The organism is Gemmiger sp. An50, from assembly GCF_002161595.1.
GTDB lineage: Bacteria > Bacillota > Clostridia > Oscillospirales > Ruminococcaceae > Allofournierella.
Map to the genome: position 1 here is coordinate 1 of NZ_NFID01000016.1, position 57,671 is coordinate 57,671.

Consider the following 57,671-nt stretch of genomic DNA (forward strand, 5'->3'; position numbering starts at 1 on the left):
GCAGTCTCGATGATTTCCAGCCGGTTTTTGCAGGCGGCGTCGGTTTCCGCCAAATGGGGAAAGAGTTTTTCTGTAAGCAGCAGGGTACTGTAAAGGGCCGGACGGTACTCCTTCAGATAGGCACGACGCATCCGTCCATACTTGCCGATGTGATACTCCTTTGTGTCTGACAATACGAGGTTGGGAATCAAGTAGTCCCCGCATTGTGTGTAGGTCAGTTCCATAATGGCCTCCTTTGTGGGAATGTGTGGGGTTGACAGTTACGGTCAGGTTCAGGGGCATCCCTCCTTCATCACAACTGTCTTTTCATTCGCCACAAATGAGCCGCAGTCATGACGTAATTTTCGGTGGTGTAATCCACCCTTTATAAATTACATCATGAGTTGGATTCAGTGCGTCCTCTTCCAGCAACTCCGCGTTTCCACTGATTACCGTCAGAGGTGTTTTCAGATCGTGAGTCAGAGCAGCCAGCTCCAGACGGCGCTGCTGCTCCATTGCCCATTGATCTTTCAACGACTGGGCCAGACTCGCCCGCAGTTTATGTTTGACGAAGATCGTCAGGTTCGCTCCGCAAACCCTCTCCGCCTTTTCCGCGTCCAAACATCTGAACAGAAGCAAAAGCACTTTTCGCTTAGACAAGTCCGAATGGCCGTTCAAAAGCGCAGCGTACAGGGTTGCTTTTTCTTAGCACTCACAGCTCTTCGCCTAGTTCAACGTAATCCCTTCAACCTAACCAGCTCAATATTTACGCCACACCATCTTGTTGACCACGCCCACATAGCTCTGGATGATCTTGACCACCTTGGTGGACACATCCTCCACATAGTTGGGCACGGGAATGCCGTTGTCGCCGTTGTCGTTCATGGCCACGGCGGTCTCCACCGCCTGCTCCACGCCGCCGGCGGTGATGCCCGCCAGAATGAAGCAGCCCTTGTCCAGCGCTTCGGGGCGCTCGGTGGAGGTGCGGATGCACACCGCCGGGAAGGGCTTGCCGATGCTGGTGAAGAAGCTGGATTCCTCAGGCAGGGTGCCGGAATCGCTCACCACGCAGTAGGCGTTCATCTGCAGATGGTTGTAGTCGTGGAAGCCCAGAGGCTCGTGCAGCCGTACCCGCTCGTCCAGCTTGAAGCCCATGGCCTCCAGCCGCTTGCGGCTGCGGGGATGGCAGGAGTAGAGGATGGGCATGTTGTATTTTTCCGCCAGCGCGTTGATGGAGGTGAACAGGGCCACGAAGTTTTTCTCGGTGTCGATGTTCTCCTCCCGGTGGGCGCTGAGCAGCATGTACTTTTTGGGCTCCAGACCCAGCCGCTCCAGCACATTGGAGGCCTCAATCTGGGCAAGGTTTGCCCGCAGAACCTCGGCCATGGGGCTGCCGGTCACATAGGTGCGCTCTTTGGCGGTGCCCTCGGCGTTCAGGTAGCGGCGGGCATGCTCGGAGTAGCACAGGTTCACGTCCGCGATGTGATCCACGATGCGGCGGTTGGTCTCCTCGGGCAGGCACTCGTCGAAGCACCGGTTGCCCGCTTCCATGTGGAAGATGGGAATGTGCAGCCGCTTGGCGGAAATGGCAGACAGGCAGCTGTTGGTGTCGCCCAGAATCAGCAGGGCGTCCGGCTTCAGCTCCACCATCAGCTTGTAGCTCTTGGCGATGATGTTGCCAATGGTCTCGCCCAGATCCTCGCCCACGGCGTTCAGGTAGTGGTCCGGCGCCCGCAGGCCCAGGTCCTCAAAGAAGATACCATTCAGGGTATAGTCGTAGTTTTGGCCGGTGTGCACCAGAATCTGGTCGAAGTATTTGTCACATTTTTTGATCACGGCGGCAAGGCGGATGATCTCCGGCCTGGTGCCCACGATGGTCATCAGTTTCAATTTGCTCATAACTTACTCTTCCCTTTTCAGAGGATAGCTTCGATTTTCCACAACCATCCCCGCTTCAATCTTGGTATACTGCGGAATCTGATTTTCTGCCTTTACCGTGGCATTCAAACAGACATGTACCCCTTCTTCAATCACACAATCATGATCTACCACGGCATTGCAATTAATAATTGAGCCCGCTTTTACAACGGTATTGGTGTTCACTATCGCCCCCGGAAGGACCACAACACCTTCCCCAATGTCCGCAGTTGGGCTCACATATGCCTTTTTGTGTACAAGTGTTGCAACCGAAAGATTGTTCTGCTGCAACTGATGAATCCATTGCAATCGCAACTCATTGTTTCCAAATGCCGGATAAAATGCTGTTCCTGTATCGGCAAATTCAAGATAGTCTTTGCACTTTCCCAGCACCTTATATCCTTCGGTTCCGTCATCAAGAAAGGCCACTTCCAGATATAGGCCACTCTGTCTGGCAATATCTGCAACCACTTTGCCGAATCCACCTGCTCCTAAAATCAGTAAACGATCCATCCTTCGACTCCTCTATCAAACAGGCTCAAAGTAAGTATCCGGACGCCCAGGATCAAATGCTTCATTCGCCCACATCACCGTCACCAGATCTTCCGTTTCCGACAGATTGATGATGTTATGTGTATAGCCCGGCAGCATGTGCACCGCTTGGATATTCTCTCCAGACACCTTGAATTCCAGGACCTCGTCTGTATCCACCTTGCGTTGTTGAATCAAGGCAGTACCTGCAACCACAATGAAGAATTCCCACTTTGTGTTGTGCCAATGCTGGCCTTTCGTGATGCCGGGTTTCGAAATATTCACCGAGATCTGACCACAATTTGCAGTTTTCAGCAGCTCAGTAAAACTTCCCCGTTCATCACAATTCATTTTAAGCGAGAAGCAGGTCTTCTCTTTGGGCAGATACGAGAGATATGTTGAGTACAGTTTCTTTGCAAACGAACCCGCAGGAATTTCCGGCAATTGCAGTGTCTTCGGCTGGTCGTGGAAAGATTCCAGCAACTCCACAATCTGTCCCAGCGTCGCCTTGTGGGTAGTCGGCACGAAGCAATATCTCCCCTGGTTATCCGCAACAGCTTCCAGGCCATTGTAGTTACAACGATGCTCCTTGCTTTCCAGTGCGTCCAGCATTTCCTCTACCAGATCATCGATATACAGAAGCTCCAGTTCGGTCGACGGATCATTCACCTGAATCGGCAAATCATTGGCAATATTGTTGCAGAAAGTGGCCACTGCACTATTGTAATTAGGACGACACCATTTACCAAAAAGATTCGGGAATCGATACACCAATACTTTTGCCCCAGTGTCCTGAGCATAAGTAAAGAACAGCTCTTCCCCGGCCAACTTACTTTTCCCGTAATCCGACTGCCCATATCGGCCAATCAAAGTCGCCTGAATAGAACTTGACAGCATTACCGGACAGGTATTGTTGTGCTTTTTCAGTGTATCCAGAAGAACCGTAGCAAACCCGAAATTCCCCTGCATAAACTCACTTTGATCTTTGGGACGATTTACTCCTGCCAGGTTGAATACGAAATCAGCTTCCGCACAGAACTTGTCCAGCAGTGCAGGATCTGTATCCAGATCATACTCAAAGATCTCATTGATCGAGAGGTTCGGACGAGCCCGGTTCTTTCCCTGTGCAATATTGCGCAGATTGTAAACAAGATTTTTGCCTACAAAACCACTCGCTCCGGTTACGAGGATATTCATTTCCCCGCCTCCCAGTTTTTCAAAGCTTCCTGAACGTAATCTGTGGTCAGAATCTTCTTTACAGTGCCTTCAACATCCAACCGATTGGTATTGTGGCTGGTGTATGCTTCGTCTGCCATGGTCTTCACCTGACCATTTACCACAAACTTATCGTAGTTCAGGTCACGGCTGTCCGCAGCAACACGATAGTATCCCCCCATATCCTCACTGCGCAGACGCTCTTCGCAGGTCATAAGGGTTTCATAAAGTTTCTCTCCGTGACGCGTGCCAATAATATTGGTACCCGTATCACCAAACAGCTGCTGTACTGCCTTTGCCAGGTCACCAATGGTGGAAGCATCTGCTTTCTGAATGAACAGATCACCAGGATTTGCATGCTGGAACGCAAACATTACCAGATCCACAGCCTCATCCAGATTCATCAGGAAACGGGTCATATTCGGATCCGTAATGGTGATGGGTTTTCCTGCTTTGATCTGATCGATGAACAGAGGGATCACGCTGCCGCGGCTGCACATCACATTGCCATAGCGGGTGCAGCAGATAGTGGTGTTGCCTCTCTCTGCTGCAACACGGGCATTGGCATAGATAACATGCTCCATCATCGCTTTGGAAATGCCCATGGCGTTAATCGGATAGGCAGCCTTATCGGTGGACAGGCAAACCACTCGCTTTACACCAGCTTCAATCGCAGCATGCAGCACATTGTCCGTGCCAATCACATTGGTTCGGACAGCTTCCATCGGGAAGAACTCGCAGCTGGGTACCTGCTTCAGAGCCGCAGCATGGAAGATGTAGTCCACACCGTACATCGCATCACGGACAGACTGGGCATTACGCACATCGCCAATGAAAAAGCGAACCTTTCCAGCATGCTCAGGATGTTTGGCCTGAAGCTCGTGGCGCATATCGTCCTGCTTTTTCTCATCACGAGAGAAGATTCGGATTTCTTTCAGATCCGAATCCAAAAAATGTTTCAGAACAGTGGAACCAAAGGAACCGGTACCACCAGTGATCATGAGGGTTGCACCAGAAAATAACGACATTTTATTTTCCTCTTTTCTTATTTTTATTTAAAGAATCTCTTTATCTTTGCTTTAACCTTCACCGGCACATATGATTTTACTATAGCAACATAATACTTGGGATTTTTTTGCATCAATTTTAATACTCCATCTATCCCCTTTTCTGCAACAATATTATAGACCTGACTCCTGATCTCTGGTCTACTCGTAGGAGCAGACAAATTTTTGTTTCTTTCTTTTGCCATATCGATCGTTGCATCTTCTGTATACATATTTTCTTTTATGTATTCTAACATGACCTTTCCTTTTTCGGTGTTCAGCAAAATTAAGGATACACCACGCTTTAGATCAAACGAATCGAAGAATTTCTCGACACCCCAAAAATCTGCAATTGTAATATCACCAACTCGTTGATCATTCGCATATGCACACTGATAACAACTTTCACGATACGAGGCCTCGTTAAGGAACAACCAATAGTATGGGTCAAATATCACCTTTTCAAATTTTTTCCGTTTGTTCACATATATACTAAAATAATTATATGGCGAGTTCCAATCACATCGTTCTTTTTCTCTAAAAATGTATGCATCAATGGTCGCATTCATTTTATTTTGTTTCCATTCAATATATTGATCAAATAAACATTGGTTTGGCACTCCATGACAAACAATATCTACCGTTATAAGATTTTCATATTTTTTCTTCAAAAAACATTTTAACCCGCCTATTTGGCAAGGAGTACCCGAATACAGAACAATACGTCCATTTTCCAACGCTTGCTTCGTCTGCAAAAATGTTTCGCCTGTAGCGCTTTGAACATACTTTGACCCTTGCAATTCTTTCAACTGAGAAATATCAGTTATTGCCGTATGAAAGCACTCGAGCTTTTCATTCATACATGCCCCAAAAACAATTCCATTCTTGCTTAATACATATTTTGCCAGTACCGCAAATGCTCCCCCGGATGTGCTTTTTAAAAGGATATTATCCTCTCTATTTTGAGCAGCTAATACAATAGGCCTTCCCTTTTCTTCCGATTTCAATACTAGATTGTCGATCGGACAACATTTTTCACACAAATTACATTTAATACATTTTTCAATATCTACACTTGGATATAAAAAGCCTTCTTTATCCGGTATAAGTTTAACTGCCTTAACCGGACAAATTTGCTGACAGGCCCCGCACCCAGTACAACTAGATGTCGCTTCTATCATGTATATCCTCCATTAAAGCATTTTTTATCCAATCAAGCGAATTTTGTCGTGCACATTCTAACATGTCATTCATTTTTTGATAATCAATTGGTTGATCTATAACATCTATATTTTCATCTTCAAGAATACGGTTTTGCAATCCAAACATCTTCAGTATATTAAGATTTCGTTCTGCATATCGATCCGGCAATATCTCAACGAACGGTACATTAAAATTAATAGAAAAAGCCGTACCATGGAAAGAATCAGTGATTACCAAACTCGCATTGGAAAAATACCCTACAAACGCTTCCGGTGAAATAAGGCACCTTGTTCTTCCAGCTTTGAAAATTTGCTTGAAGTCAGTTGTTACGCGAATAACGTCACACTTCATTTTCTTTTGGATTTTATCCACATAATTTAAAAAATCCGGATTTTTTCTCAACTGATAAACTAATATGTAATTTCTTTCTTTTGGTTGTTTACTGAATTTCCTCCACTCTTCTTTATTTAAAAGCAACGTAGGATCCAGAACAACCGAACCATGCAGTCCCATGCGGTTCAATATATCTATTCCGCTTTTTTCGCGCACAGAAATACTATTATAAGACCCGAGATATCTTTCCAGCTGACTCATTTTTCCCTGATCAAATTCTTTTCTTCCAAAACTTGCAGCATAAGAAATTTTCGGAACATCAGTTGGTACAAAGTTCAAAAAATAAGCTGGATCAAATTCATCAAAATTAATAGTATTCCATACCTGATCACTGCCCGTACAGAACACATCTATTGTTTCAACACATTCTTTCAGTTCAAAAGCTGTGTTATACTCTTTTGTCTCCCTCAATTCCTTTTTACGGAATCCTTCAAATCGTTTATAACACACCGCCGAATTAATCGTCTGCAACAGCATATATAACATTTTTTTAATCTTATTCGCATGTTCCTGTGTGTTTCTAGTTATCGTTTTTCCAAGAGCTAGCGGCTTTTCGTTCTCAGAAATATAATTAACAATTACCGCCTCATACCCTAATTTTTGAAGCGTATATTGTGTCGCATAGCTTTGAAGGAACGACCCATAATTAGCCACTGCGTGGCGTGTAATAATTCCTATTTTCACTTTAATATCAACTCCTAAATTCAAACCGATATATCCAACAATATCTTGCGCGTAGCAAAAACATTAAAAGCTCAGTAGCCCCCCGCAACAATGCAATATTTATCAATGTAAAAGCATTCATAGCAATCAAAAGAAACAAACCTATTACCTGAACAACCGCAGTAACCACTGTTGTCCTCGTCGTTTCTTTGATACGCCCAATGGCCCCTAAAGCTGGCCAGCCAAAAAGCACTCCAGGAAAACTAAACAATAACACGGGAATCAACGCGCGTAAAATTGGTTTCGCTACTAGATATTTTTCCCCTCCTACAAGCCATAAAGGCAAATCCGCTAACCAATAAATAGAAACACATCCTATTACAAGTATCGGCACAAAAAACTTCAATACACGAAAAATGATTTTAAAACTTTTACTCCGTACCATTTCCGGATAAACACCATCTGTGATAGGTGTATATAAAGTTTGTACTGCAGAAACAATTTGCATTGCGACAGACCAATACGCTACCTCATTTTCTGCAATGAAAATTCCAATCAACAATGTGTTAAGTGCTCCAAATGCAGTTGTTGCCATATTAGAAATAAAATACACCCATGAAACTGTTAATTTCCTCAGCGCGTTATGAAAATCTCCCAACTTGATACGAATTCCAAACTCATGTATTTTTTGGGCAACTAAAATAACTGCTATAAATGAACCTAAAGCATCCAGTATAGGAATCCACAACAAGTCCTGATCATTACAAACAAAAACAAATGTGAATAATGTAGATATTCCTTTCATGAGCAAAAAACGAATTGTAATAATTCCCATGCGCTCTATACCGCGAAAAAAGAAATCCATCAAAAAGCACGACAAAAACACACTTACAAAAGAAAGTATAGTATAAAGTGCATTCTCTCTTAAAATAGGAATCCACGCCGTAACAAAAGCCAATAAAAAAAAAGCAAAAAATGCTAAAATTACTCGGGCCAAAAGTATGTCTGACACGATGTGTTGTATCCTTCCCCAATCCTGTTTTGCATCTACAATATCTTTCGTTCCAGACAAGATAAATCCAAAGTCTGTCAAAACCTGCATATATACCATTAATGATTTCACGTAGGAAACCACACCATAGCTTTCTACGCTCAAAATTCTTGTAAGATAAGGAAGGGTCAAAAACGGAAATATAATTTTAGCTATATTCAACCCATACAACATAATCACATTTGATGTGATTTTATTTTTTGACATCAAAATTCTCCTTATGAACTCTCTATTGAATATAGTCTTGTTTATTAAGATGATAATTAGCCCATTCTTCTGTTTCTCGGACTACTTTTGCTGGATTTCCTGTCACAATGCTCCCCGAAGGAACTTCACCTCTAACAACGCTTCCTGCTCCAACAATACAATTGTTACCTATAGTTGCACCTGGAAGCAAAACAGCTCTTGCTCCAATAAAGCAATTTTCTCCTATAATAACTGGCTTTAAAAAATGCGCATTTTTTATCGGGGCCTTAATCAATTGAAAACCTTTAGCCAACGAAAAATCATGTGTAAGTATCAATACATCTCTTGAAATCGTTGTGTTTTTTCCTATTGAAATAAGTGAATAGTCACTTCCATCAAAATGCACACTTGGATCAATATATCCCATATTATTTTCATAATAATCATTTGGAATATTTACACCAATTTTTCGTAAATAAACCGGATATATCTCCTTGTACTTATCTTGCCACAAAACACGTAATTTCTTAATCAAAAACCGTTGAATAATTTGTACTATTTTTCTTATGCGCATCATTTTTCCTCATAATCTATTATTCAATTTTAATATATATCATTAAGTCACTCTTCAATACTACTTTTCCTGTCAGAGCACTCCTCATAGTCATATTCTAGATTTCATAAAGTGATTCACTTGAAAACACACTCCATAACAGATCATCAGAAGAAGTGCGCCTCTCAACAATTGTGATGGAGAATACAGGTACCATCTAAATGCTGTAGATACAATATAAATAGACAAACATCTATTCAAACCACTTTGGAAAACATTCGACTTTGCTATATAGCGAAACCATGCAATCACTATTCCAGAGAACGCAAAAACGCCACTCCATCCCAAATAGAAGTGTCCAAAGAAAGGCAGCACCCCGCCAAAATAATGCAAATAATATTGATGCGTAAACTGCGCCAGATTCGAGTCAGGCACCGAACCGCCAAAAAAAATGGACAGAATAAAAAGCCCAAACATTTCTAATCGCTTAGTCTCCGACAAAATCAATTCCGTTTTCAAAAATGTTAAAGAAGTAAAAAACGCTGAATAAGCTGTATCCAGCGAACCACCTGTCGCAATTACTTTCTCTACAGCCTCTCTCAACGAATTAACTGACAACACAAAACTTGCTCGTTGCTGTCCTATTGAAACAAGCACAAAAAAAAGGAATACAATAACAGGAGCTACTTTACCAATGCTAATTTTATCAATTATGACGCACAAGCTCCAGCAAATTAATAGTTGCAGCCCTGTAATTCTCCCACCATATACAAAATTTTGCAAAGCAAATGCACCCAGCAAAATCGTTAAAATCATTTGAAATCTTTTTGTTCCTCCATAATAAAATCCCAAAATGAAAAATATTATCGAATATTCGTAAATCGTACTAGGGGCTCCACGTTCCCCTGCTATATCGGGACGTGTAAATCCAAACACCCAAACAAATACAAGCGCCACACAAATTCCAACAACTATCAAATCGTTTGTTTCATTATTCACAATCAGGCAGTGTTTTTCACTTCTGTCAGACATTTTACTCGGCGCAAACAAATTGAGCATCACAAAAAACACAATAAGTAATAGCAACGCTTTTGTTACTACTTGCTGATCAGCCCAAGACGTGAAATATGAATCGATTTGTCCAATAACGTTTGCGTAACAAATGCTCCAATTACAATACAAAAAGATCACATTAACAATTAGCAAATACCAATTATTTCTTGCTTTTAAAACGCCAATCAAATTTACTGTCAGCAACAGCCAAACAGTATATAAGTTTAATTCTCCTCTTTGATTCATTGCTGCAACACAAACAGCAACCGTATAAAACCACGTCTCAAATATTTTTACAACAATATTTTTTCTTGATAATTTCATTTTTCTCATTACAACATTTATTATCTTACTTGTAACTATAAATAGTGCGCACCAAATTGCTCAAGCCAGAAGGTATAACTTTTGTATTTACATTAAATCCCCCTAGTGTTTCTCTTGCTCCACCAGTATCATATGTAATTACTGGTGTTCCGCAAGCCTGTGCTTCTAAGTTAACAGTGGGGTAGTTATCTTCATAGGTAGGATTCACAAACACATCTGCTGCCGTATAAATTTGCGCCAACTCTTTCGCACTATTTGTACGCTCCACTCCAATAATATTCTTTTTGCACTGTTTCATTTGCTCATGATTTAATCCCACCAACACAATCACATATCGATCATCCAAAATATCAGCCAATTTTATAAAATCACTTAATCCTTTTCTTTCTTCCCATACACTCGCCACGCCTAAAACAATTTTTTTATTTTGCAGCCCATATCTGTCACGGAAATCACTGGGAGTTGGCTTAAACACAGTTGTATCAATAGTGTTATAGTGCACTTCAACTGGATACTCTTTCAAAAAACTATCTCGTGTTAAATTAGCTAACCACTTTGAGGGTGTAATCAAAGTCAAATCTTTAACGCCCGTAAAAGCTTGCTTCTTCCTCATAAAATTATTCCGGCTATTATCTATTAAAATGCTAGTCGGATATTTTCTTTTCTGCGAGCATTTTTCGCACATATTTTTCCATTTCTCACAACCGGCCATCGTGAAGTATGAACAATGGCCGGTAAATGCCCAGCAATCATGCAGCGTCCACTTCACCTTCATTTGCGGCCTGCTTTTTATCCAATCAAACAGCAATTCAATATTGATATAATAGCCATGGATATTGTGTAGCCAAAGAACTTCCGGGTCATATGTATCCGCCCATTTCAAAAACTCTTTGGTTGCTTTTTTCGAACCGAATCCATGTTCATCCAAAATTCGTGTCCGCAATGCATGGAATTTTAGATCAACATTATTTCCGATGCGAACTGCATATTTTTGAAACTTCTCAGGAACATCCTCTACTCGACCATATGCGATTTTCACTTCATGCCCCTGATTTTCCAGTTGATACGCCAAATCTGTACAAATGCGTCCTGTGCTTCGTATACCACAGACCGAATTAACAAACAGATATTTCATGCTCTCTCTTTCCCTTTTGTTTCATTTTTTGCAAGACATTTTCAAGACTTTCAAAATGCTTTTTTGCAGTAAATTCATTTTTAAAATAAACACGTGCTTTTTCACCGCACTGAGAAAAACGTTCACGATCATTTATAAAACTGATCATAGCCTTTGCCAGCCCGTTCACATCACCTGCATTTACACACAATCCACATCCGCTTTCTTTGATGATTTCTTGTCCAGCGCCATTAATTGCCCCTAATATCGGTTTTCCAGCTGCCATGTAAGTTTGCACTTTTCCTGGCAATGTATGCCCTATCAAATTATCGCCATTTAAGGTTAGAAGACAAGCATCTGCAATCTTATAAAAAGCTGCTGTTTGGTTTGCTGGAACCGGTCCATAAAATTTGATCCTTTCCATCTGCTGCAAATCATTCGCAAGCTTTTTGCAAGATTCAAGATTTGTTCCTCCTCCCACCAGATGGATTGTATAATCCAGTTCTTGTGGGATTCTTGCACTTGCTTCAATTATTTTCTCTACATCTTGAACCTTTCCGATATTTCCGATAAACAAGAAATCCGTATGATTCGTAGGCTTTTTTTCAAGATTTTCCTGCAAAAGTTCTTCCGAAGCGTATTGTGGCAAATAGCTCATCTTTTCCCTAGGATATTTGATTACATGATTCAAATAATCAAAAAAGGGAGTAGAAGAAACGGCAATATGGTCACATCGGTTGTAGATCCATTTACTCAATGCATGTACTAATGTATAGAATAAACTTTCTTCTTGGAAGCCCATTGCCTTGATGCTTTCCGGCCACAAATCCATACAATATAAAAACAAGGGCTTGTGATATCGATTTTTCAAACGAATAGCGGGTATTGCCATTGTAACCGGAGAAACTTCCCAAACATAAATTACATCAAAGTCCTCCCACTTTTTCAGAGAAGCAAAAATCCAGCCAGATATCGCAAAAGACATATAATTCAAGCACCTAAAAATCGCCCCATGATGCCGTGCAATTGTAGACACTCGATACACCTTTGCCCCATGATAAATCTGCTTACGTTTTCTGAACCACTTATATTCCTTGGGAATCCTGGAAGTGGTATAATCCGGTAAACCGGTCAGCACGGTCACCTCATGCCCCCGTTCAACAAGCTGTTTGACAATATCATTTACAGCATAAATATCCGGGTAAAAGCATTGCGTCACAACTAAAATTTTCAAGACATTGTCCCCTCTTACATCGCCCGGCGCTGCTGACGCAACACCTGAGATTCCTCCTGGAACTGTGTGAATTCACACTGCTCCTTTTTCTCCTGAATCAGCTGTTCCTGTTGGTGACGCATCTCATCCCGATGATGGTGTGCAGTCACACCTTCCTTAATATCCTGACGGCCCAGCACCTTCAGTACACTGTCGAAAAACACCTTTGCGTCAAAGGCCATGCTCACATTTTTTAAGTACTCCCGATCGTAGAACACCTTGTCGTAGTCGTTTAGTAGATCGCGACCGTTGATTTGTGCCCAACCGGTGATACCCGGCTTCAGCTGATCTACGCCGTAGTACCGGCGCAGGAAGTGCACACTGCGCTCTTGGCGAATCAGAGGGCGGGGACCGATCAGGCTCATGTCTCCCACCAGTACATTAAATAGCTGCGGAAGTTCATCGATGCTGGTATCCCGCAGAAAGCGGCCCAGTTTGGAAATATAGCTGTCCGCATTTTGCAAATTTCCGGTAGAGGAATACTTCGGCGCAGTGCTCTTCATTGTTCGGAACTTTACAATATAAAACACATGACTGTCCTGCCCCACTCTCTTCTGCCGAAAAAACACCGGTTCATTGGGACTGCTCAGTTTCTGCAATACTGCCACAAACAGAAACGGGATTGCCAGTACTACAAGTGCCATGCCAGAAACAATCATATCGAATATCCGCTTCATTTTCAGATATCGCCGCTGTTCCGAAGTCAGCGGAATGCGATGTTCCCGCATGATCCCCCTCATGGTTTTTGTTCTCAACTCTGTCTCCATCCTTCTGCTCCCCTTATGCGTATTTCAAATTCCCAATCGCTGTAATTTTTCCCGTTTCTCTGTGGGCAAAGGTTTTTTCGCCCCGGGCTGGAGGGCTCTCCTCTGCTCATAAATCCAGCGGCCCAGCCAGATGCCGTCGCTGGTTTTGTATTTCGCAGGAATGTTCAGATTCCCATGCTCTTCCAGATATTCCTGGGCCAGCTTGTAGCGGTGCTGCCAGGAATCCTCTTTCCGCCAGACCATTCCAATGCTTTCCAGCATCTTCACCCGGTCTGCATCCAGATGCTTTCCGCTTTCCGGCGGTTGCAGGTAAGCGTACCGCTGGCGGGCAACCCATTTGCCCAGAGCCAGCCCCTCACTGTTCTGGTAAGTGGGCGGCACGTTCAGATTCCCATGAATTTTGAAGTACTGCTCTGCTGCCAGATACCCCTGCATCCACTGGTTATCTTTACAATTGCCCCAGTACATTCCAATGGAATCCAGTCGGGAAATCTGCTCCTGACTCAATGGCTTTCGATTGAATTTTCCTTCCCGGGCCTGACGTAAGGCTCGAATCCAGTTTCCCAGTGCAAAGCCATCCGGCGATTTGTAATCCACCGGTACGATCAAATTGCCATGCTCGTTGTAATATTCCATTGCTCTGCAGTAGTTCTTCTCCCACTGCAGGCTGGGGGCATCCCAGACCATACCAATGGCATCCAGCCGAGCAATTCGCTCCCTGTTCAGGATGCTTGCATGTTCTCCATTCGCCCGGCGCTGGCGCAGGTTGTAAATCCAATTACCCAGTGCAAAGCCATCCGCTGCTTTATACCGGGCCGGAACAAGCAGATCGCCAAACTCCTCGTAATAGGCTTTCGCGTGTTCAAACCCGTTTTCCCAGGCACTTTCCAGCTGATTTTCCCACACCATTCCGATGCTGTTCAGCCGCTCGATCTGTCCGGGAGTGAGTGTTCCGCTTCGGTTGCCCGCATACACCGAACGCTGTACGCCGATCCAGTATCCCAGCGAAAGTCCACCCGGTGTCTTATACCGTTTGGGAACCTTCAGGTCCCCATGTTCCGCTGCATATTCTTTGGCCGCAGCAAAATACTGTTCCCAAGTTCCGCTCAGGCTGTTGCGCAGCGTCTCAAACAGCGCACGGCAATCCTGTACCTGCTCCACCACTTGGAAGCGTTCGGTAACGATTTTGTCTCCTTCTCTCACCGAATACATGTGCTGCACGGCGGTGGCCATCTCTTCCTTCAAGGTGTCGATGCTGCACAGTCCCTCGAAGTTATTCACAACATCCAGAATCAGGGGCACTGCGCTGTCGCCCGCGGTCAGGGCCCGACCGATCTGCTGCTTGTAGATGATCGGGCTAATGGTAGGCCGGAACAGAATCACGCCCGAGATTCCATCCACATGAACCCCCTCGTTAAGCATGTCGATGCAGAAGAGCAGCTTCAGGGCACTGCTGGAGTCCGCCTTGAATTTCGCAAACGCCTTGCTGGTTTCCGGGTCTTCGGAATAGGCCATGTAGAAATGGATGTCCGGATTCACTCCGGCAAACCAAGAGCGGGACTGCTCCATCATCTCGCGCATGTGCTCCATGCCAGAGCAGAACACGATGTATTTGCCGCTTTTGCTCGTCATATGGCGGGCAAACACCTGCTCCAGACCATCCGCCTGCTCCAGTGCCCGGCGCAGGGCATCCAGATATTTCTGGTTCACATCCCGCAGCGCAGTCGGCCGCATGGTGCGCACCTGTTTCTGGTATCGTTCCAGCTCATTCTGGTATTTGAACACGGTGGTCACATACTTCGGAGCAGGCAAAATTCCCCGGACGATCGCCTCACCCAGGGATAGTTCACTTGCGATATGGCCTTCGAACAGCTCTTCTGCCATATCGCGCATATTATCCAGATATCTTACGTTGGTTGCGGAAAGGCCCAGCAGCTTTGCGCCAGGGTTAGCTGCAATGGTACGTTGTACCGCATTGCCCCACTGTTCCGCACCGCACCGGTGGAACTCATCCAGAATGATGTAATCCGCATTTATTGCCAGCTCTTCCTCACTGAGAAGCAGCAGCTTGGCATAGGTGCGGAAGGTTACATTGGGAAGCTTGTCCGGCCCGCCGCAGCGTGCCAGACTTTCCAGCTGAGTGGCATAAATATACTCGCTGGGACCAAGCCAAAGGATTTGTTTTTCCGCCTGGTCCAGAGCGAGTTGAAATGCAATGAAGCTTTTTCCGGTTCCGGTGGGGTGGACGATGGCTGCTTTGCCTGCCTGTTCCAGCATGGCAATGGCGGAAAGATATGCCTTCTGGTTGTGCTCAAACAATTTCACCGCCACATGCATCGCCTCCCTCTCCGCGGTTTACAACGTAAGAAGCAATATGTTTTGTCTTTTGGGACAGAAATTCGGGCAAATGACTGAATTCTTTCGAGAAGCATCGAATAGCATTGAAAAAAACTGCAAAATAGGTTATGATTAAAATAATCTTGTGTACCCTGTTCTAAATGCATTAATCTTTTATCTAAAATTTCGATACAGAATGCTTCTTCTGTCATATAAAAAAGCCCGCCACATTTCACTCCCAAAATGTGGCGGGCTTTTTCCTTCGTTTTTATTCGTTTTTTACCCTTTCATACAGCTTTTTTGCAGGGCAAAAAGGCCATCCGACTTCGGCGGATGGCCTTCGTTTTGTTCGGCTTTCCCTTACATTATAATATAAGGCGCAGTTTTTCGATCTGGCGGAGGTGCTCTTCCCCGCTGGTTCTTGTATAAATACGAGTTGTGTTGATGCTGCTGTGCCCCAGCAGACTTGCCAGATGTTCCAGATCCTGCTGACACTGGTAGAAACAGCGAGCAAACAGATGCCTCAGATTATGCGGAAAGACCTTTCGGGCGGAGACCTGCGCCTTTCTGCACAGGCCCTTCATCATGGCCCAGATATTACTGCGGTTCAATGGCTTTCCTGAACAGGTTACAAAGACACTTCCATGTGCAATTCCCCGTTCTCTGCAGTAGTGCAGGAGTTTTTCACATAGCCGCCGGGGCAGCAGGATGGTACGATATTTCTCTTTATTACAGATATCCGCCCGCCCCCTTTGCACTGCTTTCACCGTGATGAACCGCAGCTCGCTTACACGAATCCCAGTGGAACAAATGGTTTCCAGCAGATGAAACAAGCGCAGATCTCCTTTCCGGCGGGCGGCATGCAAAAGACGATAATATTCCTGACGGGTTAGTTCCCGGCGCGGTTCTGAATAATTCCTTCGCTGTACCCGAACCGGACGCACCCGGCACTCCTGCCAGCCCATAAAATCGAAAAAGCCGTTTAGCGCTGCCAGTGCTACATTCACACTGGCCGGCGAATACCGCTCCATCAGCCATTGCTTGTAGCATACCGTTATTTCCTTTGTTACTGTTCTTCCTCCCACCCATTGCGCAAACGTGTGAAGCTGCTGCTGGTATCGATCAATCGTTTCTTTGGCCCGTTCTTTTTCAAACAACTCTTTGGAAAAGCCAATGACAGCCATTTCCTCTATGATATGTTCCATGAAATGGTATCACCTCCGCTTTCACTATAGCATACGGTGTTACCGACAATGATATTTTTGCGGATCGACTATATTATCGAGCTATGCAATTAATCATTTCAAGAAATTACCGAAAATTCGCTCCATTACTCTCCCTCGTATCCGTTGGCCGCTGTTCCGTACCAGGAAAGTCGTTGTCCACATTCTTTACAAAAATTGCAGTATTCGAACTCAATTGCCTGTCTGCACCGGGGACATCGATATCGTTCCATCCTTATGGAGTACTCCCGAACAGTCATCGGTATTCGATATTGGATGCATTCACAGAACACTTTTGCTTCGAACATCGTTATCTGGCAATGCATCCTTCGCATTGCAAGAAAACTCACAATTTTCTTATGTATATTCCTATATCTGTGAATTTTCTGTCCTGTCTCCATGATAAATGTTGCTGCCACGCCTTATTCAAAACATTCCTAGTTATAGTTATGTTCTCATAACTCTCCTATACTTTTTCTATGTGTGACAAGTCAGAAATCTTGACATTTCTTTTGTTCATAAATCAAAAACTATCTTTTTCCGAACCAAGTCAGCTAATTTTTATACATCCATGTATCATCACCATTAGTGCTACTTACATATCTTACTGATGCATTCTGCATTTCAACAAAAGCTGTTACCCTTAAATAAAAGGGGGATGGTTATGGATTCATTAAAAACTGTAGATTATACACTCATCGCCAAAAGGCTCAAAGAAATGCGTTTGCAACGCCATCTGCGGCAGAAAGATGTTGCAGAAATCATGAAGATGACGGAGAACTATATCAGCCGGTTGGAGTCAGGAACAGTTCCCATCCTTCTGGAAAACCTATATTCATTTGCCTCCATTTATCACTGCTCTGTTATCGATTTCCTTCGCCCGGAAGTGGAAAACCCTGACGATTATCTTCTTGCTGCAATTAATCAGTTAGCTGAACAAGCGACTTCCAAACAGCGAGAACAGATTTTCAAGATCATGCAGGTGCTTTTAGACGATAATACAACCCACTAAGTAAGGCTACTCTCTTCGTCTGCTGAACCATCCATAATAGATTCTGTCATCGCCAGCCTTTCACGACTTTCGCTTTGTCAGTATATTGCTTTGCTTCTGTAGACAAGATGGAAAACCCCTACACAGGAGGCATACATGTGAGACAATATATTACCGATGCTGTTCTCCTGCTTGATGACATTTGCCAACAGGATTACAAAGTCTTTTACAACAAGGCCTTTCAAATGACCCACGATCCGGAAGAATCCAGAGACATCGTGCAGGCTGCCTTTGAAAACACCTTGAAAATCATCCAGAAAGGGAAAACCATTCTCTCTACACGGGAGGATATCTCCCGCTACTTAATGCGCATTACCATCAATCTGGGAAAAACCTATTATAAAAAGAAATATCACCCGAATTTTCAGGTAGACAGCGTCGAGGACATGGAGCAGGCCTTTGATGCTTTGGCGCGCGAGAATTCACTTTTTGATTTTGATGACAAATATCGCGTGGTCGATTTGTGGGATTTGATTGAAAAAAGCTCCGCCAGACTTCCCAGACGCTCCAAAGAATACTTTATGTGGCGTCTTTATTATGGACTGGACGACAACGAGATTGCAGTAATCATGGGAGTCAAGCGTGCCAGTCTGTGTGTGTTGAAAAATCGCACTTTAAATCATCTGCGCAACGAAATGAAAAAATGCCTGGGAGGTGACTGATGTGGCCACAAACAAAGAACTTCTAGAAAAGCTAGACAAGATTGACGATGAGGAACTGGCACACATGCTAGCTCTGATCGCCTATCGGGAAAGCCAGGAGGAGCTGGATCAGTTGATTCAGTCGGAAGAGTATGCTCCGCCCGATGAGATCCAAATGCGGACCTTCCAGGAAAAATTTCACAAAGACAGTCAGCGGGCGTTGCATCGGTCTAAAATCCGGGTAATACGGTGGGCGTGTGGGATGGCAGCAGCCGCTGTATTTGTTTTTGCCGTGCCAATTTCGGCAGATAATGTCACTATTTTTGAACTGGTCGCACAGGTGTTCACAGATTACAGCGATATTTCCTCTCTTGATGGGTATACATTTGAGAAACCAGAAGAGTGGAACTGTGAGTATTTCCCTTCTTGGATACCAAGTGAATACCATTATAGGGAAGCCAGTATTTTCGGACCAGCACAGTCTCTCTATTTTGACTCAGCTATAGGTTCCATTACATTTATATATACAACTGATTGGCCATTTGACTATGGCTCTGTCGAAAAATCTATTATTTCAAATAGTAACTTTATCATACTACATGGACAATCCATTCCGATTTACACCAGTCAAGATGGGGCCACTAAAACAGTATACATTCGCATTGGAAATGGGACTATAATTATTACAGGGAGTGTCACTTCCCAACAACTCGAAAAGATCGTCCAAAACATTACAAATTTATGACAAAGTGTTATGCTTTTCTGCATTTTACACTTATACTTTATCAAAAGGCGTTTTTCTCAAATTTAGAACCAGTAGAGGTATTAACATGAAAAAAAAATTTACTTTTCGCAGCGCTATCTTTTTGATTGTATGTATTTTGTTGTTTAACAGTATTTCGTCCACTGTTTTTGCATCAGATGATTGGCAAAGCAATTTTAAATTACCTAAATGGACATATATTGCCTATGTGGGTGGGGGAGTATTACGAACAACCGATTCCTCGGGGCGTCACAAGGTTGGAGGTTCTGTAGTTTTGAATGACTACGATAATGTCGCTGAGCTTGAAGCTACTGTCCAACGATACAATGGTGGTTGGTACAATACCAGCTACAAATGGTCTTCAAGCAGCAACGGTGGTGCTGGTGTTGAAGAATATATTTACTTGAACACAGGCACATATCGTATGCGACTAGTCATTAAAGCATACTCGCCCTCTGGAACACTTTTGGAAGAGACTACTTTGTATACCGGGGAAACTATAATTTGAAAACATGTTCATATTTATCTGACCCCTGAGTATTTACATAACGTGAAACAACCTACAATCCCCCTAATCTCCTGTTAAGTTGGGGGAGAGCTAATCTTGACTAAAAGAATCAAATTACTATTGAAAATCATGGTTTATCCTGAGTTTTTTTATTGCGTTATATAGTTCGTTATATAGTTTGATACGATTACTTAGGCCACCCACGTCTTCTAGTAGAACTACGCCAAACGCCATGATACATCTCACCGGACTGTTTTGCATGTCTTCCTTCCATGAGACAAGCGTAATCTGATGAGTCCAATAATTTTCCGGATCATAGATATATCGGACAACTCGGTTCTGTTCAAACACTTCACCAATGGAGAGATACCGCTCCATTGTAGCTTCGGACGATTGTTCCCAGTCATCTTCGGACATCAGAAAACTGTATTCAGGAAAATCAATATCCAGAGAGAGCCCATCTTCTGTTTCAAAAACATGAAGGTGGGCATCTTTCCATAAAAACAAAGTTTGAATCACCCAATGCAGCTGCATCAAAGAATAATGGCTTGGAATCCGTATTCGTCTGAAACAGGATGTGCCTACCAATTTTATATCCAGTATAGCCATCTTTCTGGAGATCACCGATTGCCCCGGATAGTGTTCAACGAAACTTTCCCGAAGCTTTTCCCGTGGATCTACATATTCCCCGTCGATTTTGATCAGATCCTCATTCAACGCCTGCACCAGATGGGATTGAAATTGCCTCACAGGAATGAATACTTCCGAAAAGAAGGAAACCTGCTCGCAAAAGTAGTTGAGATGTGCAACTGTATCGCGATGCCGTGGGGTAGTATAGGAGATACGTCCACATTCCTGCAGATAGCGTTCAATGATCGCAGTGCTGATTCCATGTGCTTCCAGCACATCGCAAATCCCGGTTTGAATGATGTGGTCTATCTCCCGAATATGCCTGGAAGTCATGCCGTACAGTACAAATCCACATCGGGACTCATCATGCAGCACAACAATCGTCCTTCTTCGATTTACAATCATAATTGAAGCACTCCAGGTGTAAAACGGATCCACATCTTGATCTGCCTGAATAATGTCTTTTTTCAAAAACTCTTGCAATTTTTTTGTACATCCGATCTGCATTTTCCTTTTCCACCTACTATTTGTGTAATTATCCCTTTATCATAGCAAATCCAATTCCTGTAAACCACGAATTCACAGATAAAAAAGCAACCTTTTCCATTACTTTTTCTTCTTGCTCCGTTTTCAGTTTTGACCACAATGAAGGTCTATAAGGATACAGCGCAGAAGCAGGATCGTATATGGTATGGCTATCAGCCGCAACAGTTCTTCACGGATGTGTCGGCCAGATGGATGTGTCATCATTTTAAACTTCGGACATATTGGGTTGAAAAGGAATCGACCGGTAAATCTGGTACACACGGCCTGTAATTTGGTACACATCGGGGGGCTGAAACGGGCTGCAAATTCTTACCAATCCGGGATATTTCCGCTGTTCGTTTTCTGCAAACTATAGCAAACAGCACATCCCCCTCTGTCAAAAGTAGTGGGAAATGTGAATTGGACCGGCAAAAGCATTGACGGAATGATCGTGGTCACCAATGCTGATTGGGCATTGGAAGAATGCCTTATTTTCGACGGCCGGAGTCTAGATTGATTGTATATGGTCGTAATTTGTCGCAAACTGGCATAAAAAAGCATCCTGGGTGTTCTCCCAGGATGCTTTCTCATTTTTTATCCCTGTCTGATTTAAATACATCATCGCAGGCAGCGTATACTCCCTTTACAGATGCAGCAATTCTTTTCGCTTCCTCCAACATTTTTCTACTACCGGACGATGCTTCGCTTACTCTCTTGTCGTTGTTACTCCAGCAGCTATATCTGCACCATTGGGTATTCGTTTATGAGGTTACAGCGCAGAATGCAGGATCGTATATGGGGTATGTCACCAGCCATATCAGGTCCTCACTGATGTGTCGGCCGGGTTGGATGTGTCACCAGTATTTTCCGATAAGTAGTTCGGACATATTGTGTTAAAAAGAAATCGGCCGGTAAATCTGGTACACACAGCCTGGGACCTGGTACAAATCGGGGGGCTGAAACGGACCTAAAATTCTTACCGATCCGGGATATTTCCGCTTTCATTTCTTCTGCAAACCACAGCTGCGGATAAAAACTCATGCATGAAATGTACTCCTCTCCTGTCCCAAGTTCAGAAAACTTACTACAGCAAAGGCCTTTTGAGTGACGGATTACCAGCTCGTGTCCCAGGGCATGCTAGACAGCCGTCTGACACTGAATAAACATTTTCGATCTTCACAGCATGGATACTCACCCACTTTCCACTGAACTGTATCTCCGTATCAGAAAGCAAAAATTCAGGTTATCGATTTTGTTCAGCTGAATTCCATCAAGGATATGCAATAGGCAAAAATAAAAAACCACCGGCACGGTGCCAGTGGTTTTTGTTGTATAAGCCTGTTGCCAAATAGAACCCCTATCGAATCAGTCATTCTGATTGTTCGGGACTTGTTTGCATGGTCGTTGTTTCGAGGCAAGTGATATAGCTGAGAGAATCAGCAAATTTCATCCAGGACTTTGTAGCCTGCCATCACAAATTGCTGTATATAGTCAACATCTACTGTCATGCCTGTCTGAATACAGCACTGAGCGATAAGCTCAGGTGTGATGATTGGCTTCGGATGTCGGGAAAGATACCGAGATACCGCATGCGTTTGTCCTTCCAGTTCGACCAGCAATTCCATCAGCAGGTCACTCTTCCGAGGCGAATCATCGTAGCCACGTGCCACCAAAGCAATGTTATGATCAAAGTTCGGAGCCATGGAAAGTACCTGGCCCGTCTTCTGGTCCCTGAGCAAGCCATAATTATAAGTGTGCCGGTCTGTATTCCGGCAGAAAGCGTCCATCAGAAGAAGTTCAACATACTGGTCGGCGATCTGCTCGCCAAATTCCAGAAACGCCTCGTAATTTGTTACATAATCCTCATCGTCACCAACAAGATAGGCCGCCGGCTCAAAATTCAAAACGCCTCGCGTAAAATCTTTCGTCCGGATGAACGCTCCGCTGTTTTGATATTCTGCCGTTGGGAAACCGAGAGCCCGGCAAAGTTCAAACACAAACAATTCCGAAAAACGCTCCAGTTCGTTTCCGGCCTTGTACATCCACCATTCGCCGTTTTCCAATCGCCAGCATTTTTCAAAGCTACCGGTGTTGGTCAGCTCCGGCGTTCGACTCGGTTTTTTCGAGAAATCCGCCAGAGTACCTTTCAACGCAAGGTCTGCAAAATCGTTATCACGAAACCGAACGTTCTCCCAAACAAGATCACTGCCTTCCGGCCGTACCCAGTAATTGTCTGTGATGGTGGCAGCATTAAAATGCAAAGCCGTGCTCAAATCATCCCGTTTCCGCAGCCGGAGTACCTTCTTGAGCAGACGGGAATGGGTACGGTGAGCGTCGATTGCCCGGTGTTCCAGCCAACCTTCGATATCGCCGCCGTGACGAAAACAAAGCGGTACCAGATTCGGCTCGACCGGAATCACAGCGCGGGACTGAATGTGCGCAGCGACCGTATCACCGCACATCAGATCAGCATGATCGATTTCGTCCAGCAGATTCATGCAGAGCCTCCTCTCCCAAATTCACCCGCAAACACCCGAAGGCAGCAGTTTGTTGTCCGTCCTGCAGATGCTGCAAATGCTCGGGCAGCTCACTGAGATTCCGTTCACCCAGCTCGACTCATACTGTACATGCATCGATGCCGGATGTGTCGATGGCAACAGTCTCCTATTCCTCGATGATGCACAGCAATTTCTCAGGAAGACGCTCGATGTTATCGGAAAACGCATTGAGGTTATAAAATAAACTGAATCAGGCACGCCTTGCCCATCAATCTCAACGAGTGTTCCCGTATGCCGCACAGGCAGCAATTCTGCAAAAGTTATATTTGTTGTCTCTTCGCCATTTTCTTAATTATACTACAGAGCCAACCTGTAAAACAAAAAAGGGCCGCTCTCAGGAAACACTGAGAGCGGCCTTGGCTCAAATCCGTGGTCCAAAGAAATGAATCTGTTCTTTTGGCACACCGATGCGGTTCTGATAGGTCACGCGAGTCATTTCGGTTACGAAATCCCGGTCTTTTTCGGTCGCTTTTGACCACTGGATATTGTATTTTCGGCAGATTTCAAAGAAAGTGTTATACCATAACTCGCTGTTTCTCTGTCCTTCCCAATATTCTTCCTGGATATTTTTAGGCGGACGGCCAACAATCTTGCCTGCCATTTCGTTCACCCCCACATCAGATGAATTCATATAAAAGCTCACGTGCTACATCGTCAGAAATCAAAAACCGTTCCGGGCCGTCCCAAGAGGGCAGCGCCAACGCGCCCAACTCGTTTTTGTAGTATGCGGCGAGCTCCGGTGTTTTGGCCTCAAACACCACATCGCCTTGCAGCCCTGCCTCAGCAGACAGTTTGACCGCAAAGGCCAGAAACATCCTGGCGATACCATGATATCGCTTACCGGATGGATTTCCGGCAATCGTCGGATTGCTGTGCCGTGCAGTCTCGATGTAGGGCATGTAAACCGCAACATACTGTTTTGAGATTTCGTATGCTGCCAGACCAACCAACTCGTTCTCGGTCGTTTTGGCAGTATATCGAAGAAGCCTTGGGTCTTTCAGATAGCCAGTCCCCCAGTATGATTGCCATTCCTTTTCGATTTCACAAGTGTCCTCTGGGGAGGCCTCTTCCAATGTCAGGTATACTCTTTGATTTTCCTCGTCAAGGACATATGGATTTAGCGATCGCATCAAACTCACCTTTTTTGTATTATATCATAAAATTACTCAAGGCAAAAGGCGGCTCTCAGCGCTTCATAAGAGCGGCCTTCTTACCATACTCCCACAGCATACGCAGTGGGAGTCTTCACTACGCGGCGAGATTGTGCTTCAGCAGAGCTGCTGGCTGACCCAGCCTTACTTGTTCTTCCACAGTGGGCGATGTCCCCCACAGAGGTTTTATTTTAGGCACACATGCCCAGCTGGGCCAGTCACATCCGCTTGATGTTACTCGCGGCGTTCGTGTCCTTGTCCAAAGTGATATGACAGCAATCACATTCCCAGCTGCGGCCCGCCCCTTGGGCGATTTTCCGGTTGGAAATCCGCTCTTTTCAAGAGATCGCACCGAACATTTTGGGGCTTCGGAGATTCCTTACGCCGCATTTTCATCATCATATATTCCTTGGGCATCACATTGACGGAGAAGCTCATGCCACCTCCCGAAAGAAAGAATCAGTCCATAACTTCGCGGTCCAAGTCTGTACCACACTCATACCCTTCAGCATCAAGGAGGACAATTCTCTCCATTTTCCACCGGTCTGATGGTATCTCCCCATTGTACAGAATTCCAAGGGTCATCGATTCTTTTATCTTTTCCGACGATGTAACATGAGCGTAAGCTTGTAGCAGCGAAAGGCTCATTCCATTCGACTTGAACCCAAGTAATTGAGTGGACAGATCCATGGAAATGAGCAAATCGGCAGACACCAAAACCGCCTCAAATACCTACTGATTCGATCGTTTCCATTTCAGTTTTATTCAAGGATCTGGTATAATAGCAATATCATCAAATATTGCACAATTACCTATCAATTTTGCGGCTTGCGGCGCCGTCTATTTTACCGTCCGACTGCTCGGCGACATTCTCACAAAAGCCCCCCGTTTTCAAGCCTTTCCGCTTCACAAACACCTATGGATTATCCAAGTCGGAAGACCTCAGAAAGCCTTGATTGAAAAGGGTTCAGGCACCATTGGCTGTACCACGTCAGGCCGCGCAATCCGTACTAAAATTCCGGAAAGTGTTTGTCCATTCGGGGTGGGCAATGAGCTCGGATAAAACGAACTGGTTTGTCCCCAAAAGCAGAAAAGCCGTCGTTTCAAAATCAACTTGTTTCTGTGCTTTTTCGTTGTGCCTGTTCTGTACCAGATCTCTGCAGTTTGTAAGCACTATCATCCAGAATCCATAAGGAGGTATTTTCGATGCGTAAAAATTTTGGAGCCAAGCCCTGGACCTATCCGCAGCCGGTGTTCATCCTGGCCACCTATGATGAGAACGGTGTTCCGGATGCCATGAACGCCGCCTGGGGCGGTATCAGTGACGACAAGGAGCTGACCATGTGCATTAGCGCCGGGCACAAGACCACCGCCAACATTCTGGCTCGCAAGGCCTTTACTGTAAGTATGGCTACCGCAGACCAGGCTATCGCCTGCGATTACGTGGGCATTGAATCCGGCAAGCGCGTGGCCAACAAGCTGGAAAAGGCCGGCTGGCACACCACCAAATCGGAATTTGTAGACGCTCCTCTGGTGGATGAGCTGCCCATGGCGGTGGAGTGCCGCCTGGTGAGCTACGACCCGGAAAGCTGCCGTCTGGTGGGCGAGATCGTAAACGTGTGTGCGGAGGAGTCCGTGCTGGACAGCGAGGGAAAGATTGACGTGCAAAAGCTTGCGCCCATTACCTTTGACCCGGTGCACAATGTTTATCGCAAGCTGGGCGAAGTCGTGGGTCACGCCTTCCAGGATGGCGCAAAGCTGAAATAATCCGGTGACACCATGAGTGAATCATTGTATCAATTTGAAGCGGTGATCGAGCCGGTCCCGGACAAGGGCGGTGCGTTTGTTCGGGTCCCGTTCGACATCCGCAAGGAATTCGGCCAGGGCCGGGTAAAGGTGGAGGCCACCTTCAACGTGTTCCCTACTGCGGCAGCATCGTGAACATGGGGGTTAAAAATCCCGATGGCTCCATCTGCTATATTTTGGGTGTTCGCAAGGACATTCAGAAAGCCATGGACCGTTATCCCGGTGACACCATCCTGGTGACAGTCCGCCGGATTTGAACGCCTTGCCAGAGGCATTTAAAACAACTTCATAAAAAATCAGAGGGGGCCTTCGATGCAGGAAGGCTCCCTCTGATGCTTTTTATCCATTCTTTCGGAGATTTCCGACAGCTTTTGCCGGGGCGTGATAACGCCAGCGGACATCCTTGTCCGGGTGCTTGGAATCAGGCTTGACAGCCGGCTTCTCCGCCTCATTGCTGCTGGGCGTTTTTCTGCGGCCTGCCAGCTGCCAGAGCAGCAGCCCACAGGCAAACAGTACAACCGCTGCCACGCCCAGCACCGCAAGCTGCCTCGCCGCCTGCACCGCTTCGGCCAGATAATCGCTGTTTTCGGCCAAAGCCTGCGCGGCAAGCAGCGGATTCTGCTCATCTGTCTGAAAGAACTCCGCCGGCAAATCCACTCCGCAGAAGGCCAGGTTCAACACCGCCACTGGTAAAATCAGCCGGGCCAGACACCAGCCGAGCGCCCGCTTGCGGCCGTGGAGCATGCTGCCCCATCGGCCATACAGCCGCACCGCATCCAGATAGCCCCGCAGCAGCACACAAGCGCAGAACAGTACCGTGCAGCACAGGATCACCGCGTACACCTCCTGGCGCAGCAGCTGCCTCCACAGGCCCAAATCCACCCCCTCTGCCTTCGGGGTGTAATTTGCTTTTGCCTGCAAATCATACAGCACTGAAAGCCGCAGCCGGTCGTTCTGGGCCAGCAGCATCCGGTTGGGTGCAAGCATGCTGTTCGGCTGATCGGGATGAGCGCTCAGATAGAGCGGCGCAGTCTCGCCTTCCGGCTGGTATACGCCGCATACCGTGTAATCCACGCCCTCGACGGAGAGCGTCTGCCCTGCTGCCGCGATGCCCTCCGGCACCACCGCCTGGTACTGCCGCAGCAGCACCGCCTGAGGCTGGTAGAAATCGCCCTCAACAAACGCAAGGCCTGCCACCTGGCCCCAGTTGGACAAAGCCACCCGGGCCGTCATCTTCTGCGTTCCGGCGGGCAGCTCCACCTCCAGCTCTCCCTGCCAGGCGGCGCTGTTCTCTGCTTTTTCCCCCACCCGGCGCTGGAATACCTCCAGCGTGAGGGGCGGCGTTTCGCCCAGCTCCGGGTATTCCAGCAGCATGGGGATGGACTCCAGCGCACTGCGGCAGAGCAGCACCTGCCGGGCAAACACTGCCGCACAGGCCGCCAGCAGCAAAAGAGCCAGCACCCGCAGGGCCACCGCTGCCTTACTGCGCGGTCTGCTCGTTTTCATTCGCTCCATCCGGCTGCACCACCTTTACCAAATCCCCGTCCTGAATGGGCGCAGCCCCATAGGCCGCGATTCGAAACTCTCCGGTCTCGCCCAGATTCACCACCGCGCTCTGGCCGTCGGAGGCGTACACCTCCACTGCAACCGCCACTGCATAGTTCTGCTTGCCCCAGGGGGTCCAGCGCTCCTCCAGCTTCATTACCATGGTGGAGCCATCCTCCTGGGTTTGGATGGCGGACAGGGGCAGCTTGTACCATCCTTCCGTGAGGATGCGGGCCTGGATGATCACCGGGCCTTCCGGCAGTTCCGGCAGCGGATTTTTCTGCCGCAGAATTACTGCGTCTTCGTTCTGTTCCTCTTCGGCGGCCAATTCCAGGGCCAGCAGGTTCATCTCGCTCTCCGGCGGGAAGGCCAACAGCGAGGCGGCCTGCAAAATCTGGGCGTCTTCCCCCTGCACCAGCACACAAATGCGCAGCGCCGGACGCTCGTCCTCGGTGCGGTAGACTGTCCCGTTGAAAAAATACTCCTGGTTCACACTGCCTCGGGTGGTGAAGACCGCCTCCACCTGGGGCGCAAGAGTCCATTCCACCAGCCAGGCGGCCGAAGTACACAGCACTGTCGCCAGCACCACCGCCAGAAAAATGGCAAAACGCCGCTTGTTGTTTTTTGTTCGTTTCATGCTGTTTTCCTCCCGGGCGGCGCTTATTTGATGCCGGTGAACTCGATGCCCTCCACCAGCTCTTCATTGAAGAACCAGAACAGCAGCAGCACCGGCAGCATGGCCAGCACCCCGCAGGGGAACACCACCGCCAGCGCATCCCGGCTGGTACTGGCCAGGAACACCGAGAAGGGATATTTGGCGCTGTCCTTCAAAAAGGCCAGCGGCTGCTCCACCATATTCCAGGCATCAATAAAGGTGAGCAGACACAGGCTCACCGCACCTGCCCGGCCTGCGGGCAGCAGCACCCGGAACAATACCGTCAGGGTGCCTGCTCCGTCGATCTGCCCGGCCTGCAGCACCTCGTCCGGCACGGCCTTAAAGATCTGGGTCATCAGGAAGGTGCCGAAGGGCAGGAACATGGCCGGAAGAATCAGCGCACCGTATCTGTCCAGCAGATTCAGCCGTTCCAGCACAATGTAGTTGGGTACCAGCGTCACCTGTACCGGCATGAGCATGAGCACCACCAGCAGGTAGAACAGCCACCGTTTGCCCGGGAAGGAGAATTTTGCGAAAGCAAAACCGCCCAGGATGCTCACCAGCAGCTGCCCAGCCACGATCACGCCGCACATGGCCAGCGTGCGCCAGAAGCGCATCCAGTAAACGGTGCGCCGCAAAAACACCTGCAGATAGCCCTGCAAAGAAAACTGTTCCGGCAAAAGGCTTAAATCCAGTTCACCCGTACCAGAGGCCAGCGCACCATAACGCTGCACCGCCTCCTGGGGAGACAGAAAGCTGTTGCACAGCACATAAAACGCCGGGAACAGCACGATTACCGACAGCACCAGAAACAGCGCCGCCAGAATCCAGTCCCGCTTTTTTCGTTTCCGCTTCACAAAACCGCCTCCCCGTCCTCTGACTGCATCCGATACAGCACTGCCACCAGCACCATCATGCCTGTAAACAGCAGGATCGCCGCCACCGACAGCCGGGAATAGGTCATGTTATTGAAGTTGTTGTTCAGGTAATGCTGCAGGAAATACACACTGGTATGGGGATGCTCACCGCCCAGCAGGAAAGCTTCCCGGTAAGATTTGAAGGCGTTGATCACACTGATGACCAACACGAAAAACACCGTGGGCCGCATCAGGGGCGCGGTGATACGCCAGAACACCTGCCGCTCGTTTGCGCCCTCCAGCCGGGCGCACTGATACAGCTCCTCCGGAATCATGTTCAGCCCGGCCAGCAGCAAAATCACATTGTAACCGCAGTTTTTCCACACATACAGCGCCATCAGCACCCAGAAGGCCGCCGGGCTTTCCATCCAGCGAACCGGCGAAAGGCCCACCGCTTCCAGAACCGCATTCAGCGCTCCCTGCTCGGCCAGGAACACATCCACCACCATCACAATGCCCGCCACCGGCACCACCATGGGGAACAGCAGCACGTTGCGAAAAAGCCTTGTGCCCGCAAACTTTTTCTGCAGCGCCAGGGCAAGCAGCATGCTCACCACCAGAATCAGCGGTACACCCAGCCCCAGAAAGCGCAGGGTGTTGCCTGCCGCCAGCCGAAAGCTGCGAGTGCTCAGCACATAGGTGTAGTTGTCCAGCCCCACAAAGGTCTGGCCACCGGGACCGAAGGTGAGCGAATACCAGAAGGTAAGCCCAAAGGGCAGCGCGAAAAAAATCAGTGTTCCCAACAGTACCGGGGCGGCCAGCGCATAGCCGGTCAGGGCCTGACGCCGTTTCCATCGGCTGTGTTTGTTCATGGCGGCCCGCCTCCTTTGCAGTAATTTTTGACAAATGCACTTTGAATGTTTATCATAGTAGTGTACTGTACATTTCAGCATAGCACACCCTCTACGTTTTGTAAAGTCAAAAGGCAGAGGCTATGCCGGGAGGGATCTTACATGATACGAAATCGCATTTTCCGCTGTCTGCTGGCGGCCGCGCTGCTGCTGGGTCTTGCCTGCGGCTGTTCTGTGCAAACGACCGAAGAAGAGCCGCAGCAGGACGTGATGGTCATCTGCGCCGAACTGCGGGACTACCGCAACGTGATGAAGGGTGTGAACTATTACTCGGTGCGCTACTATCCCAACGCCCAGTTTGAAATGCTTTGGCTGCCGGACCCGCAGATGGACCCGGAGGGCCGCGAGCAGCTGATTCGCCAGCTGCGCACCCAGATCATGGCGGGCAAGGGGCCGGATGTCTTTCTGCTGCGGGGCACCGACAGCCTTCTGAACCCCTCGGATTCCAGCGAATATCTGTTTGAAGACCTGCACAAGGCGCAAACGGCCGGGCTGTTCTATGATTTGACCACCCTTTTGAGTGACCAGGATTTCGCCGGGCTGATTCCCGCGCTGGCCGAATATAAAACCAACGGTGAGCCGCTGTATCTGCTGCCGCTGGGCTATCTGCCCCTCACTGTGAGCTATACCAGCGACGCGCCGGACTCCTTCACCCAGGCGGCCCAGAGCACCTCTCCCCTTCTGGACTACCTGCCCGCACTGCTCAATCAGGCAGGCGACACCTACGCGAGCGAGCTTTCCGGCCTGGCCCGTGCACTGCCGCTGGCAGGCGGCACAGGCGACCTGAGCGAAACCATTGACCGGGAGGATTTTCCGGCCCTGCTGCGGCTGCAAAAACAACTGATGCAAACCGGAGCCGCCGCTCAGCCGGGCATCGCATCGCTGAAGGAATCCCTCACCAGCGGCGAGCCCCTGTGCTGGACCGGTCTTCCCCTTTATGATCCATTCTTAGAACAGGCCAGTCTGCTGGCTGCTCAAAACAGCGAACCGTACTTTTCGGCGGTGCCCAACCTGGAGGGCGGCGTTACCGCCATGGCCACCAGCTACGTGGGCGTGCGGGCCAACTCCACCCATCTGGACCAGGCCCGGGACCTGATTCAGATCTTGCTCAGCGAACACATCCAGACCTGGGAGACCAATTTCCCCAATCCCGGCTACCGAGAGCTGAGCAGCGCCGACCAAGGCCTGCCGGTATGCAAAACCGCACTGGCTGCCATGCTGCGGGACCGGAATCGCTACGGCCCCTCCGGCGGCTTTGTGTGGGGTGAGATCAGCGATGCCACCATCGCCCGCTATGAGGATTTTCAGAACAGCGTGACCCACATCACTCTGGTGGACCGTCGTTTTGAGCGGTATCTTGCGATCTGCGAGCCCTATTTTGCAGGCACCCAGAGCGAAGAGCTCACGTTGGAAGCCCTACAGCGGGAATTCGTGATCTACGCGGATGAATGACCGGTCCGCGCCAAAATGAAATTCGCAAAAAAAGTGCCCCCGCAGAAAGTTTTCTGCGGGGGCACTTTTATTGGATTATTTTTCCGACGGAACGCGGCGGCGCAGCAGGCTGTAGGCCGGCAACGCGGTCTCGCTGGGGATGGTGTATTTCATGGTGGCGTGAGGGGTGCTTTCCACCTCTTCGCCCAGCTCGTTTTTGATCCATTCCGGGGTCAGGGTGATGCGCTCGCCCAGCGGGGTGAGCACCTCGATGGTATCGCCCAGGCAGAACTTGCCGCGCTGGCTGCACTGAGCCACGCCGTCCTGCCAGCCTTCCACCACGCCGATGAACTCCCAGTGGCGCAGGTAGCCGCCGTTTTTGGTCTCCTGCTTGGCCTGCTGACGGCCGAAGTAGAAGCCGGGCGAATAGGGCCGGTGGCTGGTGCGGTCCAGCTCCTCGAACACATCATCCGGACAGGTGTATTCCTCGGCGGTGGGGTCCTGCAGGAAGGCGTCCAAGGCCTTGCGGTAGGCGCTGGTCACGCTGGCCACGTAATAGGCGGTCTTGGCCCGGCCCTCAATCTTCAAGCTGTCCACACCGGCCTGGCAGATCAGGTCAATAAAGGGGGCGGTGCACATGTCGTTGGCGTTCAGAATGTAGCTGCCCTCTTCGGTCTCGCCGATCTCCATGAACTGGCCGGGGCGGGATTCCTCCACCAGATGGTACTTCCAGCGGCAGGGCTGGGCGCACTGGCCCCGGTTGGCGTCCCGCCCGGTCATGTACTGGCTGAGCAGGCACCGACCGGACACACTCATACACATGGCACCGTGTACGAAGGCCTCCAGCTCCAGGTCGTCGGGCACGTGGGCGCGGATCTCGGCGATGGCCCGCAGATCCAGCTCCCGGGCCAGCACCACCCGCTTGGCACCCAGGTCATAGGCGGCCTTGGCAGCGGCCCAGTTGGTGATGCCCGCCTGGGTAGAAAGATGGATCTCGGTATTGGGAGCGTACTGCTTGACCATGGCCAGCACGCCCAGGTCCGCCACGATAAAGGCGTCCACACCGGCGGCCACCGCATCCTGGATGGCCTGGGGAATGCGCTCCAGCTCCTCGTTGGTGGGCAGGGTGTTCATGGTCAGGTAGATCTTCTTGCCCCGGGCATGGGCGAAGGCAGCGCCCTCGGCCAGCTGCTCAGGGGTGAAATTGCCGGGGGCGGCGCGCATGCCGAACTCGGTCAGACCGCAGTACACTGCGTCCGCGCCGTAGCGGATGGCGTATTGCAGCCGCTCCAGATCCCCCGCAGGGGCCAGTAATTCCGGAATGGGAAGCATAATCGTTTTCCTTTCTCGTTTTCACAGCCGGGCGGGCGCACAGAGAGCTTTGCCGCTCCCGTGCGCCCGCCGGTTTTGTTTCTTGTTTATTTTACGCTGAACGCCTTGGACACATTGGCGTCGTGCTCTGCCTTGGTCTTGGCGTAGTAGTACACGCCGTTTTTGTCGGTCACGAAGAAATAGTACTTGCCGTCCAGATACTCCCCGTCCGGGTAGAGCGCCGCCTCAATGGCGTCAATACCCGGGTTCGAGATGGGGCCTGCGGGCAGGCCGTTCAGCTCGTAGGTATTGTAGGCATTGTAGATGTTTTCGGGGATATTGTCCCAGCCACCGTAGTAAGGAGCGATCCAGTTGTAGATGTAGTTGTTGTCCTCCGGATTCTGCACGTAGCTGCTGGCGTTGCTTTCCAGCCGGGGATAAGGCGAGCCTTCCTCCAGCCGGTTGTGGAACACCGCCGACACACGTGCATCCTCCGCGTTGCCGGCCTCCTCCTGCACGAAGCTGGCCAGAGTGATGACCTCTTCCAGCGTCATGCCCAGCTCACTGGCCCGCTGGCGCATCTCCGGGGTGACCTTGGCGTCAAACTCGGCGTAGAGCTTATCCACATAGTTATAGACGGTGTCGTCCACAAAGAACTCGTAGGTATCCGGGAACAGGTAGCCCTCGCACTTCATAAAGCGGTTGGGGTCCTCCGGGATCTCATTCCAGAACTCATACTGGCTGAAATCGCCGTTGTTGGCCACGTCCAGGAATTCCTCGGCGGAGCACAGACCGGCTTCTTCCATCAATTGAGCGAACCGCTGGGCGGTGATGCCCTCCGGGAAGGTGACGCTCACGGTCTCCTTCTTCACGTACTGGCTCATGGTCTCGATGATGGAGTCATAGCTCTGGCCCTGGACCAGGGTAAAGTCGCCATACTGCAGATTGGCGCTCTTGCCGGTGTACTTGAGGTAGTAGCGGAAGATGTTGGGGTATTTGATGACCCCCGCATCCTTCAGACTGCGGGCAATGGATGCGCTGTTCTCGCCCTGCTGCACAGTGACCACCACTTCATCGCCCAGCTTATCGCGGCCGTTCACATCCTGCATCACGCTGAAGGCGCCAAAGGCGGCAGCCGCCAGCAGCACAACAAACAGCACGATCACCACAAGGCAGCCCTTGTGGCCGCGCTTGGGCGGTCGGTCCGGGTTTTGGTAGGTTTCACGACGGTATTTAGCCATAGTAACTTCCCTGCACTTTCTTATTCCTTGGGCGGCGCGGGGTGCGCCGCACCATGATTCACTCCAGATCCAGCATCAGGCGCATATAGCTCTCCTGCACGTCAAAGGGCTGGTCGAAAAACTGGATCATGCCGTAATCCCGGGGCACGCCCTCACCCAGAAACAGGTTTTGCTGCGCGCCCAGGGTGATATGGGCCTGACCTGCGCCGGTTTTGTCCCGCGCGGCCTCCATCAGCTTTTCCGCGGCCCGGTCACCCTCGGCGAACAGCTCCACGAAATCCAGGGTATCGTCATCTTTTTTGAAGTAGATGCCGTAGCCGTCCTCATTGGAAACAATGGTGGCCCCCAGGGTATACAGGTCGGTGAGCACCAGGATGCAGCCCGCGTTGTTCAAAAACACGCTGTCCGGCGCAAAGCGGCGGCGCAGTGCCTCCAGGCCCTTGGCGGTGACGGAATCGAAGTCCGCCTGGGCCCACAGGTTGCGGCGGATGGGCCGGGTGAACTCCCGCAGACCGAACGCCTTCTGAAAGCCTCGCTGGGCATAAAAATCAAACAGGCTGGTGCTGGCGGGAATGAGCACTGCGAAGCTCCATCCGCGCAGCAGCAGCTGGCTGCGGGCGTAGTCCATCAGACCGGTCATCAGGCCCTTGCCCCGCTGGTCCGACTGGGTGCACACGCCGTAGTAGTAGGCGCCCTTGCGGCCCTGCAGCGTAACCGGCACCGCGCACAGACTGGCGATGACCCGGCCATCCTCCTCGGCCAGAAAGACGTTTTCGTACCCGGCAAACGTTTCAAAGATATTGGCAGCTACCGGTTCCGGGTCCCCGAATACCGCCGAAAACAGCCCGGTCAGCTGGGCCGCGTCATTTTTTGTTGCCACACGAAACATGGCTTCTCTTCCCTCCCCCCTGGCCGCCTTGCGCGGCAAAGGTCATTTGTTCAGTACCGCCCGGTACTTGGGCTCGATGATGATGGGATTGTAGGACAATTTCGCCTTGCGCAGCCCCTCAGAGCCCACATCGTCCTCCCGGTTGATCATCTCATAACGGGCACAGACCTGACGGGCCATTTCCCGGTTGATGATGTTGTATGCACCGTTCACCTCATACAGCGCCTTCTCCACGTTGGTGTCGAAGATGCGGTCGTTGATGGCGCTGCCGAAGGAGTAGGCCACAACCCGACCACCGGCGGTGATGTAGCCGCCCTCAATGGGCAGCTCGGTGTAATGATCGAAGACCATTTCGATGGCCTCGTGCTCCATCTGGATGCCCGGATCATCCTTGTTGTCGGCCAGGGCGGCCCATTCCCGGTTGAACTGCCGCACCAGGGGCAGCGATTCCTCGGTGATGGGATGGAACTCCCAGTCCGGATTTTCCCGGATAAAGCGGGACACATGGTTGCGCTTTTTCTGGAACTTTTTGCCCGGCAGGTCGGCCAGCTCGGCCCGGTCGTAGATGTACTCGTAGTCATCCCGCACCGCCTCGATGGTGAACAGGCCGGGGTACCACTGCTCCAGCCGCTGCTTGGCCTCCACGGAAACGCCGTAAAGCCAGGTGGGCTCGCTCTGGGCCTTGGCGTCCTCGATGATGGCGTCCACGGTGGCCTTTTCGTCGCCGTGGCCGGAGGGGTACAGATAATGGAAAATACCGCCCCGGTGGCTGCGGGCGATCACATGGTCGCCGAAGCGGGCCACCTGGGTGTCGTACGCCTTGCTCCACAGATACAGCGTTACAAAGGCGTAGGTACTGGTCATATAACCGCTGGCATGCAGCAGCGGGGTCACCCACTGGGCATCCTGCGGTTCGATGGGTTTGAATGTCAGCATAAAATCTCCTTGGTCACACGCAGCACATCCTCATGAATCTGCTGGATGGTACGCATTTCGCCCGCCTGACAGCAGGCAACGGTCACCCAGCCCAGCGAAGCGGCGCAATGTTTGGCCGCCCGCTGGCTGCGCGCCAGATACTCGGTATCCTTTTCGTGTATGTCTTTCTTCGCTTCGTCGCCCTGGTAACGACCAGTCATCAGCGCCTGGCTCACCGCCGGGTCCACCTCCAGATAGATCACGCCGTCCGGGGCGGGAATTCCGATCTTATTATACTCAAAATCAAACAGCCAATCCAGAAACGCGTCCCACTGCTCCGGCGGCAGCTTGGAGCACTGGTGCACCGCGTTGCTGGTGGTGTAGCGGTCGGCGATGACGATGCCGCCCTTGCGGTAGAATTCGCCCCACTTCATCTTGTAGCTGGCGAACCGGTCCACCGAATAGAAGGCGGAGGCGGCATAGGCGTTCACATCGTCCGGATGGCTTCCGAACTGCCCGCCCAGGTACATCTTGACCAGGGCGGAGGAATCGCTGGCATAGTCCGGGAAGGTGATCTGCATCACGTCCCTGCCCTGGGCCTGCAAAGCCTCGGCCAGGGCACGGGCCTGGGTGGCCTTGCCGCTGCCGTCCAGCCCTTCGATCACGATCAGCTTGCCGTTCACAGTTTCAGCGCCTCCTCTTTCAGCCGGGCATATTTTTCCCGCATGGCCATGGTTTCACCACAGCTCATGGCCCCCTCCGGGCAGGCACCCTTCACGCAGCCGGGTCCAGCCATCTTGAACAGAGACGGCGCGATGGGATACACCAGCCGCAGCATCTCGTCCGCCAGAGCCCGGATCTCCCACTGGGCCCGGTTGCAGCACCGGTGCCGGAAGAAGTTCTGCAGGCTGCGAGCGTTCATGGTCACCACCATCTTGGTGTCGCAGGCGTTGGGCAGCACGAAGCGGGCATCCTCAATGGCCATCTTCTCAGCCTTCTTGGCTGCTTCGGCTTCACTCATGCCCTGAGCCATCAGGCGGCGGATGTGGCCATCCTTCAGCAGGGCCGCAATGCGCTTGTAATTCTCGTTCTCCTGGGCCATGGCCGCCTGGAACTCCTCCAGCGCCGCCGGGTCCGCCTCGATCTCGGGCGGGGTCACATAGTCAAACTGATCCAGCCGCACATAGCGCTGGCTCTGCACACTGTAGCTGGCAATGCGGTGACGGGTGATCTGCGCCAGCAGGCTGCGGGACACCCCTTCAATGCCAAAGGTAAAGCTCACGTGCTCGGTGGGGCTTTCGTGCCCCAGCTTGGCCAGCCGCTCCACGAATTCCCGGCTCTTCTCCGGGGTCAGGCCGGACAGCAGGTCGTCGATGTGCGCATTGGAATAGCACAACTTTGCCGCTGCGGCCACCACCTTTTCCGGTTCCGGGGTATAAGCGATCAGAGATACGTTCAACATTGGGTTGCCTCCAAAGGTTATTTAATCAGGGTAAGGGGGGCGTAGTTCGCCATGGTCTTTTTCACACCGGCCTTTTCAAACCGGATCTCCACGATGGTGTCGCCCGCCGCGGGGGTCGCTTTGAGCACCACGCCCCGGCCGAACACCTTGTGCTCTACCACGTCGCCGGGTTTGAAGCTCTTGGACCCGGCCGCCGCAGAAGCCGCCGGGCGCGCTGGAGCTGCTGCGCCCACGGTGGAGGTGCCGAACCGGCCGGAGGGCGCGGAACCAAACCGGCTGCCGCCGCCAGCGGATGCCGATGCAGCCCGGCCTCCGAAGCTGCCGGAGCCGCCCCACTCCCGCCGGGGAGAAGCCGCGGCACCGCCGCCGAAGCCTGCACCGCCGCCGAAGCCTGCGCCGGAACCGAAGCCGTGGCCGCTCTCGCGGGAAGAGCCGCCAAAACCACCGAAGCTGCCGAAACCGCCGCCCCAGGAGCGCCCGCCGGATACCGCCGGACTCTCCTCCATATCCATCAGCTCCGGGTCGATCTCGTCCAGGAAGCGGGAGGGCGGATTGCGCTGGGTGCGTCCGAAGATCATCCGGCTCTGGCTGGAGGAGAGATACAGCTCCTTCTTGGCACGGGTGATGCCCACGTAGCACAGACGGCGCTCTTCCTCCAGCTCCTCGTCCGAGAAGCGGCACATGTCGCTGGGGAAGATGCCCTCCTCCATGCCCACAATGAACACATAGTCGTATTCCAGGCCCTTGGCGGAGTGCATGGTCATCATGACCACCACGTCGTTTTCCTCGTCGTAGCTGTCCAGATCCGAAATCAGGGCCACTTCTTCCAAAAAGCCTGCCAGAGTGGCTTCCTCGCCCTTCTGGTCCGCGTAGGTTTTCACGCTGGAAATCAACTGGCCAAGGTTTTCCAGCCGGGACGCGCCTTCGTCGCCCTGGGCTTCCAGCATCTTTTTGTAGCCGGTGATCTCCAAAAGGCGGCTCACAAACTCATCCAGCGGCAGGGTCTCGCTGGCCTGGACCAGCTTCAGATAGATGCCGTAGAAGCCGTTCAGCGCGCTGGCCGCCCGGCTGATGGCCGGGTAATCCTTGGCGTTTTCGCACACGCTCAGCAGATTAACCCCCAGCCCGGCGGCGATGTCGCTCATTTTATCCACGGTGGTAGCGCCGATCTTGCGGGCGGGCTCATTGATGATGCGCTTTAGGCGCAGGTCATCGTTGGGGTTCGCCACGATGGACATGTAGGAAATGATGTCCTTCACTTCCTTACGGTCGTAGAACCGCTGGCCGCCCACGATCTTATAGGGGATGCCCGCACGGGCGAAGTAGGTTTCCACCGGGCCCGACTGGGCGTTCATGCGGTAGAGCACCGCGTGGTCCCGCAGGCGGGCCCCCTCTTTCAAATGCTGGCCGATCACGGTGGCGATGTGGGATGCCTCGTCCTGCTCGCTTTCAGCCAGGTAATGGTGCACCCGGTCGCCCGCGCCGTTCTCGGTCCAAAGGGTCTTGCCCTTGCGGCCCTGGTTGTTTTTTATCACGCAGTTGGCCGCGTCCAGAATATTGGAGGTGGAGCGATAATTCTGCTCCAGACGGATGACCTGCGCGCCGGGGAAATGCTGCTCGAAGTTCAGGATGTTCTCGATGGTGGCGCCGCGGAACCGGTAGATGCTCTGGTCGTCGTCGCCCACCACGCAGACGTTCTTGTAGCCGCCGGCCAGCAGACGCACCAGATGGAACTGGGCCACGCTGGTATCCTGATACTCGTCTACCAATACATAACGATACTTCTGCTGATAATACTCCAGCACATCGGGATTTTCCCGCAGCAAAAGCACGGTGTAATAGATCAAATCGTCGAAATCCATGGCACCGGCCTTTTTCAGCCGGGCGGAGTAATTCCGATAGACCTTGGCCAGAAGGCCGGCCTTGGTGTCCTGCGGGGCTTCCATGGCCTCGTCCGGGCTGATGAGCTGGTCCTTCATGCGGCCGATCTGACCCATGGCGGATTTGATGGGCAGGAACTTATCGTCCACCAGCAGCTCCTTGTAGACCTCTTTCATGGCCCGCTCCTGGTCGCTGGTGTCGTAGATGGTGAAGCTCTTGGGGAAGCCCAGCCGGTCGGCGTCCCGCCGCAGCATCCGCACACAGGCGGAGTGGAAGGTGGAGGCGTTCACGTCCGCGCCCATCTCCTCGCCCAGCATGGCGGCCAGACGGGCCTTCAGCTCCCCTGCCGCCTTGTTGGTGAAGGTGATGGCCAGCACGTTCCAGGGACGGGCGTTCTCGTACCGCAGCAGACGCTCCAGCCCGGGAGCAAGGGGCGCGCCGGTTTCCACCGCGGCCTTCAGAGCTGCCAGCTCTGCTTCGCCCACCGGCCCGGGCAGCCAGTCGGAGCCATGGGCCTTGCCGAAGCGGATGATGTTGGCGATACGGTTGACCAGCACGGTGGTCTTGCCGCTGCCCGCGCCCGCCAGAATCAGGAGCGGGCCCTCGATGGAAAACACGGCCTTTTTCTGTACCGGGTTCAGCCGGCCAAACTGCTTTTCAATGAAAGCGTCGCGGTATTTCAAAAACTCATTGGTCACGTTCATGGAAACTCCTTGTCCCGGCCGGACCGGAAATTTTCCGACCAGCCGCACAGATATGCACTATCGGTTAACATTATAGCACAAAGCCTCCGCCAGAAAAAGACGAGTTTGCCGGGAATTCGGCGATATGGTCACAGACAACCAGCATAACAGCCCGGAAGCCGCCTGTCTGTGGCAGAGGCAACAAGCCTGTTCAAGCAAAACGGCAGCCCCCTGCCCCGCATGGGGGACAGAAAGGCTGCCGCAAGAATTCCAATGATCAGCGCCGGCCCAGGCGGGGGGTGGCGTCCTGGAAGCCGGTCTCCAAATCCTCGCCAATGGCCAGGCAATGGGCGGTACCCAGGGCCACGCAGTTGATCGGGTCGGGAGAAACGCGCACCTGGACCTTCAGCTCCTGGCTCATGTACTCGTCCAGACCCTTGAGCATGGAACCGCCGCCGGTGAGCATGATGCCATCGGTGAAGATATCGCCCGCCAGCTCGGGGGGCGTTTTTTCCAGCACCTGATGGGCTGCCACGGTGATCTGCTCCACCAGAGGCATCACCGCCTCGTACAGGTCCTCGGTCTTTACGGTGAACTTCTGGGGCAGGCCGGTGAGCAGGCTACGGCCCTTCACTTCCATGCTGGAGGTAAAGGTGCTGGGCTTGCAGCAAGCCACCTGCTTTTTCAGCTCCTCGGCAGTGCGCAGGCCAATGGCCACATTGAACTTGGAGCGCACCAGCTTCATGATCTCATCGTCAAAGGTGTTGCCCGCCACATCCACGCTGGTGGCGCGCACCTTGCCGCCCAGGCTGATGACCGCAATATCGGTGGTGCCGCCGCCGATGTCCACTACCATGTGACCGGCAGGCTCGCGGATGTCAATGCCGGAACCGATGGCCGCGGCCATGGGCTCGTCGATCAGGAAAACCTGACGGGCGCCCGCGGCCACCACAGCCTCCACCACGGCGTCGCTTTCGATGCCGGTGATGGCGGCGGGAACGCAGACAGCCACCCGGGGCTTGATCAGCCGAGAGTCATAGACCTTGTTCACAAAACGGCAGATCAGCTCGCGGGTGAGCATGTGGTTGGAGATCACGCCGTCCTTCAAGGGGCGGATGGCGGAGATGTAGTTGGGGGTACGGCCAACCATGGCCAGCGCCTCGTCGCCCACCGCCAGCACCTGGTCCTTGCGGTTGTCCACCGCGACCACGCTGGGCTGATTCAGAATAACGCCCTTGCCCTCCACCGCGATGATGATGGTGGTAGTGCCAAGGTCGATGCCAATGTCATATTGTGCCATAACTTCATTCCCTCTCTATCTGCACGCGCGGGATCACCGCGCGGATTGTGTTTCTGCCAGGGTAACCGCGAAGACGTCCAGTGCACCGGCGGCGCGCAGCGCCTTGGCGCAGTTGGACAGGGTCGCTCCTGTGGTGATCACATCGTCCACCAGCAGCACCCGTTTGCCCTCGATGGCCGCCGGGTCAGTGGCCCGATAGGCGTTCTTCACGTTCTCCATCCGCTGGCTGGCGGTTTTGCCTTCCTGCTTTGGGGTGTGACGAATCTTTTTCAGAGCCCCCGGGTCCAGCGGAACATCCAGTGCCCAGGCCAGCTGACGGGCCAGCAGCTCCGGCAGATTGTATCCCCTGTCGCGGCCATCCGCAGGCACCGGAACCACCAGATCAAACCGGCGCAGCACCTGCTGTTCTTCCAATCGTATTATACCACGCTGCTGCCGGAAAGTACATCCGAAAATCACGGCTGCCATCCAAACACCCAGCTCCTTTGCGCAATAGCCCTGGCCGCCGTTTTTCATTCGCAGAATGGCCTCGCGCACACAGCCGTCGTAACGGTAGACCGCGGCTGCGCCGCTCAGATGCTCCATGCAGTGTTCACTGTCCGGCAGGCGCGGAATCATTAGCTTCAGCTTTTTCAGCTCCGGCTCACAGTCCGGGCAGCGGGTGAGAAAGCCCAACACCCGCCCGCAGAAGGGACAGCGCCGGGGAAACAGCAGCACCCGGACCTGCTCGGCCCACAGCCGCAGCCTTGCCGTTTTCATAGTGTGGCCCCGTTTCGCAGCAGGTCCGCCAGACAGCTGTAGCGCAGGTTCTGGCGGATATTTTCGGTCATGCGGGCTACAGTATCCGGGCGGCCGGCCAGAATGCACAGCCGCTTGGCGCGGGTCACGCCGGTGTACAGCAGGTTCCGGTAGCACAGCTTCTCCGGCAGATCACTCACCGGAATAACAACCGCCGCAAACTCGCTGCCCTGACTCTTGTGCACCGTGACTGCGTAGGCAATTTCCAGCTCGGGGATGTTCTCGGCGGTGTACACCAGCTTGCGGTCGTCCATCTGCACCAGCAGCGCCCGCTCGCCCGGGTCCACGCCCAGGATCACGCCCAGGTCGCCATTGAAGGCGCCCACACCTGCTTCGCCGCCGTCCCGCTCGTAGGGGATCAGGTAGTTGTTGCGCACCTGCATCACCTTATCGCCCAGGCGGAACACCTGGCCCGCCATTTCCAGCTGGGGCTTGTCCGGCGCGGGCGGATTGAGCATGGCCTGCAAGCGCTGGTTCAGCGCGGCGGTACCCACCGGGCCGATCTTGGTGGGACAAAGGACCTGAATATCCCGGATGGGGTCCAGGCCGTAGCTTTTGGGCAGCCGGGTGGCCACCAGGTCGCACACCAGCTGCTGACAGGCCAGACCGCTGGCCTGCAAAAAGAAGAAATCGCTGTTCCGGTCGCCCCGCTGGGGCACCAGCCCGTGCACGATGCGATGGGCGTTTTCCACGATCATGCTCTGATTCTGCTGGCGGAAGATCCGGGTCAGGCAGACGGTGGGCACCACTCCGCTGCGAATCACCTCGCTGAGGATGTTGCCCGGGCCCACGCTGGGCAGCTGGTCCGCGTCCCCCACCATAATGATACGGCAGCCGTGCTTCAGCGCCGCCAAAAGGCTCTGGAAAAGCTTGGCGTCCACCATACTCATCTCATCCAGCACCACCACATCGCACTTGAGCAGGTTCTTCTCATTGTGGATGAAGCGCAGCAGATGGATTTGGGGGTCATAGTCCACCTCCAGCAGACGGTGGATGGTCTGGGCCTTCTGGCCGGTGAGCTCGCTCAGCCGCTTGGCTGCCCGGCCGGTGGGCGCGCACAAAGCCACCCGGTCCGCCTGATTCTGGAACAGGGCCAGGATGGCGTTCACGGTGGTGGTCTTGCCGGTGCCGGGGCCGCCGGTCAGCACCATCACGTTGCTGCACAGGGCAGTCTCGATGGCCTTGCGCTGCTCCGGCGCATAGGCAAAGCCCTGGGCCCGCTCCAGCGCCCGGATGTTCGCATCCAGGTCCCGGGGCTGGGTGGCCGGATAGCGGGTCAGCTCCCACAGGCGGGCGGCAATGTCCTGCTCGGCCCGCAGCAGGTCCGGCAGGTAAAGATATTCCCTTCCCTCGCAGATGTAGCGAGCCACCTCACCCTCGGCGATGGCGGCGTCCAGTTCCCGGTCGATGGCGTCCTCGCCGATCTTCAAAAACTTGGCTGTGGTGGTCAGCAGCTGGGGCCGGGGCAGGCAGGTATGGCCATTGCCCCCGTTGTGGCGCAGCACATACAGAATGCCTGCCCACAGACGCAGGCTGCCGTCCTGCGCCAGGTCCATCTCGGCGGCGATGGCATCCACCTGAGCAAATTTGAGCCGCAGCGGCTCGCCGCACAAGAGATACGGATTCTGCCGGATGGCCTCCACCGTACTGGGCCCCAGATGGCGGTAGACCTCCACCGCCCGCACCGGGCTGATGCCGAACCGGCCCAGATAGGCCACCGCCTCCCGCACGCCGAACATGCGGCGGAATTCATTGCTGATGGCCATGGCCTTATCCGACGTGATGCCCCGCAGGATGGTGAGCTTTTCCGGCTGATTGGCGATCACCTCCAGGCTGTCCGCTCCGAAGGTTTCCACCAGCTTTTTGGCGGTGGCGGGCCCGATGTAGGGCAGCGCACCGCTGGAAAGATAGGCCAGAGTGGCGGCTTCGTCCTGGGGCATGGAGGCCTCGCAGGAGGTGGCTTTGAACTGGGGTCCGTGGGTGGGATGATTTTCAAAATGTCCGTAAAGGGTAACGCTTTCGCCCACGTTCACCTCGCCCAGCACGCCGGTGACCACATGCAGTTCGCCCCCGGCGTTTACCTCGAACACCACATAGCCGGTGTCCTTGTTTTCATAAATCAGATGCTCGATGGTGCCTTCCATCCGCAGCAGCTGCTGTTCCTGCTCCATTTCCTCTGCCCCCCTTTGGCCGCCGTTCGCGTTTCTTTTTTATTCGTTGATTGTTGCCTGGGCCGCCTTTTCCGGCGGGTTGCCCAGATTCTGGAAGATATTCCGCAGCACCAGCACCGCCGCGATGCTCAGGATGACCTCCGCAACGGTCTGGGCATAGGCCAAACCATAGAGCGGCCAGATCAGATTCAGGATCACCAGCGCGGGGATCTCTATCACGATCTTGCGCAGCACCGCGAACAGCAGAGCCTGCCGCCCCAGACCGCAGGCCTGGAAGACGCCCACCGCCAGAAAGTCCACACACAGGAAGGGCAGCGCCAGGCACATGCCATGCAAGAAGCGGGAGCCGTAGGCCACCGTCTCGGGATTTTCCATAAACAGAGTGATCAGCATATCGCTGTTGAACCAGTACACCACGCTGAGCACCGTCAGGAAGGAAAGTGCAATCTGTGCCGCGAAGAAGAAGCAGCGCTTCATGCGGCGGTAGTTGCCGGAGGCATAGTTGTAGCTGACCAGCGGCATGAGCCCCTGGGAAAGACCAAGCGCAATGTAAAACGGCACCTGGTTGATCTTCTGGGCGATGCCCATGGCAGCCACTGCATTGGACCCGTAAGCAGAGGTGAAGTTGTTCAGCACCGTCATGCCGGTCACATTCAAAAGGTTCTGGATGGCGGCAGGAATACCCACGCCGCACACACCCAGCACCACCTGACGGTCCGGCTTGCAGGGCCGCAGGCTGATGCAGCTGTTTTTGCGCCGCACCACCATCAGCACCAGGAAGTAGCAGCAGGCCACGCAGTTGGACAGGAAGGTGGCAAGGCCCGCGCCCGCCGCGCCCATATTCAGGCCCCAGGGAAGGATGAAGAAGGGGTCCAGCAGCATGTTCAAAAAACAGCCGCTCATGGTACCGATGCTGGCGTGCAGCGCGGCACCCTCGCTGCGCACCATGTAGGCCATCACGACATTCAGAATGGCGGGCACTGCACCGCAGCTGGTGGTCCAGAACAGATAGTCCGCCGTCGCCTTGGCATTATCGGCACTGGCGCCCAGCACCTGCAGCGCCGGAGCGGAAAAGAAGACAAAGAACAGCGAGATCAGCGCACCGCACAGCAGCGCGCACCAAAAGCCGAAGGAGGCGCTTTGCTGGGCGGTCTTTTTGTCGCCCCGGCCCAGGGCCCGGCTCATCATACTGGAGGAACCCACGCCGAACAGATTGTTGATGGCATTGAAGGCCAGCAGCACCGGCGCGCCCAGGGTGACCGCCGCGTTCTGTACCGGGTCGTTGAGCATGCCCACGAAGTAGGTATCGGCCAGATTGTACAACACCATTACCAGCGAGCTGGCAATGGTGGGCATGGCCATGGAAAGAACGGCCTTTGGCACCGGGGCCTGTTCGAACAAATAGGTGCGATCGCTCTGCATAGTACCCTCCCCGCCTGCCGCGCCGCGAGTCTTTGCCTGGCGCGGGGCGCTCTGAAAAAACATCAAACACAGTATTTTATCATAGCACAGCGGCAGTCGTTTTTCAACCAAGGCTCCTGCACACAAAAAGGCCCGGGGCGAACCAAGCGCCCCGGGCCGGAGTTGATTTATAATACAATTATATAAAGGGCAATCAGCCGATGAACACCCGAATCAGCACCAGAGCGAACACAATCTGGCAAGCGCCCACGCCCACGCCGTACAGCATAGCGCGGGGGCCTTCGGCGGCAAGGTCACGGAATTTTACCCGCATGCCGATGGCAGCCAGGGCGATGATCTCGAACTGCTGGCTCACCAGCTTGGCCGCATGGCTGACCACTGGAGGAATCACGCCCACGCTGTGCAGGATAGCCATGATGAAGAAGCCGATGATGAACCAGGGCACGCCTGCTTTTACCGCGCCGTGCTCTCCTGCTTCGGACTTGGAAAACAGCGGAGTGTCGTCCTTTTCCACGTTCATGCGGGAGAAGGCCAGCGCCACCAGCACGATAAACACAATGCGGATGATCTTGAAGATGGTGGCGGTCTCCACCACCTCGCCGCCCACCAGCTGGGCGGAGGCGATCACCTGACCAATGGACTGCAGGGTGCCGCCGATCATGGCGGAGGTGTGCATCACCTCATGCTGGTAAACCACACCGGTGAGGATGGGAAGCACCACCATCAGGATGGTGCCGGTCACGTTCACGATTGTGATGGAAATGCCCTTGTCCTTGCTGTTGGCCTTGACCACCGGCGACACGGTGGCAATGGCAGAGGAGCCGCACACCGCGTTGCCCGCGCCCATCAGCAGGCTGAACTTTTTGCCGAAGCCCATCTTGCGGCCGATCAGATACGCCACCGCAACGGTGAGGGCCATCTGGCAGGCGATGAAGCCGAGGCCTCGCAGGCCCAGGGCCAGAATGTCGCTGAGCAGCAGGCTCGCGCCGGTGAGAACGATGGAATATTCCAGCAGGTTCCGCTCGGAAAACTTGGTGCCTGCATCAAAGCAGGGCTTGTTCAAAAAGGTGTTTCCGCACAGAATGCCCAGACCGATGGCGAACAACGCCGCGCCGATGCTGGGGAAAAATTTTGCAATGCCCTGGGCGATCAATGCCAGTACCAGGCAGACCAGAAAGCCGGGTGCATGTTTGGTAACGAACTGTTTCATAGTAAAGCCGCATTCCTTTCGTAGTTGCATGTTCCGGAAGGCGGCTGCTGTTCTGCGCCGCCCGGCGCGGGGAAATCCTGCCTTGGCTAGCAACATTTCTCTGCCCGCACTTGATTATACGGCCGATTTCATATAAAATCAAATTAGTATTTATCGCTAATTCATAAGTCATATTTATAGAAAGTGAGATTGTATGCTGGACCCGAAGCTTCATACCTTTTTACTGCTGGTGCAGTGCCAAAGCACCACCCGCTGCGCGGAGCTGCTCCACCTGACCCAGCCCGCCGTAAGCCAGCACATCCGGGCGCTGGAAGCGGCCTATGGGGTCAAGCTGTTTGTAAAGGAAGGGCGGCGGCTGGCGCTCACCCCGCAGGGGCATCGACTAGCCCAGCTCTGCCGCCGTCTGGCCACGCTGGACGAGCAGATTGCCCGGGAAATGCACCAGGGCGACACGCCTACTCTGCGCTTCGGTGCTACCCTCTCCATCGCAGACGGCCTGATGCCAGCGGTGCTGCCCCAGCTGGTGGACCGGTTCCCCGAGATCCAGTTCCACATGGTGGAGCAGAACACCCACGCTTTGCTGGAACAGCTGGAAAACGGACTGCTGGATTTCGCCCTCATCGAAGGCAATTTCGATCACCGGCGCTACGATTACCATCCCTTCTTTGTCAGCCGTTTTGTGGGTCTGTGCAGTCCGAACAGTCCCTACCGGGCTTTTCGCTGCCTGCGTGACACCTTACAGGCACCGTTGATTCTGCGGGAAAGCGGCAGCGGCACCCGGGACATCTTTGAGGGGGAATGCCGGGCCCACAATCTGGCGGTGACCGACTACATGAGCCTGTGCGAGATCGAGCACATCCCTACCCTACTGGGCCTGGTTGCCGCGGGCAAGGGCATCACTTTTGCCTACGAGGTCGCCGCCCAAAGCCTGCTGGCTCAAAACAGGTTGCAGGTGATGGAGCTGGAGGACCTGCAGCTGGAGCGGCCCTTCCACTTCGTCTGCCTGCCCGACAGCCCGCAATCCGAGCTGCTCGCCCAGCTGGCACAGGCGGTGGAACAGGCCGCCAGCAGCTGCGCTGCAAAGTTTTTTTGAAAAAGAAATCACCCGTCCGCCGGAAGCTTCCGACAGACGGGTGATTTTCTTATTTCTTATGACGGCTTCAATCAGGCCAGAGCGGCTTTCAGGGCATCCACACGGTCGGTGCGCTCCCAGGCCACGCCCAGGTCCTCACGGCCCATGTGACCGTAGGCGGCCACGGCGCGGTAGCCGGGCTTGCGCAGCTCCAGCGCGCTGATGATGGCAGCGGGACGCAGGTCGAACACCTTGCGCACCGCGGCCTCCAGCTCCTCGCTGTTGTACTTGCTGGTGCCGAAGGTATCCACCAGGATGCTCACCGGCTCGGCCACGCCGATGGCGTAGGCCAACTGAACCTCGCACTTTTCCGCCAGACCGGCAGCCACGATGTTTTTGGCAACCCAGCGGGCGGCGTAGGCGGCGCTGCGGTCCACCTTGCTGGGGTCCTTGCCGCTGAAGGCACCGCCGCCGTGGCGGGCATAGCCGCCGTAAGTATCCACGATGATCTTGCGGCCGGTCAGGCCGGAGTCACCCTGAGGACCGCCCACCACAAAGCGGCCGGTGGGGTTGATGTAGTACTTGGTATTCTCGTCCAGCAGCTCGGCGGGGATCACCGGACGGATCACCTGCTCCATCACCTCGCGGCGCAGCTGCTCCATCTCCACGTCCGGGCTGTGCTGGCTGGAGATGACCACAGCATCCACGCGCACGGGCTTGCCGTCGTCGTACTCCACGGTCACCTGGCTCTTGCCGTCCGGACGCAGGTAAGCCATCTGGCCGTTCTTGCGCACCTCGGTCAGCCGCTTGGCCAGCTTGTGGGCCAGGCTGATGGGCAGGGGCATCAGCTCAGGGGTCTCGGTGCAGGCGTAGCCGAACATCATACCCTGGTCGCCGGCGCCGCCCACCTCGTCGTTGGTGCCCAGCGCGATATCCGGGCTCTGCTCGTCGATGTTGGTCAGCACGGCGCAGGTGTCGGCATCAAAGCCATACTTGGCGCGGGTGTAGCCGATGTCCCGGATCACGTTGCGGGCAATGGTCTGGATGTCCACATAGCAGCTGGTGGTGATCTCGCCCATCACATGAACCAGACCGGTGGAGCAGGTGGTCTCACAGGCCACGCGGGCATCGGGGTCCTTTTCCAGGATGGCGTCCAGCACAGCGTCGCTGATCTGGTCGCAGATTTTGTCGGGATGGCCTTCGGTCACGGATTCAGAAGTAAAAAAGCATTTCGGCATGATGTTGCCCTCCTTGATTTGTATGCGCTCAGAGCGCAGGATTTGGCTGAAAAGCAACTTGCCGGAAACTGCAACAAAAAGCGCCCAAAGGCCCGAAAGCCTTTGAGCGCTATTACGCTTATCTTTCGGTTTCCCGCAGGATTTGGCACCTTGCATGATGCAGGTTGCTGGACTTCACAGGGCCTGTTCCCTCCGTCACTCTTGATAAGTTGCTATTCAATTTGCGAAACACAGTGTAACACACCAGAAAAGGTCTGTCAAGCACTTTTTAGCGGTTGCGGCCATGCAGCACAGGGCTGAGGGGCTTGTAGATCAGGAAGGTGACCAGCGAAACGATCAGGCCCTTGACCAGAGTGAAGGGCATGTTGAAGATCAGCAGGCATTCCAGCAGGCCATTCACACTGGGGCGCAGCGCGCGGTAGGCGTCAATGATCAGGTCGATGCCGCCGAACATGGCGCTGTAGACCGGGTAGCTCAGGAAGTAGTTTACCGGCACCGAGATCACAGCCATGACCACAGAGCCGACCAGAGCGGCGATGACCGCGCCCAGACGGGTCTTCTTATACTTGTAGATCACGCCCGCGCTGCCCACAAAGGCCGCACCCAGCAAAAAGTTGCACACCTCGCCGATGCCGCCAGTGGAACCGTGGAAGATGGCTGCCAGGATGTTCTTCACCAGGCAGACCACCACGCCGGACACAGGGCCCATGCTGAAGGCCGCCAGCAGTGCGGGCAGCTCGGAGATATCCATCTTCACAAAGCTGGGGATGAACATGGGCAGGCTGAAATCGAAGAACATGAGCACAGCCGCCACAGCGGAAAGCATAGCGGTAACGGTCATGTTGCGTACCCGCCGGGTGGAGCGGGCCATGGTGGTGGGTTCCGTGGTTTTTGCGTTTGTCATAATCATTTTCCTCCCGGGCATTGCGCCCAATCATTTTTCGGAAAGTCGGCCCCAGTGTGTTGCCCGGCAGGTAAAACAAAACGCCCCTTTGCAGATGAAATACACCTGCAAAAGGGCGAACAACAAACCTAAACGCTGCCGTTTCTTTCATCCGGACTATACCGTCGGCTCTGGAATCGCACCAGATCAGCACCCGAAAACACCGGGTGGTCGCGGGCTATACCGCCGGTGGGGAATTTCACCCCGCCCTGAAACTGCTTTCTTGAACATTATTATATGCGCCCTTGCCAGAAAATGCAAGCGTTTCGTGAATTTTGTTTTGCAAAAGGTGCATATAACTTTTTTGAAAGCGGGGTGTGTGATATACTATGGATATACCCGTGTTCGACAATTTGCACGGGATAAAAAATTCAACAGGACGGATCACTACTATGATTGAAAAAATCACAGGATATATTTTGAACACCGACGGTGCGCTCTTTCAGCTGGCCATCAGTCTGATCGTGTTCGCTGTCTCCTACCTGATCAGCCGGCTGGTGCGCTACAAGGTCATGCCCTGGCTGATGAATCTTCTGAACAAAAAGGAGAAAAAGGGACCTTACGTACTGGCCAAGGGCTTTTCCCGCCCGGCCCCGGTGGCGGTGTGGACCACCGGTATCTTTCTGGCCTGTGTTCTGCTCCCCCTGCCCGTAGACCTGGGCGGCGCCTTGATCGATTTGGCAGGCAAACTGCTGCGGGTGACCATGATCTGCCTGCTGGCCTGGGGCCTCATCGGCAGCAGCGACCTGGGACCGGTGCTCTTCCACGACGTGAGCGGCAAGCTGGACCTGGACGTGGACCACACCGTCGCCAACTTTTTGAACAAGATCCTCAAGGGCACCATTCTGGTGTTCGCCATCCTGATGCTGCTGCAGGAGCTTGGCTTCCCGGTGGGCAGCCTGCTCACCAGCCTGGGCATCGTCGGTTTGACCCTTTCGCTGGCGGCCAAGGATTACGCCACCAACTTCTTCGGCGGCCTGGTGGTCATCTTTGAAAAGCCCTTTGCCATCGGCGACTGGATCTGGTGCAAGGACGGCGAGGGCGAGGTGGAGGACATTGCGTTCCGCTCCACCCGCATCCGCCAGCTGAACGACTCGGTGCTGGTGATTCCCAACAGCATCCTGGTGAGCAACGCCATGATCAACTACAGCCAGATCAACCGGCGGCTGGCAAAATTCACCCTGGGCGTAACCTACGACACCACCCGCAGCCAGCTGGAAAGCCTGCTTGCTGACATTCGCGCCATGCTGGCGGCCCGGGAGGATGTTCACCCGGATACCATTCGGGTACAGATGACCGGCTTCGGTGCTTCCAGCATTGACATCCTGATCCAGTTCTACGCTGCCACCGGCGCACTGGCCGAATTTTTGAAAATTCAGGAATCCATCAACCTGGAGCTGATGGACCTGGTTTACAAAAACGGCTGCAGCTTCGCCTTCCCCTCCACCAGCGTTTACATCGAAAAAGCTCCGGCCTCCGCGCCTAAGCCCTGACCCAAAAGCAAAATGCCGCCGGGCGGTTCCCTCCAAAGGAATCCGCCCGGCGGCATTCTTTTTTATTGATTTTCCGCCTGCTGCCAGCTGCGCAGGATCTCCAGTGCATCGGAAAGACTTGCGGCAGCGGTAACGCCCTCCGGTACCGGACGGCCTTCGGTATTCAGCCAGATGGTGCGGATGCCCAGCTTGGCCGGGCCCAGAGCGTCGCCCTGCAGCGAATCGCCGATGTGCACCACCTGGTCCGGCGCAAGACCTGCCAGCTGCAATGCCAGCTGATAGATACCCGGATGGGGCTTGGGGCAGCGGGCCATCTCACTGGTGACAATGCCCGCCGGAGAGATGCCGCACTGACGCGCCGCCTGCTCCACATAGCCGGTGTCGCTGTTGGTGACCAGCCAGACCGGCAGGCCGCATCTGTCCAGAAATTCCGCGGCACCTTCACAAAGGCCCGGCGCGGCCCAGTGCTCGGCCATCTTGTCGCACAAGGCTTTCGGGTCCTCACTGGAATGATACTCTTCCAGCAGCTCCTGATAACTTTCCAGCGCCAGCTCATACTGGGTGCGGAAGGTATCGCCCCAGGCTGCCTGCTGCTTTTCACCGTAGCGCTTCCACCAGGCGGCGACCACCGCCTTCGGGTTCTTCTCGCTGCCGCTCTCGCAGACGCGCCGGATCACCTCGTAGGAGGCGGGGCCGTATTTCGGCACCAGTGTGCCGTAAAAGTCGCAAAAAATCGCCTGGATCATACGTTATTTCCCTTCCGGCGGCATCTGCCGCCTTATGCTGTTTTACGAGCGCTCGAACACGGATTTATCCAGCGCTTTGTTCTGATGGGCCACAATGGTGGTGCACACCGCGTCGCCGGTGATGTTCACCGCGGTGCGGGTCATATCCAGAATACGGTCGATGCCCATGATCAGGCCAATGGCCTCCACCGGCAGGCCCACCGAGTTGAACACCATGGTCAGGGTGACCAGACCAACGCTGGGCACGCCCGCCGTACCCACCGAAGCCAGGGTGGCGGTACCAATGACGGTGATGTAGTCCATCATATCCAGATGGATGCCGAAGGCCTGGGCAGCAAACACCACCGCCACGCCCTGCATGATGGAGGTGCCGTCCATATTGATGGTGGCGCCCAGCGGGATGGTGAAGGAGGAGATTCGCTTGGATACGCCCATCTTCTTGGCCAGCGTATCAATGGACAGAGGAATGGTGGCGTTGGAGGTAGCCGTGGAGAAGGCAAAAGCCATGACCGGGAAGAAGTTCTTGATGAACTTGACAGGGTTGAGCCCGGTGAACAGCTTCATCATGCTCATATAGACCACAAAGCACTGAATGCCCAGCGCCAGGAACACCGCCACCATGTATTTTGCCAGCGGCAGGAAGGCGCTGAAGCCGATGGTGGCAAAGGTGCGGGAGATCAGGCAGAACACGCCCACCGGAGCCAGCGACATGACCATCATGGTCATTTCCATCATCACATCGTTGAACTGGCTGAAGAAGCTGCCCACGGTCTCGGCCCGCTCGCCCAGCTTCGCCAGGATGACGCCCACGATCAGAGCAAACAGAATGATCTGCAGCATCTCGCCCTTGGCCAGCGCGCCGATGGGGTTGTCCGGGATGATGTTGAGCAGGGTCTCGGTAAGGGAGGTGGCCTGCATGCTTTCCACCTGGGTGGTGGTGCTCTGCAGCACGCTCAAATCCAATCCCAGGCCGGGGTTGAGCAGGTTACCCACCAGCAGGGCCACCGTGACCGCACAGGCGGTGGTGCACAGGTAGAAGATCAGGCTGCGCACACCTACCGTGCCCAGCTTCTTGGTGTCGCCGATGGACATGCTGCCGCACACGATGGAACAGAACACCAGCGGCACCACCAGCATCTTCATCAGCCGGATGAAGCCCTGGCCCACCACATAAAGCACGCCTTCCACCAGGATGTCATTCTTGAAGGAACCGTCCGGAACCAGGTAACACAGGGCCACACCGAAGGCAACGCCCGCCAAAAGTGCAATGAAAATGCGGGTGGTCAGACCCATCTTCTTTGTTTTCTTCGCGCTGCGCTCCATCTCAGCCCTCCCTTTCTTCCAGATATTCCGCCAGCGACGCCTGCCATACAGGCATCGCATACAGGTCGATAATGCGAAGGATAAAATTATCCAGCACCGCGTAGGCCGGACGGGCCAGGTAATGGTCCGCCTCGCCGGTGGCGCCGGGGCACAGCTGGCCCTGCAGGCCCGCCTGCCGCAGGATCTCCTGGGCAAACTCGTAACGGCTGCACACGCCCTTGCAGGTGGCATGGTAGGTGCCGTACTCATTGGTGTGGATCAGATGCAGGATCAGCCGGGCCAGGTCCTTGGCGCTGGTGGGGCTGCCGTACTGGTCCTGGGGAATGCACAGGCTCTCGCCCTTTTTGGCTGCGACCAGCACGCCGTTCACAAAGTTATTGCCCTTACCGTACACCCAGCTGCTGCGAATGATGAAATGCTTGTGGGTGAACTCCTTCACATAGTTCTCCCCCGCCCGCTTGGACGCGCCGTACACCGTCTGGGGGTTAGTATCGTCAAATTCACTGTAGGGCTTTTCGGCATGACCGTCGAACACGTCGTCGGTGGACAGCTGCACCATCTTCGCCCCCACCTTGCGGGCCACAAGGCTCAGGTTGCGTGCGCCCAGGGCGTTGACCTGGTAGGCCAGTTCCGGGTTCTGCTCACACAGAGCAATGTCGGTGACCGCCGCGCAGTTAATGATCACATCCGGCCGGTTGATTTCGCCGAAGCTGAGTACCTCGTCGGTATTGGTAATATCCAGTTCAGCCCGGTCGGTGTTGAAGGTCTCCATTTCCAGTGGGTCCAGGATCTCGTTTATCGCCGTGCCGATCTGGCCTTCCGCACCGGCGATCCATACTTTCAGCATCGCTAAGCTCCTTTCGCTGTTTGGTCTGCGGGCCGCCTGCCCGCCTATTGTACACAATTATCGTATACAATTTTTTTATTATACCAACCGGGCTTTCCTCCTGTCAATTCCTCTGCCGCAGGTGGGACAAAACAAAGCAGCCCGCCGGTTTTCAGCGGCGGGCTGCTTTGCTTTCGATTCATTCGGATTCCGCAGCTTCCAGCGAAAGCGTCACGGTGACCGCGCCATCTCCCAGAAACTCCTGCAGCCGGTCTTGCTCCGCATCGTTGATGCGTCCCAGCCGGGTGAGGCTCCAGGAGTTGGTGCCGTAGTAGATCACAAAGGAGCTGCCCTGGTACAGGATGATGTCCCCCGGGGTGGTGACTATCTGCTCGTTGTTCTGGGGCAGAGAGGTCCCCAGCGGTCCCACCTTTTCCATGCCTGCGTAGTCTTCCAGCGAGAGGGTGAGCGGGCCTTCCTTCAGCAGCTCTGCCAGCGCACGGGCGGAACTGTTGTCCGCCAGGGTGACTGTGAGCGTTTCCTCCTCGATTTGAAGATTCATTCTGGTCATCTCCTCTTGTGCTTGCGATCCGGCAGGTTCCGGGCGCGGGGGTTCGGCAGGCTCTGCCTGGCTTTGCACACTGGACGTCTCCGGTTCCGCCTTCCTGCTCACGGCAGAGGCGGGCTGTGCACAGCCGCAAAGCAGCGCCCAGGCGGCTGCCGTGATGAGCATCGCTAACACAGGGCTCCGCTTACCGGATCGTTTCATCTTGGTTTCCTCCATTGTTCCGGCTGTTTACCGGCCACTGAATACCGGGAACACGCTGTATTCGCCGTAATCCCGGATTGGGGGCAGCTGATTCAGGCGCTGCATATCCTCCGGCGCGATCTCGAAGTCCACCTTCGCATTTTCTTCCAGATGCGCCTTGTTCGCAGTTTTGGGCAGGGGCAGCATCCCCAGCTGCAACGTGTATCGGATGCACAGCTGGGCGGTGGTGACGCTGTATTTCTCTGCCATGGCCGTGACCTCAGGGTGATTCAAAATCTGCCCGTGGGCCACCGGCGAATAGGCCTCCACCAGAATGCCCTTCTCTCGGCAGTAGTCTGCCAGTTCAAACGGCAGATTGCCGATATGGGCCAGCACCTGGTTCACCATGGGCGTCACCCGGCAGCCGTCCAGCAGGTTTTCCAGATCCGCCTGCAGGAAGTTGGACACACCGATGGCCCGCAGCTTGCCGGCCTTGTATGCGTCTTCCAATGCCCGCCAGGCTTCCCGGTTGCCCGCAAAGCAGGGGTCCTCACCGCGGAAGTCTGCCCAGGGCTGGGGGCTGTGAATGAGCATGAGATCAATGTAATCCAGCTGCATGGCCTTCAGCGAACCGTCGATGGCCTTCACCGCTTCGTCGTAGCTTTTGATCTCGGCAGCCAGCTTGGTGGTCACAAACAGCTGATGGCGTTCCAGTCCGCAGCTGCGCACGCCAAGGCCCACGCCCGCCTCATTTTCATAGGCCTGGGCGGTGTCGATGTGCCGGTAGCCCAGCTCCACCGCATCCCGCACCACCTGGGCTGCGTTTGCGTCCTCGATAAACCAGGTGCCCAGACCCAGCTTGGGGATCTGTACGCCGTTGGAAAGGGTATAATATTCCGATCGAATCATAATGTTCTCCTTTTCATCGTCATTTGATTTGTGTCATGCACAGTGGCTGTCCGCCAGGCTTTGGATGCAGATCTCAGCTCTGGCGGCGGGGTCGTCCCGAATCACTTCTCCCACCTGGGGAACCCGGATGCGGCCCTGATAGGGGTTCTTGATGCTGATTATCGGCGCGGTGAGCTCCGCTTCCACCTCACTTTTTTCAAAGGCCAGGTCCGCTTCGTCCATCCGGCAATTGATGAGCCGCAGCCCTTTGCAGTAGCACAGCGGCTGCGTGCCGATAATGCGGCAATTTTCAAAGGTGACATTCTCGCAGTACCAGGCCAGATATTCTCCCTTGATTACACTGTTTTTCACCACCACATTTTTGGCGTGCCAGAAGGCATCCTTGGTATCAAAGCGGCAGTTGTCGAACACCGCGTCCTCAATGTACTGGAAAGAATACTTGCCCTGGAAGGTCACATCGGTAAAATGCAGCGCACGGGCGCGCATCATGAAATACTCGCTTTGCGCGGTGCAGCGGTTCATGGTGATGCCGTCCACCGACCAGCCAAATTCCGGCGAGATGATGTCGCAGTCCTCCATGGTCACATCGCCGCACTCCCGCAGTGCCTTGATGCCGTGCAGCTTGCTCTGGCGGATGGTGATTCGGTTGGAATACCACAGCGCAGCCCGGCAGTTTTCCGTAAGCTCGCAGCCGTTGATCTTCAAATCCCAATCATGCCAGAAGGGGTACCGCAGGTCGAAAAAGCTGTTTTCCACCTGGATGTTCCGCCCTTCCTTGAAGGCGCTTTCCCCGTCGGCCGGACCTTCAAAGGCGCAGTCCGTTACCAGAATATCGTGTTTTCCGTAAAGGGCGCGCTCCTGATCGAAGCGCTGCCCGCGAATGGTTTCCATATCCATTGCCTCCATTCCTTTTCCCCCTGTTATACCGGCTTGTTTGCCTGAATCTGATGCACCAGATAGTCCAGACAGGCGATCTGCCGTTCCTTTTTATGGACCTGGTCCAGAAGGAGCGCACGCTGCTTTTCCAGCAGCCGCAGCTCCCCGGCGGTATCGCCCTGCTGCCAGCAGCACAGCAACCGCTGAATCAGCTGCGGACCGCAGCCCGCTGCCCGCAGCGCCTGGGTCTGTTCCTGGCGGGCCGTTTGTGTGTCCATCGCCCCATCTCCCATCGCCAATTTCTTTGTTTCTGCCTTCAGTATACGCCCCCGTTTCTCACATAGCAAATACTTA

Annotated in this window: 55 protein-coding genes and 2 riboswitches; of the genes, 10 read left to right on the plus strand and 45 right to left on the minus strand. The window is 53.2% G+C overall.

Annotation, left to right across the window (positions count from 1 at the left end):
* From B5G03_RS13070 to B5G03_RS13140, 16 genes are all read right to left on the minus strand, one after another.
* The coding region (locus B5G03_RS13070; RefSeq protein ID WP_140401699.1) for a TnpV protein at positions 1–224 on the minus strand (224 nt) is incomplete at its 3' end.
* 106 nt (positions 225–330) lie between these two features.
* Positions 331–618, minus strand: a complete 288-nt coding sequence (locus B5G03_RS17890) for a histidine kinase dimerization/phospho-acceptor domain-containing protein (RefSeq protein WP_242962449.1) — start codon at positions 616–618, stop codon at positions 331–333.
* A gap of 120 nt (positions 619–738) precedes the next feature.
* Positions 739–1,878 (minus strand): non-hydrolyzing UDP-N-acetylglucosamine 2-epimerase, encoded by a 1,140-nt coding sequence (gene wecB / locus B5G03_RS13080; protein ID WP_087182133.1) that lies wholly within the window; start codon positions 1,876–1,878, stop codon positions 739–741.
* A gap of 3 nt (positions 1,879–1,881) precedes the next feature.
* Complete coding sequence (locus B5G03_RS13085; protein WP_087182134.1) at positions 1,882–2,409, minus strand: PglD-related sugar-binding protein; 528 nt, start codon at positions 2,407–2,409, stop codon at positions 1,882–1,884.
* Between the two features lie 15 nt (positions 2,410–2,424).
* A complete protein-coding gene (locus B5G03_RS13090; protein ID WP_087182135.1) occupies positions 2,425–3,624 on the minus strand; it encodes a polysaccharide biosynthesis C-terminal domain-containing protein in 1,200 nt (399 codons plus the stop codon).
* Positions 3,621–4,670, minus strand: coding sequence for a polysaccharide biosynthesis protein (locus tag B5G03_RS13095; protein WP_087182136.1), 1,050 nt, complete (start codon positions 4,668–4,670; stop codon positions 3,621–3,623). The genes B5G03_RS13090 and B5G03_RS13095 overlap by 4 nt, the downstream gene beginning before the upstream one ends.
* 23 nt (positions 4,671–4,693) lie before the next feature.
* Positions 4,694–5,869 (minus strand): Coenzyme F420 hydrogenase/dehydrogenase, beta subunit C-terminal domain, encoded by a 1,176-nt coding sequence (locus B5G03_RS13100; RefSeq protein WP_087182137.1) that lies wholly within the window; start codon positions 5,867–5,869, stop codon positions 4,694–4,696.
* Complete coding sequence (locus B5G03_RS13105; protein ID WP_162613410.1) at positions 5,850–6,968, minus strand: polysaccharide pyruvyl transferase family protein; 1,119 nt, start codon at positions 6,966–6,968, stop codon at positions 5,850–5,852. The genes B5G03_RS13100 and B5G03_RS13105 overlap by 20 nt, the downstream gene beginning before the upstream one ends.
* Positions 6,969–6,975: 7 nt before the next feature.
* Entirely contained in the window at positions 6,976–8,205 is a 1,230-nt protein-coding gene (locus B5G03_RS13110) for an oligosaccharide flippase family protein (RefSeq protein WP_087182139.1), read from the minus strand.
* 22 nt (positions 8,206–8,227) lie between these two features.
* Entirely contained in the window at positions 8,228–8,761 is a 534-nt protein-coding gene (locus B5G03_RS13115) for an acyltransferase (protein ID WP_087182140.1), read from the minus strand.
* An 87-nt stretch (positions 8,762–8,848) separates the two neighbouring features.
* Positions 8,849–10,114 carry a hypothetical protein gene (locus B5G03_RS17130; RefSeq protein ID WP_140401700.1) on the minus strand — a complete coding sequence of 422 codons (1,266 nt, stop codon included), beginning with the start codon at positions 10,112–10,114 and terminating at the stop codon, positions 8,849–8,851.
* Between the two features lie 25 nt (positions 10,115–10,139).
* Complete coding sequence (locus tag B5G03_RS13120) at positions 10,140–11,249, minus strand: glycosyltransferase (RefSeq protein WP_087182141.1); 1,110 nt, start codon at positions 11,247–11,249, stop codon at positions 10,140–10,142.
* Positions 11,230–12,462 carry a glycosyltransferase family 4 protein gene (locus tag B5G03_RS13125; protein ID WP_087182142.1) on the minus strand — a complete coding sequence of 411 codons (1,233 nt, stop codon included), beginning with the start codon at positions 12,460–12,462 and terminating at the stop codon, positions 11,230–11,232. Before B5G03_RS13125 ends, B5G03_RS13120 begins: the two co-directional genes overlap by 20 nt.
* Positions 12,463–12,476: 14 nt before the next feature.
* Entirely contained in the window at positions 12,477–13,268 is a 792-nt protein-coding gene (locus tag B5G03_RS13130; protein WP_242962450.1) for a sugar transferase, read from the minus strand.
* 24 nt (positions 13,269–13,292) lie between these two features.
* Positions 13,293–15,599 (minus strand): Helicase associated domain protein, encoded by a 2,307-nt coding sequence (locus tag B5G03_RS13135; RefSeq protein ID WP_481808417.1) that lies wholly within the window; start codon positions 15,597–15,599, stop codon positions 13,293–13,295.
* Between the two features lie 371 nt (positions 15,600–15,970).
* Positions 15,971–16,810: a tyrosine-type recombinase/integrase gene (locus B5G03_RS13140; protein ID WP_087182144.1), complete on the minus strand. Its 840-nt coding sequence runs from the start codon at positions 16,808–16,810 to the stop codon at positions 15,971–15,973.
* 682 nt (positions 16,811–17,492) lie between these two features.
* Here B5G03_RS13140 and B5G03_RS13145 point away from each other — a divergent pair.
* From B5G03_RS13145 to B5G03_RS17135, 4 genes are all read left to right on the plus strand, one after another.
* On the plus strand, positions 17,493–17,840 hold the full coding sequence (locus tag B5G03_RS13145; RefSeq protein ID WP_162613411.1) for a helix-turn-helix domain-containing protein: 348 nt from the start codon (positions 17,493–17,495) through the stop codon (positions 17,838–17,840).
* Positions 17,841–17,977: 137 nt separating this feature from the next.
* On the plus strand, positions 17,978–18,541 hold the full coding sequence (locus tag B5G03_RS13150) for an RNA polymerase sigma factor (RefSeq protein WP_087182146.1): 564 nt from the start codon (positions 17,978–17,980) through the stop codon (positions 18,539–18,541).
* A gap of 1 nt (position 18,542) precedes the next feature.
* Positions 18,543–19,265, plus strand: coding sequence for a hypothetical protein (locus B5G03_RS13155; RefSeq protein ID WP_087182147.1), 723 nt, complete (start codon positions 18,543–18,545; stop codon positions 19,263–19,265).
* A gap of 85 nt (positions 19,266–19,350) precedes the next feature.
* Entirely contained in the window at positions 19,351–19,791 is a 441-nt protein-coding gene (locus tag B5G03_RS17135; protein WP_140401701.1) for a hypothetical protein, read from the plus strand.
* Positions 19,792–19,908: 117 nt separating this feature from the next.
* Here B5G03_RS17135 and B5G03_RS13160 read toward each other — a convergent pair whose 3' ends face one another.
* The 4 genes from B5G03_RS13160 to B5G03_RS13180 form a co-directional block, all read right to left on the minus strand.
* Positions 19,909–20,928: a DUF6933 domain-containing protein gene (locus B5G03_RS13160; RefSeq protein WP_087182148.1), complete on the minus strand. Its 1,020-nt coding sequence runs from the start codon at positions 20,926–20,928 to the stop codon at positions 19,909–19,911.
* A gap of 1,454 nt (positions 20,929–22,382) precedes the next feature.
* Entirely contained in the window at positions 22,383–23,444 is a 1,062-nt protein-coding gene (locus B5G03_RS13165; protein ID WP_087182149.1) for a hypothetical protein, read from the minus strand.
* 421 nt (positions 23,445–23,865) lie between these two features.
* Positions 23,866–24,105: a hypothetical protein gene (locus B5G03_RS13175; RefSeq protein WP_087182151.1), complete on the minus strand. Its 240-nt coding sequence runs from the start codon at positions 24,103–24,105 to the stop codon at positions 23,866–23,868.
* Positions 24,106–24,121: 16 nt separating this feature from the next.
* Complete coding sequence (locus tag B5G03_RS13180; RefSeq protein WP_140401702.1) at positions 24,122–24,577, minus strand: hypothetical protein; 456 nt, start codon at positions 24,575–24,577, stop codon at positions 24,122–24,124.
* Between the two features lie 1,284 nt (positions 24,578–25,861).
* Between B5G03_RS13180 and B5G03_RS13190 the strand changes: the two genes are divergently transcribed.
* From B5G03_RS13190 to B5G03_RS18185, 3 genes are read left to right on the plus strand one after another with little or no spacing between them, the layout of a single operon-like run.
* The gene (locus tag B5G03_RS13190; protein WP_087182154.1) at positions 25,862–26,422 is read left to right on the plus strand and encodes a flavin reductase family protein; all 561 of its coding nucleotides are present in this window, start codon (positions 25,862–25,864) and stop codon (positions 26,420–26,422) included.
* 24 nt (positions 26,423–26,446) lie between these two features.
* Positions 26,447–26,596, plus strand: coding sequence for a DUF1905 domain-containing protein (locus tag B5G03_RS18085; protein WP_343286903.1), 150 nt, complete (start codon positions 26,447–26,449; stop codon positions 26,594–26,596).
* Positions 26,597–26,598: 2 nt separating this feature from the next.
* Positions 26,599–26,718, plus strand: coding sequence for a DUF1905 domain-containing protein (locus B5G03_RS18185; protein WP_481808418.1), 120 nt, complete (start codon positions 26,599–26,601; stop codon positions 26,716–26,718).
* A gap of 82 nt (positions 26,719–26,800) precedes the next feature.
* On the opposite strand, the gene B5G03_RS13200 is transcribed toward B5G03_RS18185, so the two are convergent.
* The 4 genes from B5G03_RS13200 to B5G03_RS13215 are packed head-to-tail and all read right to left on the minus strand — an operon-like array spanning position 26,801 to position 30,390.
* A complete protein-coding gene (locus B5G03_RS13200; protein WP_140401703.1) occupies positions 26,801–27,976 on the minus strand; it encodes an ABC transporter permease in 1,176 nt (391 codons plus the stop codon).
* Positions 27,942–28,643 carry a hypothetical protein gene (locus B5G03_RS13205; RefSeq protein WP_087182156.1) on the minus strand — a complete coding sequence of 234 codons (702 nt, stop codon included), beginning with the start codon at positions 28,641–28,643 and terminating at the stop codon, positions 27,942–27,944. Before B5G03_RS13205 ends, B5G03_RS13200 begins: the two co-directional genes overlap by 35 nt.
* Before the next feature lie 23 nt (positions 28,644–28,666).
* Complete coding sequence (locus B5G03_RS13210; RefSeq protein WP_087182157.1) at positions 28,667–29,518, minus strand: carbohydrate ABC transporter permease; 852 nt, start codon at positions 29,516–29,518, stop codon at positions 28,667–28,669.
* Entirely contained in the window at positions 29,515–30,390 is an 876-nt protein-coding gene (locus B5G03_RS13215; RefSeq protein WP_087182158.1) for a carbohydrate ABC transporter permease, read from the minus strand. The genes B5G03_RS13210 and B5G03_RS13215 overlap by 4 nt, the downstream gene beginning before the upstream one ends.
* A 141-nt stretch (positions 30,391–30,531) precedes the next feature.
* Here B5G03_RS13215 and B5G03_RS13220 point away from each other — a divergent pair, with 141 nt between their 5' ends.
* A complete protein-coding gene (locus B5G03_RS13220; protein ID WP_087182159.1) occupies positions 30,532–31,881 on the plus strand; it encodes a hypothetical protein in 1,350 nt (449 codons plus the stop codon).
* A gap of 75 nt (positions 31,882–31,956) precedes the next feature.
* Here B5G03_RS13220 and B5G03_RS13225 read toward each other — a convergent pair whose 3' ends face one another.
* From B5G03_RS13225 to B5G03_RS13280, 12 genes are all read right to left on the minus strand, one after another.
* Positions 31,957–33,192, minus strand: coding sequence for a peptidase U32 family protein (locus B5G03_RS13225; RefSeq protein WP_087182160.1), 1,236 nt, complete (start codon positions 33,190–33,192; stop codon positions 31,957–31,959).
* An 86-nt stretch (positions 33,193–33,278) separates the two neighbouring features.
* On the minus strand, positions 33,279–34,412 hold the full coding sequence (mltG, locus tag B5G03_RS13230; protein WP_087182161.1) for an endolytic transglycosylase MltG: 1,134 nt from the start codon (positions 34,410–34,412) through the stop codon (positions 33,279–33,281).
* Positions 34,413–34,470: 58 nt separating this feature from the next.
* The gene (locus tag B5G03_RS13235; RefSeq protein WP_087182162.1) at positions 34,471–35,301 is read right to left on the minus strand and encodes a GNAT family N-acetyltransferase; all 831 of its coding nucleotides are present in this window, start codon (positions 35,299–35,301) and stop codon (positions 34,471–34,473) included.
* Positions 35,302–35,343: 42 nt separating this feature from the next.
* Positions 35,344–36,237, minus strand: a complete 894-nt coding sequence (locus B5G03_RS13240; protein WP_087182163.1) for a DUF2156 domain-containing protein — start codon at positions 36,235–36,237, stop codon at positions 35,344–35,346.
* Positions 36,231–36,899 (minus strand): dTMP kinase, encoded by a 669-nt coding sequence (locus B5G03_RS13245; protein ID WP_087182164.1) that lies wholly within the window; start codon positions 36,897–36,899, stop codon positions 36,231–36,233. Before B5G03_RS13245 ends, B5G03_RS13240 begins: the two co-directional genes overlap by 7 nt.
* Positions 36,896–37,678, minus strand: a complete 783-nt coding sequence (thyX, locus tag B5G03_RS13250) for an FAD-dependent thymidylate synthase (RefSeq protein ID WP_087182165.1) — start codon at positions 37,676–37,678, stop codon at positions 36,896–36,898. The genes B5G03_RS13245 and thyX overlap by 4 nt, the downstream gene beginning before the upstream one ends.
* A 17-nt stretch (positions 37,679–37,695) precedes the next feature.
* Positions 37,696–40,263 (minus strand): ATP-dependent helicase, encoded by a 2,568-nt coding sequence (locus B5G03_RS13255; protein WP_087182166.1) that lies wholly within the window; start codon positions 40,261–40,263, stop codon positions 37,696–37,698.
* Between the two features lie 256 nt (positions 40,264–40,519).
* Positions 40,520–41,542: a rod shape-determining protein gene (gene mreB / locus B5G03_RS13260; RefSeq protein ID WP_087182167.1), complete on the minus strand. Its 1,023-nt coding sequence runs from the start codon at positions 41,540–41,542 to the stop codon at positions 40,520–40,522.
* A 33-nt stretch (positions 41,543–41,575) separates the two neighbouring features.
* The gene (locus B5G03_RS13265; protein ID WP_087182168.1) at positions 41,576–42,301 is read right to left on the minus strand and encodes a ComF family protein; all 726 of its coding nucleotides are present in this window, start codon (positions 42,299–42,301) and stop codon (positions 41,576–41,578) included.
* Positions 42,298–44,511: an SF1B family DNA helicase RecD2 gene (gene recD2, locus B5G03_RS13270; protein WP_087182169.1), complete on the minus strand. Its 2,214-nt coding sequence runs from the start codon at positions 44,509–44,511 to the stop codon at positions 42,298–42,300. Before recD2 ends, B5G03_RS13265 begins: the two co-directional genes overlap by 4 nt.
* A 39-nt stretch (positions 44,512–44,550) precedes the next feature.
* Positions 44,551–45,933, minus strand: coding sequence for an MATE family efflux transporter (locus B5G03_RS13275; RefSeq protein ID WP_087182170.1), 1,383 nt, complete (start codon positions 45,931–45,933; stop codon positions 44,551–44,553).
* Positions 45,934–46,126: 193 nt separating this feature from the next.
* Entirely contained in the window at positions 46,127–47,143 is a 1,017-nt protein-coding gene (locus B5G03_RS13280; RefSeq protein ID WP_087182171.1) for a YeiH family protein, read from the minus strand.
* A 193-nt stretch (positions 47,144–47,336) separates the two neighbouring features.
* On the opposite strand from B5G03_RS13280, the gene B5G03_RS13285 reads away from it, so the two are divergent.
* Entirely contained in the window at positions 47,337–48,236 is a 900-nt protein-coding gene (locus B5G03_RS13285; RefSeq protein WP_087182172.1) for a LysR family transcriptional regulator, read from the plus strand.
* A gap of 71 nt (positions 48,237–48,307) precedes the next feature.
* Here B5G03_RS13285 and metK read toward each other — a convergent pair whose 3' ends face one another.
* Positions 48,308–49,453 (minus strand): methionine adenosyltransferase, encoded by a 1,146-nt coding sequence (gene metK / locus B5G03_RS13290; RefSeq protein ID WP_087182173.1) that lies wholly within the window; start codon positions 49,451–49,453, stop codon positions 48,308–48,310.
* 115 nt (positions 49,454–49,568) lie between these two features.
* A riboswitch (SAM riboswitch) is annotated at positions 49,569–49,664 on the minus strand.
* A gap of 57 nt (positions 49,665–49,721) precedes the next feature.
* A complete protein-coding gene (locus B5G03_RS13295; RefSeq protein WP_242962452.1) occupies positions 49,722–50,357 on the minus strand; it encodes an ECF transporter S component in 636 nt (211 codons plus the stop codon).
* A gap of 135 nt (positions 50,358–50,492) precedes the next feature.
* Positions 50,493–50,617, minus strand: a riboswitch (FMN riboswitch).
* Between the two features lie 171 nt (positions 50,618–50,788).
* Here B5G03_RS13295 and B5G03_RS13300 point away from each other — a divergent pair.
* Positions 50,789–51,889 (plus strand): mechanosensitive ion channel family protein, encoded by a 1,101-nt coding sequence (locus B5G03_RS13300; protein ID WP_162613412.1) that lies wholly within the window; start codon positions 50,789–50,791, stop codon positions 51,887–51,889.
* 62 nt (positions 51,890–51,951) lie between these two features.
* On the opposite strand, the gene B5G03_RS13305 is transcribed toward B5G03_RS13300, so the two are convergent.
* From B5G03_RS13305 to B5G03_RS13335, 7 genes are all read right to left on the minus strand, one after another.
* Complete coding sequence (locus B5G03_RS13305; protein ID WP_087182175.1) at positions 51,952–52,635, minus strand: HAD family hydrolase; 684 nt, start codon at positions 52,633–52,635, stop codon at positions 51,952–51,954.
* 42 nt (positions 52,636–52,677) lie between these two features.
* Positions 52,678–53,958, minus strand: a complete 1,281-nt coding sequence (locus B5G03_RS13310) for a dicarboxylate/amino acid:cation symporter (protein WP_087182176.1) — start codon at positions 53,956–53,958, stop codon at positions 52,678–52,680.
* Position 53,959: 1 nt separating this feature from the next.
* Positions 53,960–54,805 carry a dTDP-4-dehydrorhamnose reductase gene (gene rfbD, locus B5G03_RS13315; RefSeq protein ID WP_087182177.1) on the minus strand — a complete coding sequence of 282 codons (846 nt, stop codon included), beginning with the start codon at positions 54,803–54,805 and terminating at the stop codon, positions 53,960–53,962.
* 178 nt (positions 54,806–54,983) lie between these two features.
* The gene (locus B5G03_RS13320; RefSeq protein ID WP_087182178.1) at positions 54,984–55,346 is read right to left on the minus strand and encodes a cyclophilin-like fold protein; all 363 of its coding nucleotides are present in this window, start codon (positions 55,344–55,346) and stop codon (positions 54,984–54,986) included.
* A gap of 234 nt (positions 55,347–55,580) precedes the next feature.
* Positions 55,581–56,441: an aldo/keto reductase gene (locus tag B5G03_RS13325; protein ID WP_206423630.1), complete on the minus strand. Its 861-nt coding sequence runs from the start codon at positions 56,439–56,441 to the stop codon at positions 55,581–55,583.
* Between the two features lie 33 nt (positions 56,442–56,474).
* Positions 56,475–57,347: a DUF3737 family protein gene (locus B5G03_RS13330; protein WP_343286904.1), complete on the minus strand. Its 873-nt coding sequence runs from the start codon at positions 57,345–57,347 to the stop codon at positions 56,475–56,477.
* Positions 57,348–57,361: 14 nt separating this feature from the next.
* Positions 57,362–57,595: a hypothetical protein gene (locus B5G03_RS13335; protein ID WP_087182180.1), complete on the minus strand. Its 234-nt coding sequence runs from the start codon at positions 57,593–57,595 to the stop codon at positions 57,362–57,364.
* Positions 57,596–57,671: the final 76 nt, after the last annotated feature.

Excerpts from the sequence above, each read along its gene's own strand:
- wecB (WP_087182133.1), bottom strand. The coding sequence starts at position 1,878 with ATGAGCAAATTGAAACTGATGACCATCGTGGGCACCAGGCCGGAGATC.
- B5G03_RS13085 (WP_087182134.1), bottom strand. The coding sequence starts at position 2,409 with ATGGATCGTTTACTGATTTTAGGAGCAGGTGGATTCGGCAAAGTGGTT.
- B5G03_RS13090 (WP_087182135.1), bottom strand. The coding sequence starts at position 3,624 with ATGAATATCCTCGTAACCGGAGCGAGTGGTTTTGTAGGCAAAAATCTT.
- B5G03_RS13095 (WP_087182136.1), bottom strand. The coding sequence starts at position 4,670 with ATGTCGTTATTTTCTGGTGCAACCCTCATGATCACTGGTGGTACCGGT.
- B5G03_RS13100 (WP_087182137.1), bottom strand. The coding sequence starts at position 5,869 with ATGATAGAAGCGACATCTAGTTGTACTGGGTGCGGGGCCTGTCAGCAA.
- B5G03_RS13110 (WP_087182139.1), bottom strand. The coding sequence starts at position 8,205 with ATGTCAAAAAATAAAATCACATCAAATGTGATTATGTTGTATGGGTTG.
- B5G03_RS13115 (WP_087182140.1), bottom strand. The coding sequence starts at position 8,761 with ATGATGCGCATAAGAAAAATAGTACAAATTATTCAACGGTTTTTGATT.
- B5G03_RS17130 (WP_140401700.1), bottom strand. The coding sequence starts at position 10,114 with ATGAAATTATCAAGAAAAAATATTGTTGTAAAAATATTTGAGACGTGG.
- B5G03_RS13120 (WP_087182141.1), bottom strand. The coding sequence starts at position 11,249 with ATGAAATATCTGTTTGTTAATTCGGTCTGTGGTATACGAAGCACAGGA.
- B5G03_RS13130 (WP_242962450.1), bottom strand. The coding sequence starts at position 13,268 with ATGGAGACAGAGTTGAGAACAAAAACCATGAGGGGGATCATGCGGGAA.
- B5G03_RS13140 (WP_087182144.1), bottom strand. The coding sequence starts at position 16,810 with ATGGAACATATCATAGAGGAAATGGCTGTCATTGGCTTTTCCAAAGAG.
- B5G03_RS13145 (WP_162613411.1), top strand. The coding sequence starts at position 17,493 with ATGGATTCATTAAAAACTGTAGATTATACACTCATCGCCAAAAGGCTC.
- B5G03_RS17135 (WP_140401701.1), top strand. The coding sequence starts at position 19,351 with ATGAAAAAAAAATTTACTTTTCGCAGCGCTATCTTTTTGATTGTATGT.
- B5G03_RS13160 (WP_087182148.1), bottom strand. The coding sequence starts at position 20,928 with ATGCAGATCGGATGTACAAAAAAATTGCAAGAGTTTTTGAAAAAAGAC.
- B5G03_RS13165 (WP_087182149.1), bottom strand. The coding sequence starts at position 23,444 with ATGAATCTGCTGGACGAAATCGATCATGCTGATCTGATGTGCGGTGAT.
- B5G03_RS13175 (WP_087182151.1), bottom strand. The coding sequence starts at position 24,105 with ATGGCAGGCAAGATTGTTGGCCGTCCGCCTAAAAATATCCAGGAAGAA.
- B5G03_RS13190 (WP_087182154.1), top strand. The coding sequence starts at position 25,862 with ATGCGTAAAAATTTTGGAGCCAAGCCCTGGACCTATCCGCAGCCGGTG.
- B5G03_RS18185 (WP_481808418.1), top strand. The coding sequence starts at position 26,599 with ATGGGGGTTAAAAATCCCGATGGCTCCATCTGCTATATTTTGGGTGTT.
- B5G03_RS13200 (WP_140401703.1), bottom strand. The coding sequence starts at position 27,976 with ATGGAGCGAATGAAAACGAGCAGACCGCGCAGTAAGGCAGCGGTGGCC.
- B5G03_RS13205 (WP_087182156.1), bottom strand. The coding sequence starts at position 28,643 with ATGAAACGAACAAAAAACAACAAGCGGCGTTTTGCCATTTTTCTGGCG.
- B5G03_RS13215 (WP_087182158.1), bottom strand. The coding sequence starts at position 30,390 with ATGAACAAACACAGCCGATGGAAACGGCGTCAGGCCCTGACCGGCTAT.
- B5G03_RS13220 (WP_087182159.1), top strand. The coding sequence starts at position 30,532 with ATGATACGAAATCGCATTTTCCGCTGTCTGCTGGCGGCCGCGCTGCTG.
- B5G03_RS13225 (WP_087182160.1), bottom strand. The coding sequence starts at position 33,192 with ATGCTTCCCATTCCGGAATTACTGGCCCCTGCGGGGGATCTGGAGCGG.
- mltG (WP_087182161.1), bottom strand. The coding sequence starts at position 34,412 with ATGGCTAAATACCGTCGTGAAACCTACCAAAACCCGGACCGACCGCCC.
- B5G03_RS13235 (WP_087182162.1), bottom strand. The coding sequence starts at position 35,301 with ATGTTTCGTGTGGCAACAAAAAATGACGCGGCCCAGCTGACCGGGCTG.
- B5G03_RS13240 (WP_087182163.1), bottom strand. The coding sequence starts at position 36,237 with ATGCTGACATTCAAACCCATCGAACCGCAGGATGCCCAGTGGGTGACC.
- thyX (WP_087182165.1), bottom strand. The coding sequence starts at position 37,678 with ATGTTGAACGTATCTCTGATCGCTTATACCCCGGAACCGGAAAAGGTG.
- B5G03_RS13255 (WP_087182166.1), bottom strand. The coding sequence starts at position 40,263 with ATGAACGTGACCAATGAGTTTTTGAAATACCGCGACGCTTTCATTGAA.
- mreB (WP_087182167.1), bottom strand. The coding sequence starts at position 41,542 with ATGGCACAATATGACATTGGCATCGACCTTGGCACTACCACCATCATC.
- B5G03_RS13265 (WP_087182168.1), bottom strand. The coding sequence starts at position 42,301 with ATGAAAACGGCAAGGCTGCGGCTGTGGGCCGAGCAGGTCCGGGTGCTG.
- recD2 (WP_087182169.1), bottom strand. The coding sequence starts at position 44,511 with ATGGAGCAGGAACAGCAGCTGCTGCGGATGGAAGGCACCATCGAGCAT.
- B5G03_RS13275 (WP_087182170.1), bottom strand. The coding sequence starts at position 45,933 with ATGCAGAGCGATCGCACCTATTTGTTCGAACAGGCCCCGGTGCCAAAG.
- B5G03_RS13280 (WP_087182171.1), bottom strand. The coding sequence starts at position 47,143 with ATGAAACAGTTCGTTACCAAACATGCACCCGGCTTTCTGGTCTGCCTG.
- B5G03_RS13285 (WP_087182172.1), top strand. The coding sequence starts at position 47,337 with ATGCTGGACCCGAAGCTTCATACCTTTTTACTGCTGGTGCAGTGCCAA.
- metK (WP_087182173.1), bottom strand. The coding sequence starts at position 49,453 with ATGCCGAAATGCTTTTTTACTTCTGAATCCGTGACCGAAGGCCATCCC.
- B5G03_RS13295 (WP_242962452.1), bottom strand. The coding sequence starts at position 50,357 with ATGACAAACGCAAAAACCACGGAACCCACCACCATGGCCCGCTCCACC.
- B5G03_RS13300 (WP_162613412.1), top strand. The coding sequence starts at position 50,789 with ATGATTGAAAAAATCACAGGATATATTTTGAACACCGACGGTGCGCTC.
- B5G03_RS13305 (WP_087182175.1), bottom strand. The coding sequence starts at position 52,635 with ATGATCCAGGCGATTTTTTGCGACTTTTACGGCACACTGGTGCCGAAA.
- B5G03_RS13310 (WP_087182176.1), bottom strand. The coding sequence starts at position 53,958 with ATGGAGCGCAGCGCGAAGAAAACAAAGAAGATGGGTCTGACCACCCGC.
- rfbD (WP_087182177.1), bottom strand. The coding sequence starts at position 54,805 with ATGCTGAAAGTATGGATCGCCGGTGCGGAAGGCCAGATCGGCACGGCG.
- B5G03_RS13320 (WP_087182178.1), bottom strand. The coding sequence starts at position 55,346 with ATGAATCTTCAAATCGAGGAGGAAACGCTCACAGTCACCCTGGCGGAC.
- B5G03_RS13325 (WP_206423630.1), bottom strand. The coding sequence starts at position 56,441 with ATGATTCGATCGGAATATTATACCCTTTCCAACGGCGTACAGATCCCC.
- B5G03_RS13330 (WP_343286904.1), bottom strand. The coding sequence starts at position 57,347 with ATGGAGGCAATGGATATGGAAACCATTCGCGGGCAGCGCTTCGATCAG.
- B5G03_RS13335 (WP_087182180.1), bottom strand. The coding sequence starts at position 57,595 with ATGGACACACAAACGGCCCGCCAGGAACAGACCCAGGCGCTGCGGGCA.